Genomic DNA, 57,671 nt, shown 5'->3' on the forward strand with positions numbered 1-57,671 from the left:
GATCGTCGTGCGCGACATGGGCATCGGCTGCGGACAGGGCTATTTCTTCGGCAAGCCGCATGCGAGGCCGCCGCGCGCCATCACCGACAACGCCCGCGAAGCATTGCGCGCCGGTCACATCGCCGTGTTCCCCGAAGCGACGCGTGCGGTCAACGCATCGCTTTCGGGCGGTATGGCGTGCGCAAAAATGATCGTGCGCGCGCCGGCGCTGCCACGCGAGGCGACAAACAACGACGTGCTCCGGCTGTTCAACCGGATGCCGAACCTGCACGCGGTCGTCATCGTCGAACAGGGCGAGCCTGTCGCGCTGATCAACCGGCGCGCGTTCATGGACCGCTACGCGCTGCCCTATCACCGTGAGCTCTTCGGCAAGCGGCCGTGCATGCTATTCGCGAACACATCGCCCGTCGTGATCGAAAAGTCGATGACGATCGAGAACATGGCGAAGCTGCTCGCCAGCGACGACCAGCGCTATCTCGCGGACGGCTTCGTGATTACCGATCAGGGTCGCTACGTCGGGCTGGGCACAGGCGAGAGCCTCGTGCGCGCAGTGACGGAGGTGCGCATTGAGGCGGCCCGCTACGCGAATCCGCTCACCTTCTTGCCGGGCAACATTCCCATCAGCTCGCACATCAGGCGCCTGCTTGGCAACGACTCGGGCTTTTACGCGTGCTACGTGGATCTGAATCATTTCAAGCCTTTCAACGACCAGTACGGCTACTGGCAAGGCGATGAAGTGTTGAAGTTCGCCGCGCAGGTGTTGACGGAGGTCTGCGACCCGATGCGCGACTTTCTGGGGCACGTCGGCGGCGATGACTTCCTGATCTTGTTCCAGAGCGACGACTGGCGCGAGCGCGCTCAACGCGCGATCCACGTCTTCAACGAAGGGACGCAGCGCTTCTATGCGCCCGCCGACCGGCTCGCAGGGGGCATCCACGGCGAGGACCGCCGCGGCAATCCGACGTTTTTTCCCTTCGTGACAATGGCGATCGGCTGCGTGCACGTCGAGTCGCAGACTGGCCAACTGCTTCATACCAGCGAGGATATTGCCTCGGTCGCGGCACTCGCCAAACGCCGCGCGAAGAGCGAGGCGTCCGGCCTGATGGTGATCGGATTCGAAGAGAGCCACGCGCTGCTGCGAGGACGGACGGCGGCTGTGTCGCAATAAACCCTGTTGTAAAATCGGTGGTCGTCGCCTTTCACGTTAATTGAAGGAACCTGACGCCCAACTGATCATTTCCATGGCGGAGTCTGAGGCACGATATTGGTCGTCGGACACGGTCCCGGAGGGCGAATGGGCAGCGGTGAAATGGACGAACGCGAGCTACGCGAAGCGTGCGCCGAGGCCGCATTTTCGGACATTGCGCCGCCAATTATCCAGGTGACAATCGAGCAGGCGAAGGCGCGGGAGAAAATACCCGACAGCGCGAGTTCTTCAGGTCACTCGCCGATTCGGCTGGCAAGGCGCGCGATTATGACATCCTGATTGAACTGCTCAAACTTCAACAGAAAGACCGCAAGGCGGTTGCTCCCGAAATGTCTGACGCCCGACAGGAGGCGCTCGACGCTGGCAGAGAGGTGCTTTCGAACCGTCTTTGCACCTGGCTTTTTGGTAATGGATTGAACCGTTGTCTTCTTTCAACGTCGACACGGCAAGAACGCAACGATGCGTGGTCAGGCGAATGCAACCTCTGCAAGGAACGTTGCGAAGTAGTCGTCGTCCAGCCATCCAGAAACGTGCTTCGACGCCTCGATGCGCTGGATTTCCTTCTGCCCTTTCTCGGTCAGGACAGCAATCTGTAGGGTCGGCAGATACTTCGTACTGGGGGGAGGTTTCTGGTCAACGATCTGGATCAGACCTTGCGAGCGAAGCGACGTGAAAATTGCCGGTCGCTTGTGCCACGGTATTTGCCGATGCAAAGCAAGTCGGAGAGCTTCAAGTACAGCGCCATTGCTGAATTCCATGAGCGTCCTTTGGTGATCGGCTGAAATGTCCTTCTGGCTTTGAGCACGCAAGGTAGCACATGAAACGGTGCTTTCCGATGACACAGACAGGAAGCCTTCCATGTCCGGCTATAAAGACAAGGCGCGAACTAACAGACGGCTGTTAAAAGCTGGCTACAGCGAATCGCGTCCGGCGAAATGCCACAAGTTTGGCGCTCAGCCAGGTAAGTCGCTCGAGTTCCGACACGCCTGCCCAGGCACCTTGGCGCGACTGCACGTAATGCCGGCAACTTCGGGAGGCGTTGCGCACAGGACACCGCTTACGCCAGCGTCCTGTCACGCGGACATCTTCACTGAACGCGTGTGTGGGTCACGATGGCACGCGGTCTTGCTCGCTGTTGGCCGGACGACCGGTCTTGACAGTTTCGAGTGCCGAAATCGCAGCCACCAGTCGCTTGGACGAAGCGGATTCGAGCATCTGCAGACCAGCGCGCAGAAGCTCACTCTTCTTTACCGCGACACCGGCTTCGAGGCACTTCCGCTTGAGCAAGGCGATGCGCTCATAGTCGGCCTTGGGCATCGTGAAGCTGTCACGAATGACCTTTTGCTTCTTCGCACGTGCGACCTTGGTCTTTCCGACGGCTGTGGGTGCAGGCGCCGCCACCTCCGGATTTACCGATGCCGCATCTTTCGCCTGGGATTCGGAGCGTTTGGTTTTGCCCGTGCTCACGTTCGCCATGGGCATTTGCGCTTCACTTTGCTCCTCACCAGGAACAGTTGACTTCGGGAAGTGAAATGCCTTCTTTGTGGGCTTGCGAGTAGTTGCTGTGGTCATGCCGGCCTCCAAGTGTGAAAACGATATAAACAGTATATACGATTTATATCGAAAATTTTTAACCACGCATCACTTGATCGTGCATCTGAGCTTCGAGCTAAACGCTTACATCAAAACGTCGTTCAAGCATGAGACAGCGGCACGCTACGGCGGGAATCGTCCGTCCGCGTGTAACGTCTTCGCTTTGCGATGAAGCTCGGTGAGGGCGTTCGGCGTCGGCGACACGCTGCAGCAATAGCACAATCGAGGTAGTGCGAAACAACGATGCGCATCTGAAGAACTTCGGCTTCCTCTACGAGCCAGCAAACGTGGACGATGCCCCGCGCCTGTGTATGTTGTGACGACCTCGGGATATCGGTGCAAAAACCAGAAGACCGGGGTCGAAAAAGCCGACGGGACGATGGCAAGAAGCTTAATGGTTTGCTTTCGACGCGGCTCGCAAGGTTTCACGCACGCGCTTCGCCGCGAGCAAGGGCACGTAATCGAGAATCTGCGCGTCCGTACGGAATGCCTGCAACGTCGATGAGTTCCAGCACGAACTCGTCTTTCGCAATGTCCCAGGCAACGCTCTCGAACCACGTCGCGAGGGAGTCAGCACTGACCGCAATGGCCACTCGCGCACGTTCGCTTGCTTCAGGCTTGATTTGCTTTAGTGTCTCTGTCTCCAGCGTTCGTAGTACCTGGATGTGTCGACGCAGGTGTCGGCACCGCCCGTTCTCGCACTAACAGCGGCGTCCCTAGTGAAGCTTCCAGTGGTTCACGTAGCGCAGCGCACGATCGGCAGGCATGGGCATCGAGCCTGTCCCCCCGCGCACGGATCCCACAAGGCAAGCCCCGGATATTGCAGCGCAGCGAACCTGCACGGCTTTAACGCGTCAAACGACGTGTTGAAAGCCGCCGGCGTTCGATACGACGCCCATTGGGCGCTCATGCTGCGCGCGCTCGCGCACAAGCCGTACGCGCTTGTATTTGGCAGAGCGCCCGAATTTCGCCAATAATTGCCGGACATTCACTACTGGACGATGGCGGCCATGGATTACCCTCCCGAAGCCATCCGCACAGTCGCGCTCGTTGGGCACGCCGGCTGCGGCAAGACCTCGCTCGCCGAAGCGCTGCTGCATCAAGGCGGCGCGCTCCACGCACCGGGCAGCGTGAATCGCGGCACCGCCCTGTGCGATTTCGATCCGCTCGAGCGCAAATACCATCATTCGCTCAATTCCGCGCTCGCGCATCTCGACTACCAGGACACGCGCATTTATCTGCTCGACACGCCGGGCTACCCCGACTTCGCGGGCCTGTCCATCAGCGCGCTGGAAGCCGTGGAAACCGCGGCCATCGTGATCGACGCGCGCACCGGCATCGAGATGACCACCAGCCGCATGATGAGTTGGGCGCAGCAGCGCAAGCTGTGCCGGATGATCGTCGTGAACGGCATCGACGGCGAAAAGGTCGATCTGCCCGGCCTGCTCGCGCAAATTCAGGAACTGTTCGGCAAGCAGTGCCTGCCCATCAATCTGCCCGCGCAAAACGGCAGCGAGGTAGTCGACTGTTTTTTCAATCCCTCAGGCGTGGCCGATTTTCATTCGGTGGAAGCCGCGCACAATGCGCTGGTGGACCAGGTCATCGAACTGGACCCCGACTTGATGGAGCTGTATCTGGAGCAAGGCGAAGCCATCCGCCCCGAGCAATTGCACGAGCCCTTCGAGCGGGCGCTGCGCGAAGGACATCTGGTGCCGGTGTGCTTCACTTCGGCGGCAACGGGCGCGGGCGTTGCGCAATTGCTCGACGTGTTCGTGCGTCTCCTGCCCAACGTCACCGAAGGCAATCCGCCGCTGTTCTATCGCGAGAGCGAGGGCAAGCGCACGCCCATGCAAGCGGAGCCGGACCCGGACAAGCACGTGCTCGCGCATGTGTTCAAGATCGTGGTGGACCCGTATATCGGCAAAGTGGCCGTGTTCCGCATTCATCAGGGCACGGTCACGCGCGACAGCCAACTGTATATCGGCAACGGCCGCCAGCCCTTCAAGGTCGCGCATCTGCTAATGCTGCAGGGCAAGGATCACACAGAGATCCAGCGCGCCGGTCCCGGCAATATCTGTGCGGTGGCCAAGGCCGACGACATCAGCTTCGACGACGTGCTGCACGACACCCCCGAGGATGGCGATATCCACCTCACACCGTGCGAGTTTCCCAATCCGATCTACGGCCTTGCCATCGAGCCGGCGCGGCGCGGCCACGAGCAGCGGCTCTGGGAGGTCCTGCAAAAGCTCGCCGCCGAGGACCCTTGTTTGCTGATCGAGCATCCCGAGGGCACCAACGAGACGGTCGTGCACGGCCTGGGCGAACTGCATCTGCGCTACATGCTCGAGCGCCTCACGGAACAGCACAAGCTCGAAGTCATCACGCGGCCGCCCACCATCGCGTGGCGCGAGACCATCGGCGGCAAGGCTGAGGGCCATTGCCGCCACAAGAAGCAGACGGGCGGCGCGGGCCAGTTCGGCGAGGTCATGCTGCGCGTGGAGCCGCTGCCGCGCGGCGCGGGCTTCGAATTCGTCGACGCGGTCAAGGGCGGCGCGATTCCCTCGCAGTTCATTCCCGCGGTGGAGAAAGGCATTCAGCAGGTGATCGAAAACGGGCCGCTCGCGGGCTTCCCGATGCAGGACGTGCGCGTGACCGTGTACGACGGCAAGAGCCACCCGGTCGATTCGAAGGAAGTGGCGTTCGTCACGGCGGGGCGCAAGGCTTTTATCGATGCGGTGCTCAAGGCGCAGCCCATCGTGCTCGAACCCATCGTCGACATCGAGGTGATGACGCCCGAAGCGGCCATGGGCGACATCATCGGCGATCTGTCCTCGCGGCGCGGCCAGGTGCACGGCACGCGCACGGTGGGCGGCCATGCGATGGTGATTGCAGGCAAGGTGCCGCTCGCCGAACTCAACGACTACCAGTCGCGCCTGAACTCGCTCGCAGGCGGCCACGGCAACTACAGCATCCAGCTAAGCCACTACGACCCCGTGCCGCCCGCGCAGCAGGACAAGCTCGCAGCGCAGCACAAGGCGCGCGGCGAAAGCGCCGAGTAAACGCCGGGAAGCAGCGAACCGCTGCGGCGTCGAGCGCGTCCAGCCGGCCGCCCGGCGCCTGCCGCGTTTCGGCACGCGCCGGCGCGCCATGAAGCGCGGCGTGCGGGCGGCTAACGACGCCTGGCGTTTCCGTACCCGCAACATAGCGGGTGCGTTCTATGTGCTGGCGGCCAAAAAATGGCTTACTCCTTGCATCGCTACGATACCTGGAGACCCTCACATGTCCACCGACGTTCGCCCGCATCAGTACGTCCTGACCCTGTCCTGCCCGAGCGCCGCCGGACAGGTGGCCGCCGTCGCCAGCTTTCTGGACGGCCACCATTGCTACATCGACGAACTGACCGTCTTCGACGACGACATCAGCTCGCGCTTTTTCCTGCGCTGCGTCTTTCACGAAGTGATTCGGGGGACCAACGGCGAGCTCGACCTCGCGAGCCTGCGCAGCGAATTCGAGGCCACCGCGCGCCAACATGAAATGACGTGGGCGATCCACGACCTGCAGGTCCGGCCCAAGGTGCTGATCCTGGTGTCGAAGCTCGAACACTGTCTCGCCGACCTGCTGTTCCGCTGGCGCATGGGCGAACTGCAGATGGACATTGCGGCCATCGCCTCGAACCATGCCGATTTCGAGCCGCTCGCGCGCCAGCACGGGCTGCCGTTCCGGCATCTGCCGGTCACGCCGGAAACGCGCCAGCAGCAGGAAGCCGCGATCCTCGACCTGTTCGAATCGACGGGCTCCGAACTGCTCGTGCTCGCGCGCTACATGCAGATTTTGTCTGACGAAACGAGCAAGCGCCTCGCGGGCCGCGCGATCAACATCCACCATTCATTCCTGCCCGGCTTCAAGGGTGCGCGCCCCTATCATCAAGCGCATGTGCGCGGCGTGAAACTGATTGGCGCGACGGCCCACTTCGTCACCGACGATCTCGACGAAGGCCCGATCATCGAGCAGGAGGTACAGCGCGTGGATCACAGCTGCAAACCGGAGCAACTGCTCGCCGTGGGCCGCGACGTCGAGTGCGTGACGCTCGGGCGCGCGGTGAAGGCATTCCTGGAGCGCCGCGTGTTCATCAACGACGGCCGCACGGTGGTGCTCTGAATCCCTGGGTACCCGGGTTCCGCTAACACCACCATCTGGACAACTGGCCACGCCCGCCGTCTCCATGGCGGCATGGCCAGACGAAAAATCGGCGATGACTCTGGAGGATTAAGCCGGATGCGATCGGGCGTTGCCGACCCAGATCGGCCGCACAGATCGTGCTCGACATTTTGACCGCGCGGATACAAGGGTCATTGAAACTGCGAGCTCGCGGGTCGAGTCAACTGATCTTCTGCTGGAGCCAGGGCTCGGAGTATGATGCTTGCATAGCGTTGTGCGGTCCGCTCATGGTATTCACGCATTGGCGCGAACCAGAACGAAAACAAATCGCCCAGGCGGCGCTCAAAGTCGCCTTCCTTGATTAACAACTTCTCCAAATCATCATGCGTTTATGGCGGCTCGAACGTCCCAGTCTCTCAGGGAACCTCGATCTTTCGCGGGCAACGAGCCTGGTTTCCGCCATTGGGTCTGATGATGCCAACGCATTCGCCGCAGAAGTTTTGAAGTTACTAGGCGACGCCGCAGGCATCTCGCAATGCACGGTGTTTGCGTACGAATTCAACAATCGCCCGCGAACGGTGTCGGTGGCAGACCACCGCGGCGGCCGATTCCTCCGCAATGTCGCGGATGTCTATGCCAGGACCTTTTACGCGCTGGACGGTAACCAGGCGGTCATTTCGGCGGCCCGGCCGGAGAAACCCGACTCGGCAGTGCTGCTCCACCAGCAAGCCGTCGAAGACATCACGCATGAGGGATATCGAGCCGCGTGTTACCACCAACCTGACGTGTCAGGCCGTGTCTCCCTGCTACTGCAGCCGGCACAGGACATCTGGCTTTCCGTCAATCTCTACCGCGACCGCCGGCGCGGACATTTTCATCCAAACGAGATCGCGCTGATCGAAGCATTTTCTCCGCTCATCACCCAATCCGCAAAGCACCATTACTCGCTGTGCGGGCCGATTCAGTCCGGGATTCCGCAACTCATGCTCGCGCGCATCCGCAGGATATGCCCCGATTTATCGAAGCGAGAGGTCGATGTGCTTTGCGGAGTTCTGGAAGGCCGCACCGCGCAGGAAATCGGCGATGTAATGGGGGTGAAGGCTTCAAGCGTCGCGACCTATCAGAAGCGCGCGTACCGCCGCCTTGGCATTTCGAGCCAGCGGCAATTGTTCGCCTTGTGCCTGGCTCCGGATAAAAGCTGACCCGCGCGGTCCGTCGCCCCACGTCGGACGCCCGCCCGGTCGATTCGAACCAGGGGTTTTCTCTAGTCCGCTTCCCTTGCCAACTTGTACCCGTTTTGGGGACAGCGCCAGTTCGTCGCCCTCGCATACTCCAGTCATCGCCATACCTCGCATCCCTGCCGAGCCGACGCGATTGCATTGAGTGCCGTAGCGCTCGACATAGACCTGGATCTGGAGACGACTCATATGGAAACCACCCCGCTGGCTGACCGCAGCCTGGTTCCTGGTGGACCGGAGCATAACGCTGGACCGCGCGCTTCGCGCTCCGAGCAGCATGTCATTGCGAAGGTATCGCGACATCTGCTCTGGTTTCTCTTCATTCTGTTCTTCTTCTCGTTTCTGGATCGGATCAATATCGGCTTTGCCGGGCTCACGATGATGAAAGACCTTGGTCTTTCGGGAGTCCAATTCGGTCTGGCGACGACATTGTTTTATATCGCTTACATTGCGTTTGGCATCCCGAGCAATATCGTTCTGACGCGCATCGGCGCACGCAAATGGATCGGGACCATCATGATCGCGTGGGGCTTCGCATCCACCGCAACCATGTTTGCATCGAGTCCAGGCACGCTCTATCTTTTACGCATCCTGGTCGGCGTCACGGAGGCGGGCTTTCTGCCCGGCATCTTGCTGTATATGACCTACTGGTTTCCGGGCGCTTATCGTGCGAGAGCGAACGCCATGTTCATGATCGCCATGCCAGTGACAGCCGCACTCGGGTCTGCGCTCTCAGGGTACATCCTGGCCCTGGATGGAACACTTGGCCTCAAAGGCTGGCAATGGCTGTTTTTTCTTGAAGGCTTGCCTTCCGCAATTTTGGGTCTGGTCGTCTTCGCCTACCTTCGCGACGTCCCTGAAAAGGCAGCGTGGCTCAACCCGGAAGAGAAACGCACGCTCTCACATATCCTCGCGGCCGAGCACAAAACCGATCCCGCGCCTCATGGCGAATCTGTGGCAGAGAAAAGCCTTCTTGGCGAACTCTTGTCGCCGACCGTCATCAAGTTCGCGTTGGCGTACTTCTGCCTGGTCAACACGCTTGCCATGGTTGCCGTGTGGACTCCGCTGATCGTGAAGAGTTTCAGCGCAGGCGCGAGCAATCGCACCGTGGGCCTTCTGGCTGCGATCCCGCAAATCTGCACTATCGTCGCCATGATCTGGTGGGGAAGGCGCTCGGATCGGAAGCAGGAACGCAAATGGCACTTGATGCTGCCGATGCTCTGCTCCGCTGCAGGCTGGCTGTGCACGGCCTACTCGACGCTGCCTGTGGTCCAGCTGCTGGGCATCTGCCTGGCGTCCGCAGGATCCTATACCGCCATGTCGATCTTCTGGACGACCCCGGATCACGCGCTGAGCTTCCGTGCCCGCGCCGTTGGCATTGCGGTGATCAATGCGACCGGCAACATTGGCTCGGCTTTGAATCCCTTGATTGTCGGCTGGATGAAAGATCTGACACACAACTTCTCGGCCGGCTTGCTCTATGCGGCGGCTTTGCTTGTGATCGGCGCGCTCATTGTCGCGGTGCTGCCGATCCAGGCTAAGCGCCCGCAGCATGCGGAATTATCAAATAACGCGCGTTAACGCGTGCCGACTTTGCGCGATGCGCCAGACCGCGAGATGCTCCGATGAAACCGGACGCTTATGGCTCTCGCGCGGCAATTCCAGGAACACGTTATGGAGCAAACGATGGAGTTTAAGACCTACCCTTTCAGTGCAAAAAAGTTCGCTGCTACCGCACCGGCACTCGACAACGGTCTCGAGATAAAGCGACATGCAGTGACGATTGTGGGCGGCGGCCCGGTCGGACTGACCGTGGCACTCGGCCTTGCCAATCACGGCGTCCCCTCGGTTTTGATCGAAGCCGACGACTCCGTTTGCTACGGTAGTCGCGCCATCTGTATCTCCCGCCGCAGCCTCGAAATTATGGATCGTCTCGGCGCGGTAGACGGGTTCTTGAAAACCGGGCTGCCGTGGACCGGTGGTCGCAGCTTCTACCGCGACACCGAAGTGCTGCACTTCAAGATGCCGCAGGACGAAAACCAGAAGCTGCCGCCCATGGTGAACCTCGCGCAATACCATATCGAACAGTTTCTTCTGGACGCTGCGCAGCGACGGTCCGACCTGATCGATATTCGATGGCAGACCCGCGTAAGCGCCATTGAATCTCGTCCGGACGGCGCAACGCTGCGCCTCGCGACGCCGGAAGCCGACTATTCCCTCAATACGGACTGGGTGGTCGCGTGCGACGGCGGCCGCAGCACGATTCGCGAGGAACTCGGTCTGCAGCTCAAAGGAACAAGTTACGAGGGACGCTACGTCATTGTCGATATTGAACTTGAGAGTGATCGACCGACCGAGCGGCTTGCGTACTTTGATCCGTCGTCCAATCCAGGCTCGACTGTGTTGGTTCACAAGCAGCCTGACAATGTTTGGCGCATCGACTACCAGCTGCGTGACGGCGAGGACGCCGAGCAGGCAGTGAAGCCAGAAAACGTCATGCCGCGAGTGCAAAGCCTGTTGGACATGATGGGTGAGCGCGGCGCCTGGTCGCCTATCTGGATCACCATCTATAAGGCTAACGCTCTGACATTGGAGCGCTATCGTCATGACCGCGTGCTGTTTGCGGGCGACGCTGCCCATCTGGTGCCGATCTTCGGTGTGCGTGGCGCAAATTCAGGCATTGATGACGCAGACAATCTGGCGTGGAAGCTTGCATTTGTCGTCCGTGGCGTCGCTGCAGAGGGACTGCTCGACAGCTATTCCGACGAGCGAGTTTTTGCGGCGCACGAAAATCTCAGACACGGCACCAAAAGCACCGAGTTCATGGCGCCACCGTCGTTTGCGTTCGACTTGATGCGAAAGGCCGTGCTGGGTCTGGCGGCAAAGCACGAACGGCTGCGTTCATTGATCAACCCGCGGCAGACCTCGGCTATCAGCTACACGGCATCTTCGCTCAATACGCCGGAAGCAGATTCAAGCGCATTTGAGGCGGGGCCCATGCCAGGAGCCGTGCTTACCGAGTGTCCGTTGACGATTGTCGAGCGCGGCGAGGCCAGAGAAGCTCACCTGACCGACTTGATTGCGCCCTGCTTCACCGTCTTGCACTTCAGCGAAGACGGCGCAGTGCCCGCCGATTTCACCGACCTCGAAGCAACACTCAAGCATGAGAAGCTGCCCTTCAAACTGATCCCGGTAACGGCTCATTTGCATTCCGGGACGAAGAGCGATCACAACTGGGACCATACGGGCCGATTGTTCGCCATGTATGGCGCGAGACCGGGCACGGTGTACCTCGTTCGCCCAGACGGTCATGTGCTGGGGCGCTGGCACTCGACGGCCGCCGCTGACGTCGGCGCCGCGATCCACCGGGCCCTTCAAAAATGACCATGACCCATCCTATCCAGGAGTACGCCATGACCGATAGCGACCTCGACAACGTCTATACCCAACTGTGCAAAACCATGACCCAATTGGGCGAGGCCAACGCTCCCCTGTTTCTCGCTCGCTTTGCGATGCTTGCGATCGATACGATTGACGATCCGACCATCGCGCTAAGCCTGATTGAGAATGCTAGCGCGGGTATGCCCGAATAAGGATCAACGGCAAGCCCATAGTGCTTGCCGATGGACCCGGTTAGTTCTGCGTTATCAATGCGCGGGCAGGAGCTCGACGTCTCCGTACCAGGCGCGCGTCGTAGTACCGGTATTGTCGGTATCGGTCAACAGCCCGTAGCCGGTGACTCGTCCTGGCGATTCGTGAAAGACCCGCTCGTAGTCTTGCACGATATTGCGGCGCAGGCTTTGCCAGTGACCCGCGTCGCCGGACAACCCAGAGACCACGATCATTTGTACGCGGTTCGTGTGAGGATTGGCAATGATGGTGCCTGGCTTAGCGGTGGTCGACCAGATATACATCAGCGTGGCATAGGGCAGTTCTTCGCCACCCATGCGCTTTGCCAGGTCCATCTTGGCGCGGTCGAAAAACGATAGCTTGCTTTTGTCGCCGTCAAATGTGAAAACCAGTCGCACCGGCGCGTCTTCTTTCGATCCGACGCGGTTGTCGGCGCCCTCGATCGGCTCTTTTGCTTTCCAGCGCCACGCCACGACGGGTGTGCGAACGAGGTCGATATTACCTTCGTGCATCAGCGCCGAAGCCGAGCGGTTCGCGTCCGCCTGCAGGACGGTGGTGTTGCCGTCGTGAACGAGCGTGTATTGCGTCAAGCGCTTGCCGTGCGCGACCGGCAGGTTCTTCCAGCCTGCGGGCAATGGTTCGCCGGGCTCGATCGTGGAAAAGGCAATACCCGGCTTTTCGTCCTGGGCAACGAGGGCTGCCGGCAACAGCAGGAGCGCGACGCACACGGCGAGCCAGACTGGCCGGGCTGTTCGTTTCCGCGCTTGATGAATCGAGGTAAGAGGCATGGCTGGTCGTATTCGTCTTTTTGACAGCATCCATTGTAGTCGGCTCAGCCGACGGCATTTCAGCCGAGCCACCGCCCCGGCGGTTATCCGAAGGGCGCCGCGAACCGAACGCTAGCGGCCGACATATTGCGCATTTACTTTTCACCATGGATGGGCGAACAGGGCCAAGCGGCGCTCCATCGGCAAACCGCCATATGGAACGGCGCCATACGAACTCTACCCCCTCAATTTATTTTCTAATCCGAACTAAATTTTCACGCAACGCCGCTTTGCCCCTTCACTGACGACGGGAAGTTCCAGATAGCTCCGGTCGATGGGCCATGCGGGTTCACCAACGACAGGCGAACGTTGGCGCTTTAACCCCGATGGCGGCGCTGCGCCTCCTGCGCGAGGCAGGCCAGCGCCGTTTCGCTGAGCCGCGCCGTCACGCGCTGCGCATAGTCGTGATGCCGGCCCTCCAGCGTGGCCCCGAGGCACCGCGCGTGCAAATAGCGCAGCAAGCCGATGCGCTGGTGTCCGCGCGCCATGCTTTGCTCGAGCAGGGCGAGCGCAGCGGCGGCGTCGCCATGGCTGGCACGCTGGTTGAGATCGACGGTTTTGGCGCGCGGCTGGTGCGGCACGGTGGAGAGCCCTGGCGGTGGAATCGGGTGAAACCCGGTGGAATCGGGTGGAGTTGGGTTGAATCGGCTTCGCCGAGTGTCGCCAAGCCGGCCAGGCGCCGATAGAACAAATGCGCCGTGGCCGCGGAACACCCCCGCCACGGATCGCGCCATGGCCGCTGAATTTCGCTTTGACGCAGATCCCTGACGCATAATCACAAGTGCCGGCGCGCCGGATAAGCGACGCTTGAGCGGACTGCAGCGCCACGGGTTTGATGCGTTTTGGCATTCCCGGGCCGCAGACGTTCATTCGCATGCGTTTTCCCGAGCCGCCCGCCGCCATGTCCGACCCGCTTCCGATCGCTCTCTCGCCCGACGCCCAACCCAAGGAGCGCATCCGCTTCGGCATCGTGCTGCTGCCCAATTTCACGCTCACGGCTTTTTCGGGTTTCGTGGACATGCTGCGCCTCTCGGCCGATGACGGCGATTCGAGCAAGCCGGTGCGCTGCTCGTGGCGCGTGATCGGCGAGACGCTCGCGCCGGTGCGCGCGAGTTGCGGCATCCAGGTCACGCCATGGGAAACCTTCGAAGAGGCCGAGCCCGTGGACTATCTCGTCGTCGTGGGCGGTCTGCTGCATTCCGGCCCGCAGGCGAGCGAGGAAACGCTGCGCCATATCCGCAGCGCAGCGGCCAACGGCACCACGGTGGTGGGCATCTGCACCGGCGTGTTCGCGATGATGCGCGCGGGCGTGCTGGAGCAGCATCGCATCTGCGTAAGCTGGTTCCACTACTGGGACTTCATCGAGCGCTTCCCCAACGTGAACGCCGACGCACTGGTTGCCGACCGGCTCTTCGTGATCGACCGCCGCCGCATTACCTGCTCGGGCGGGCGGGCGTCGATCGACGTGGCCGCCGCGATCCTGCTGCGCCATTTCGACCACGCGACCGTGCAGAAGGCGCTGCGCATTCTGCTGGTGGGCGAGATGCAAAAGGGCAACGCGCCCCAACCGCATCCGCCGGGCCTCGAGCCCGCGACGCATCCGAAGGTCAAGCGCGCGATCCTGCTGATGGAGCAGCAAGTCGGGCGCAACATCCCGCTCGAAGAATTGGCCTGCAAACTCAATCTTTCGCCACGCCAGCTCGAACGGCTCTTCAAGGCCGAGACGGGCAAGAGCCCGCGCGCGTTCGCCAACGTGCTGCGCCTGCGCACCGCCGCGTGGCTGCTCACGAGCTCGGACCGCACCGTGGCCGATATCGCTTCGAGCTGCGGCTTTGCGGACGCCTCGCACCTCGGGCGCGAATTCCGCAAGCAGTTCGGCGTGCCGCCGATCATGTACCGCGAGCAGCGCAGCGGCCAGGAGCCCGCGCAGATGCCAGACCTCGACGCGTTCTTTCGAACTGGTCTGCCCGGGGCGACAGCTGAGGCGAGTGCGCCGGTTTCTGCCGCGCTGCACTGACCGCGTCTTACCACCTACTCGTCGAACTGAATCTCGCCGCCCTTCATCACCAACTCGATGCGCTCGCCCTGCCCGAGCAGGCAGGAAATATCCCCGATTTCTATGCGATCGCGCGGAGATGGCCGGCAACGTCGTCAGCGTGCGTGCGCCGTTCGATGCCCCCGACCGGGTGATTAGTCTCTACTGGCATCAGCGCAACAAAACAGTGCCCGCGCACCGCTGGTTGTGCGAGCAACTGGTGGATATGTTTGCTTCGCCGCAGTTGGCCGTGCCCGGTCCGAAAAACATGCAGCAACAGTGAGTCCGCGGGCCTGGAAGTCGGCTGGAAGTCGACCGGCATACGGCCGCCCGCCCCCTCACTCGCCGCCGCGCCGCTCGTGGCTCGGCGCATGACCGAACTGCACGCGATATGCCTTGCTGAAATGGCACGGCGAATTGAACCCGCAAATCGCCGTCACGCGCGAGATCGAAGCATCGGTCGTGCGCAGCAGCTCGCGCGCGCGCTTCAGGCGCAGCGTGAGGTAATAGTGCGTGGGCGATACGTTCAGATACGCCTTGAACATGCGCTGCAAATGCCGTTGCGAAAGCCGCACGAGCCGCGCGAGCTCTTCCAGCGAGAGCGGCTCGCGAATATTCGCTTCCATCAGCCGCACGACCTCGACCAGTTCCGCACGCGAAAAACCCACGCGCGCATCCACGGGAATCGGCTGCAAATCAGTCGCGCCGCGAATGCGTTCCAGAATGAATTGCTCCGAGACCTTGGCGGCAAGCTGCTGGCCAAAGCGCGCGCCCACGAGATCGAGCATCAGGTCGAGCGGCGCCGTGCCGCCGGTGCAGGTCAGCCGGTCGCGGTCGACCACGAATAGCTCGTCGGCGAATTGCACGTGTGGAAACCGCTCGTGCAGCGACGAAAGATTCTCCCAGTGCACCACGCAGCGGTAGTCGTCTAGCAGCCCGCTCGCCATGAGCGCGTAAGCCCCCGTGCAGATTCCGCCAAGCGGGATGCCCCGCTCCGCGAAGCCGCGCAGCGCGTCGCGCACGTTGTCGTCCACCGCATCCTGAATGTGAATGCCGCCGCAGACGATCATCACGTCGGGCAGGTCGTCGGGGTCCGGCGCCTGGGCCGGGCGCACCGAAATGCCGTTGCTCGCGCGGGCGGGCGCGCCGTCGAGCGTATAGACCGACCAGCGATAAAGATCGCCGCGGCCCACATAGTTGGCCATGCGCAGAACTTCGACAGCGTTGGAAAACGCGATCATCGAAAAATTCGGCAAGGTCAGGAAACCAAAATGTTGCAATGAAGCCAGCGGCTTGGTGAGTTCGGTGGCTTCAACAGCTTCGGCGGTGCCGGATGTCACATTGCGCCCCTATGGAGACAAGCCTGCACGGGCTGAGAATGAAGAACCGGCCCGCACGCGCGAGCCGGTTAATCTGATCAGGACAACACGCTTAAAACAGACGTTTCGCCATTCAAGCCTGCGCGACTATGGCGCGCGGACGAAAGAGCTGCTTCATGCCCGAGAACAGCGGCGCCTTTGCGGCACCCGGCGCGCGGCCGAAGCTCTCCGTGATGCGGTCCAGAATGATCGCCAGCAGCACCACCGCAAGCCCGCTCTCGAAGCCCAGCCCGATATCGAGTCGCTGGATGCTCGCGAGCACGTCGTTGCCGAGGCCGCCCGCGCCCACCATCGAGGCAATGATCACCATCGAAAGCGCCATCATGATGGTCTGGTTCACGCCTTGCATGATCGAGGGCAGCGCATTGGGAAACTGCACCTTGTAGAGCAGCTGCCACGGCGTGCAGCCGAAGGCGTGGCCCGCTTCCACGATCTCGCGGTTCACGTGCTTGATACCGAGGCTCGTGAGACGCACGGCGGGCGGCATCGCGAAGATCACGGTCGAGAGAATGCCTGGCACGCGACCAAGACCGAACAGCATCGCCGCCGGAATCAGGTAGACGAAGGCCGGCATGGTCTGCATCAGGTCGAGAATCGGCCGCACGATGGTCTGCACGAGCTTGTTCTTCGCGGTCCAGATGCCGAGCGGAATGCCCAGCACGAGGCTAATGAGCGTGGACGAAAGCGTGAGCCCCAGGGTGACGATCATCTGATCCCAGAAGCCGGTCGCGTAGATGAGCAGCAGCGAAGCCGCCGCAAAGATCGCGAAGCGCCAGCCCACGCGCCACAACCCGAGCGCGATGAAGAACGCCATCATCGCCCACATGGGCACGACCTGAAGGCCATGCTCGATGAGCTTCGCGAAGCTTTCGATCGCCTTACCGATGGCGTCGAAGGTGTTGGCATCGTGGTCGAGCAGATAATGAACCGACTGATCGACCCATTGGCCGAGAGGAATGAGCTCAGACATGGGCACCCCTGTTGCGCGTAATGACCTTGAGGACAGCGGCCTGATCGATGGAACCGCAATAGCGGCCTTCATCGTCGACCACCGGCAATGCTGTATTCGTTGCGCACACGCGCGAAACCACCTGATCGAGCGGCGCGCCGAGCGCGATGCTCTCGACCTTGCGCACCGACGGCTTGTCCACGCCGATCGCATCGCGCGTGACGAAGCCGCTGATGCGGCGCTGCGCGTCGAGCACGAACGCATATTCATTGCTGCCGTTGAGCGACGCGGCCACGCTCTTCTTGTCGAGCGTGCGGATGAGCGGCACGGCTTCGCGCTGCATCAGATCGCCGGCGGTGAGGTAGCGGCTCGTGTCCACGCCGTCGAAGAACGCGCGCACATAGTCATCGGCAGGATTGCTGATGATCTCCTGCGGCGTGCCGATCTGCACGATGCGGCCGCCTTCCATGATGGCAATGCGGCTGCCGATGCGCAGCGCCTCTTCCAGATCGTGCGAGACGAACATGATCGTGCGGCGCTGCTCCTTTTGCAGTTGCAGCAGCACGTTCTGCATTTCCTTGCGCTTGAGCGGGTCGAGCGCCGAAAACGCTTCGTCCATGATCATGAGCGAGGGGTTGACGGCCAGTGCGCGCGCGAGACCCACGCGCTGCTGCATGCCGCCGGAAAGCTCGGCGGGCAGCTTGTGGGCGAACTGCGCGAGGCCCACCTGTTCGAGCACCGTGAGCGCGCGTTGCTCGCGCTCCTTGCGCCCGACGCCCGCGACTTCGAGGCCGAAGGAGGCGTTCGCGAGCACCGTGCGCTGCGGCATGAGCGCGAACGACTGGAACACCATGCTCATGTCGGTGCGGCGCAGCGCGATCAGCTCGCTTTTCTTCACCGCGGCGATATCGCGGCCATCGATCACGACCCTGCCCGCGGTGGGCTCGACCAGACGATTGATGAGACGAATCAGCGTGGATTTTCCGGAGCCCGAAAGGCCCATTAGCACGAAAATCTCGCCTTCGTTCACCGAGAACGAGGCATTGTTCACGCCCAGCACATAGCCGGTTTTCGCGAACATCTCGTCCTTGGTGGCGCCGCTCGAAAGCAGCTCGCGCGCCACTTTCGGATTAGGCCCGAAAACCTTGCATAGTCCATCGACTACGATCTTTGGGGATTCCATCGACTCCATCTCCTAGTCATGCAGGCGCCGGCCCGCTTCGTGTAACTACATGTTTGCCAGAAAAAACCCCGCCGGGATGGCTATTTGCGACAGGAGCTTATGTAAAAGCGACACGCCACGAATTGAGACTTTTTTGGTGCTTTTTCGCGGGTAAACGCGTGTTGGCATTCAAAGAAAAGTTGGCTCAAAAAAGGCGACGAACACCGCGCGCGAATCCGCGCGGAAAAGCTGACGAGTGCCATGAAAAAACGAAGGCGCGAGCGAGCGCCCCGTCGGTTTGGAGTTATGCCCCACGGCACGCGCAGCGCCGCTGGAGGAATGAGCCCTTTTTCACTCCGGCTGAAGCCGGGTGATAACAGGCGCCCGGAGCCACTACCTGGTGTGGCGCGGGGTGAATGGTGGCTGGCATGAGCGGTTGGAGGGGCTTTCTATTGCCTGCTTTTCTTTGCCGCTGCAAAGAAAAGCAGGTGCCGCCCCACGCATAAGCACCGCTGGCAGACCGCCGCGAATACAAGGAAACGCGACGATAAACCCGCAATAAGCGAAGCGCTTACTGGGCAGATTGCACCCAGTCATTGACGCGCTCGCCGTGCGCGGCAATCCAGGTATCAGCGGCAGCCTCGGGCTTGGCTCCGTTCTGAATGGCGAGCATCACGCTATCGATCTCACCCGGCTTCCACTGAAACTTCTTGAGAAACGACACCACGGGCGGCGCCTTCTTCTCGAGTTCCGGGTTGGCTACGCTATCCACGTGCTCGGCCGCGCCGAAGACATTCTTGGGATCCTCGAGGAAGCGCAGCTTGTACTTGGCGAACATCCAGTGCGGCGTCCAGCCGGTCACGATCACCGGCTTCTTCGCATTGACGTCGCGCGCAAGCTCGGCCGTCATGGCACTGCCGGAACTCGGCATGAGCGTGTAATCGAGCCCATACTCCTTCACGGCGGTGTCGGTCTTTCTCATCACGCCCGCGCCCGCGTCGATCCCGACAATGCGCCCGCCGAACGCGCTCTTCTGCGCATTGAGATCAACGATGCTCTTCGCACTCACGTAATCAGGCACCACAAGACCGATCTTCGCACCCGTGAAGTTCGTCCCGAGATCGACCACCTTGTCCTTGAACTGCGCCCAGTAAGCACCCTGCGTGACCGGCAGCCACGCGGAAAGCGTCGCATCGAGATCGCCGCGCGCCACGCCCTGCCACATGATGCCCGCCGCCACCGGCACGAGCTGCACCTGGTAGCCGAAGCGCTTTTCGATGATGCGTGCCGCCACGTTCGACGTGGCCACGCTGTCGTCCCAACCTTCCACATAGCCGATCTTCAAGGTCGGCTTTTCGTCGGCCAAGGCCGAACCGCTCAACACCACCATCGCCGACACCATGCCGGTCCACAACAGTTTTTGCAGCAGCTTCACGGTCTTCTCCTCAAGTTTGGGCAGGCTTGCCCTGTGCGCTTCCAGATTCCCCCGCCACAATATGTTGTTATCGTCGTTTTACGACACGATCTTATTTTGGCGCGACATGCGCGGGCAGCATGCGCGCGATTTTTGCCTTGCGTTATTTATCGATGACGAGATCGGACAGCGGCTTCGAGCAGCACATCAACGCCATGCCCTGATCGATTTCGCGCTGGCGAATGCCGCCCTTATGATTCATCTGCACCTGGCCCGAGACGAGCTTGACCTTGCAGGTGCCGCACATGCCCTGCGCGCACGATGACGGCAGGCGCACGCCGGCCTGGCGCGCGGCTTCCAGCACGTGCTGGTCCGTGCCGCACTGGATCTCGCGATTGCTCTTCGCGAACGTGACCTTGAAGGTGGCCGCTTCCGTACCCGCTTGTGCGGGCGATTGCGCAAGGGCCTCGGGCTCGTCCGCATTCAGTGTCTCGAACGAGAAGCTCTCTTCGTGATACTGCTTGTGCGGGAACCCTGCTTCGTCGAGCAGATCGCGCACGGCCTTCATATACGGCGCAGGACCGCACGTGAAGATTTCGCGCTCCATGAAGTCCGGCGCAATCAGCTTCAGCAGCGGCAGCGTGAGAAAACCCGTCACGCCGGGCCATGAAGTGCGCGCGCCCAGCCGCTCGCAAACGAACGAGGTGCGGAAGTTCGCATGGCTCGCGGCAATCAGTTCGAGCTCGCGCGCGAAGATGATGTCGTCGGGCGTACGGGCGCTATGCACGAACACGATGTCGCGATCCTCGGCGAGATCGTGGTGCGCGCGGCTCATCGACATCAGCGGCGTGATGCCCGAGCCGGCTGAAAGAAACAGATACTTGTTGGCCGGATGGCGCGCGCAGGTGAATTCGCCGCCCGGCCCGAGCACGCGAATCGACGCGCCCGGCAGCAGGTTGTCGTGCAGCCAGTTCGACACCTTGCCGCCCGGCACGCGCTTGACGGTGATGGAGATTGTGTGCGGCCGCGCCGGCGACGACGAAATCGTGTAACAGCGATTCACCGCTTCGCCGTCGATGTCCAGTTCGAGCGTCACGAACTGTCCCGGCTCGAACGAAAACGTGCGCCCTTGCGGCGATCGAAAGAAAAAGCTCTTTACGTCGTGTGTTTCCTGCCGCACATGGCAGCACACCAGCGTTTCCTCCGCATCGCTCGTCCAGCGCTCCGGCAGCGCGCCCCAGAAGGCAGGGCGCGTCACCCGGCTGTCGGTGGGATCGAATTGGGCCGCATCTCGCATCATGTCAAACTCCGCTCTACTCGCGCACCGGCTTAAGCGCCGATTTTTTCGGCAAGACGGCCCACATACCAGGCCGTGAATTTTTCGACAAGGCCCTCGGTGTACGGCGAGTACGGGCCCGGCTCATAGGCGCTGCTTCCCGCGCCGCGCTGCGAATACTCCACCAGCGTGCGGTCCTGGTCATTGGTCGCGTTCCACACTGCCGTGAGATTCGCCACGTCGTAATCGACGCCTTCCACGGCATCCTGATGCACGAGCCAGCGCGTGCGCACGAGCGTTTCCCCGGCCGACAGCGGAATCACCGAGAACGACACGATGTGGTCGCTCATGAAGTGATGCCACGAGTTCGGCTGGGTCCAGAACGAGAGGCCGCCGAGATCGGCCGTGCGGAACTCACCCAGCAGCTTCTTCGAAGCCACCTTGGCGTCGAGCGTCTGCGATTCGCCGCTGCGGTCGAGCGGCAGGCGCTGCGTGCGAAAGCCCGTGACGTCCGAGAGCTTTTCGATCTCGACGGAAGGCAGGTTCATCTCTTCCCACTGCTTCGCGCGCTCCTCGCAGGTGCGCGCGAAGGCGTCCATGCCTTCAGCGTTGGCTTCCGAGCGCTGATAGCCGAAGCCGTATTCGTAGAGCGAAATCGTGAGTTCAGGATGGTTCGCGACGCAGTGATAGCACTCGCGATTGTTCTCCATCACGAGCTTCCAGTTACCCTTTTCGACGATGTCGACTTGCGCGGCAACCTTGCAGTTGGGCAGATCGTGCGGCAGCAGATACGGCTCCATGGCGGCGCGGATCATCGAGAAGTCGGGCGGGTTCTCGGCCAGGCAGATGAAGATCAGGCCTGCCAGGTTTTCCACGTGGACCGTCTTGAGGCTGTGCTTGCAACGGTCGAACTGCTCGCCCATGTGCTCGGCGAACATCAGCTCGCCGGTCAGGTTGTAGGTCCAGCTGTGATACGGGCAGACGATGTTGCCCACCGTCCCCTTATGCTCGTTGCACAGGCGCGCGCCGCGATGGCGGCACACGTTGTGGAACGCGCGCACTTGCATGTCGTCGTCGCGTACGATCAGGATCGACTCGCCGGCCAGCTCGACCGTGACGTAGTCGCCCGGTTCCGGAAGCTCCGGCTCCGTGGCTACCTGAATCCAGTGTTGACGGAAAATCGCCTCCATGTCGAGCGCGAAAATGTCCTCGCTGCGATAGAAGGGTGCTTCAAGGCTGTAGCCTGCCTGGCGGCGTTCCACCAGTGCGCGAATGTCTGCCGATACGTTCATCGTTTGCTCCGGATTTTTCATCCCTGGTTCTTGCCTGTTTCTTGCCGACAGCTCAGCAAATATCAGTAATCGATGAGTTGATGCTCGCGCAAATACGCGAGTATCACTTGTGCTTTTTCGACCGAACTCCCCTCAATTACGACGCTCCCGCCACGGCTCTCGGTCGTGACCGCCGCGAGCATCCGGGAATGCCCTGAGCGCTTCTCGGGGGCGGCGAACTTGACCGGCTTGCGCTCGATGGGACCGACCTTCCAGGCGGCCGAATCATCGCTCGCAAAACGCGCCGCGCGCTGGGGACGGATCGTGCCCGAACGCAGCCGCGCATAGGCGTACTGAGGCTGGCCGCTCGCCAGCGGATGCACGGCGATCACCGCCGGCAGCGCCGTTTCCACGCGGCGGCGCAGGCCCTTGGGCAAGAACTGGCGCACCGTCGCCCGGCCCCCTTTTACGTCGACGTCCACAGCGCTGCCCACGAGCGGGCAGCGCAGCGCCGCCGCCACGCTGTACGGCAGCATGCCACTGTCGTGCGCGCCCTCGGCGCGCGTGCCGGTCAGCACGAGGTCGTAGCCGCGCACGCGTTCGGCGAGCGAGCGCGCCGCGTCGTCGCCGGGCGCGCATGCCAGCACCTCGACTTCGCGCGCGCCCAGCGCGAGATACTCGACCAGCGCAGGCTCATTGGCGTCACCCGCGTGAATCACGTCGAGTTGCGCACGGTGCTGATCGGCGAGCTTGCGGCCGATTTCCAGCGCCTGCGCGTCGTTGCGGCTGTAGCGCGGCGCGCCGCTCACGGGATGGCGGCCCGCCGAGACCAGCACCGCGATGCGTGCAATCTGTTGTTGAGCGTTCATGCCGCTACTCCCGCGGTTTGAGCTTTCGGTTGACGTGGTTCACCGGCAGCCGGCGCTTGCCCGCGCGTTGCACGCGCGCTCTGCACCTGCTGGATCAGTGCCGCGATGGTCTGCTGCGCATCGCCCACCACGGTCAGGTTCGCGCGCTTCGCTATCGGCGCGCTGCCGTCCATGTTCACGGCAATCACGTGACGGCAATCCTTGATGCCCTGCAAATGCTGCACGGCCCCGGAAATACCGAACGCGATATACACGCTCGCCTCGACCGTCTTGCCGGTCGCGCCCACCTGCTTGTCGCGCGTGAAATGGCCGTTGTCCACGGCCACGCGGCTCGCGCCGATGGCCGCGCCGAACACGCCCGCGAGTCGCTCGAACGACGCAATGTCGGTCACGCCATTGCCCGCCGAGACGATGAAGTCGGCCTCTTCGAGCGCCACCTGGGCCGCGTCGATTTCCTCCAGACCCAGATCGCGATAAGGCTGCTCGATATCGCCAGCGGGACGGATGAAGTCGCCTGCGAGACGCTCGCCCGCCCCCACGAAGGGCAGCTTCGCATCCACCGCGTTGGGCTCGAGCAGAATCACATCGGGCAGTGCGCGCGTTGCGAACGCGCGTTTCGCCTGTTCGTAGGCGCCCACATGTTTCGCGTCGATCTCGACCACGTGCGCCGCCACGCTCGCGCTGGCGCAGGCCGCATAGCGGCGGCCCAGATCGCCGTCGCCGGTCGCGTTGTCGGGCACGAATACGTGCTTGGGCGCGAGCGCCGCGGCGCAGGCCTGCAACGCGCGCAATTCGCTTTCGGGTGCGAACACGCGGCGCTCGAAGCCCGGCAATTCGATCAGCTTGTCCACGCCGAGCGCCGCCGCATCATCCTTCAATTCGCCGAACACGAGCAGCGCCACTTCGGTTTTCGCATCGGCCAGCAACGCCGCCGCCGCGATGGTCTGGCACGTATGGTCGTCGAGCGCGCCGCGCTCGGCGTGAGCCACCACCAGCATGACTTGATTCGGATCGCTAACTTGACGGCGAGGCTTGGCTGCCGCTGCGCCATGCGCGTGGCTGCTCCAGTGCTCCGCGCTGGCATCCGCGCTGCCGCTCTCGCCGAGCGTGATGCGCCTGAGTCCTGCCGCCGTAATGATGAAGGGGCGGCGCGGATCGATTCGTTTGATCGCGTTCATCGGTTCACTCCAGCGAAGCAGCAACGAGTTCGGCCACGTCGAGCACCTCGGGGCGCGGACCCACGACGCCTTCGAGCATCGCCGTGCAGTTCGGGCACGCCACCGCGACAACCTCCGCGCCCACGGCCTTCGCGTCGGCGATGCGGATATCGGGGATGCGCTGCTTGCCGGGGATATCGGTCAGCGGCGCACCGCCGCCACCGCCGCAGCAGCGTCCGCGCATGCCGTTGCGCTCCATCTCCACCACCTGGATGCCGATTTTCTTGAGCAGCTTGCGCGGCGCTTCGGTCTCGCCGTTATAGCGGCCCAGATAGCAGGGATCGTGATACGTGGTGCGCTTCTCGCGCAACGCCTCGACGGCCTTCGGCGCAATCTTGCCGCTCGCGGCAAGTTCGGCGAGGAAGGTCGTGTGATGCAGCACCTCGTAACGCGTGCCGAGCGCGCGGTATTCGTTGCGCAGGCTATGCATCACGTGCGGATCCGCGCTCACGATGCGCTTGAAGTTCAGCGTCGCGAGCGTGCCCATCATTTGCTTCGCCATGCGCTGGAAGGTTGCCTCGTCGCCGAGACGGCGCGCCACGTCGCCCGTGTCCGTTTCCTGGCCGCCCAGCACCGCGTAGCTCACGCCCGCCTTGTTGAGCACCTTCACGAGCGCACGCAGCGTGCGTTGATAGCGCATGTCGAACGCGCCTTCACCCGCCACCAGCAGCACATCCACGGGCTTGCCCGGCTGTGCGATGGGCGCATTCAGATCGACCGACCAGTCGTAGCGCGCAGCCTTGTCGTAGCCGCCCATCGTGCCGGTCTCGCGCAGGTTCGCGAGCACCTCGGGGCCCTTGCCCGGCACCGTGCCGTGCACGAGCGTCTGGTTGCGGCGCATGTCGACGATGGCATCCACGTGCTCGATCAGCATCGGGCACTCCTGCACGCAGGCGCGGCAGGTGGTGCACGACCACAGCGTTTGCGCTTCGATCAGGCCCGAGACGATCGGACCGTTGGGCGCGCCGCCATGCTGGCCCACCGCAATGCCAGGCGTGGGGCTGCCCGCATAGGCCGCGTCAGTGCCGCCTGCCATGCCCACCACGAGATCCTGAATCAGCTTCTTCGGATTGAGCGGCTGACCCGAGGCGAACGCGGGGCACGCAGCTTCGCACTTGCCGCACTGCACGCAGGCGTCGAAGCTCAGCAGCTGGTTCCAGCGGAATTCCACCGGCTTGGCGACGCCATATTCCTGCTGCTCGATATCGGGCAGCTTGAGCGCCGTGGGCGGCGTGTCGGTACCGTTGCCGGTCCAGCCTTCACGCGTGGCGGCAAAGCGCTCCTGGCGCGGGTGAAACGCGAGATGCAGCAGGCCTGCGATGGCATGCTTCATCGGGCCGCCCCTGGCTGCACCGAAGGTCATCGCGAATGCGCCCACGCCGATCAGCAGCGCGCACAGCACCGCGAAACCACCCGACATCGCGCCGGTCGGCACGACCATGAACAGCACGAGGCCGAGCGCGAACGAACCAAGCACCCAGGGCAGCGTATTCCACGGGCCCTTCGACAGACGCGCGGGCACGTTCTTCGCGTGACGGCGACGCCACACGAACACCACGCCAACCAGCATCGCGAGCGCCGCGAGGAAGATCAGCTTGTCGAGCCACGGCGAGTAGATCGCCAGACCGTAGTTGATGAACACGAGCGCGAGCGCGCCAATCGCGCCGCCGGCGGTCGCCACGTGCGTCTTCGCAATGTACGGGTCGCGCGCGACCACGTGGTGCAGATCAACGAAATAGCGCTTCGGAATGCTGAACAGCTTGGTGAAACCGAAGGCGCCGAACGAACCGGGCGCCGCTGCACGCCCGACGCGCCAGTAAGCGGCCCGCTTCGCGACGGCGAACGCGAGCCCCGCCATCGACAGCCACAGCAGCGCGGTAATGAGCCAGGTCGGGTTCATGGGTCAGAAGTCCTTCACGAGCCGCAGCGCGTCATAAATTGCGCCGTGGATGTTGTGCATCGAGATGCAGTCGCCAACGCGGAACAGCAGGAAGCGGCCGTTGCCGAGTTCTTCGGTAAGGCACGGCTGCGCTTCCGACGCGAACAGCTTGTTCACATCGACCTGGCCGCGGTTCACCGATTCGTTCTTGAGCTTCCAGTAGAGTTCGTCGTTCGGCCGCGTGCCGTTCTCGATCACCACCTGATCGACTGCGCGCTCCTCGAGCTCTTCCGTGTACTCGTTGCGCAGCACCGCAATCTTCTTGCCGTCCTCTTCGTAGACGCGGTCGAGCCAGTAATTCGGCGTCAGCACCGCGCCCTGCGCGTACAACCGGCGATAGAAGATCGGGAACGTCGTGCCGCCCACGTCGTCGGCCACCTTGACGTCCGGCGTCACGATCTCGACCTTCGAGCCGCGGCTCGCGACGAAATCGGCCACGCCCGAGCCCGCGTGCGTACTGATGCCGTCATAGATCAGCACGTTCTGCTTGGGCTCGACCTTGCCCGTGAGGATGTCCCACGAGCTGACCGCGAGGCCTTCCGCCACGCCCCAGCCCGGCACCTCTTCGGTGTAGCTGTGACCGCCAGTTGCGAGCACAACGATGTCCGGCTTCTCGGCCATGATCATCTTTTCGTCGGCCGCGACGCCCAGCCGGCGATCCACGCCGAGGCGCTTGGTTTCCATGTCGAACCAGCGCACGATGCCGGACATCTGCTCGCGCTGCGGCGCCTTTGCCGCGATCATGATCTGGCCGCCGACTTCAGTGTTCTTCTCGAACAGCACGACGTCATGGCCGCGCGAGCGCGCAACGCGCGCTGCTTCCAGGCCTGCGGGGCCCGCGCCCACCACCACTACCTTGCGCTTCGGGCCACGCGACTTTTCGATCACGTGCGGCATCGTCTCTTCGCGCGAGGTCGCGGCGTTCTGCACGCACAGCACGTCGAGGCCGTTGTACTGGCGGTCGATGCAGTAGTTCGCGCCGACGCACTGCTTGATTTCGTCCTCGCGACCGTCGCGGATCTTGATCACCATGTGCGGATCGGCAATCTGTGCACGCGTCATGCCGACCAGGTCGATCATGCCGTTCGCGAGCAGGCGCTCGGCCTGGCCCGCGTCGCGGATGCTCTGCGCGTGCATCACCGGCAGTTTCACCACCGACTTGATGCCGCCGGCCAGATGCACGAACGGCTCCGGCGGCAACGCCATCGGCGGCATGCAGTTCACGAGGGTGTTGTGCGTGTCCGCGCCCGAACCCACCACGCTGATGTAGTCGATCAGGCCGGTCGCTTCCATCGCCTGGGCGATTTCCTTCGCGTGCTCGTGGTCGATGCCGTTCTCGTGGAACTCATCGCCGCACATGCGCAGGCCGACGCAGAAGTCGCGGCCCACGGCTTCGCGCACCGCCTTCAGCACTTCGACGCCGAAGCGCAGGCGGTTCTCGAAGCTGCCGCCCCATTCGTCGGTGCGGAAGTTCGTGCGCGGGCTCCAGAACTGGTCGACCAGTTGCTGGTGCGCGGCCGAAATTTCGATGCCGTCCATGCCCGCGCTCTTCACGCGGACCGCGGCGGCCGCGAAGTCCTTGATGATGCGCTTGATGTCCTCGACTTCGATGATCTTGGCGTTGCCGCGGTGCACCGGCTCGCGCACGCCCGACGGCGTCACGAGGTGGGGCCAGTGCTCGCCGTGGTAGGCATTGCGGCGGCCCATGTGCGTCGCCTGGATCATGATCTTCGCGCCATGGCGATGCATTGCTTCGGCAAGGCGCGCCAGCGGATCGATGACCTTGTCGGTCGTGAGATTGACCGACTTCCACCAGCCTTGCGGGCTATCCATCGACACCGGGCTCGACCCGCCGCAGATCGCGAGGCCGACGCCGCCCTTGGCCTTCTCCTCGTAATAGCGGATGTAGCGCTCGCCCGGCAGGCCGCCCGGCTCGGCATAGACCTCGGCGTGTGCCGTGCTGACAATGCGGTTACGCAGCGTCAGCTGATTAAGCTGGAGGGGTTTGAACAGGTTGGGATAGCGCATCGCAGGCGACCTCTGGCGTTCGTATGTCTCGTGTTACTTGGTGTAGTTCTTTTTAGTGGGCGATCGGCGACACTTCAAAGACGCAGTGATCGTGGTTTTCGGCCGCGCACTGCACTTCCTTCGATTGCGAGCGCGGTGCGCCCTTGCCTTCCGGCGTCGTGTCGTTGACCCAGTCCATCGCGCCGGCGAACCAGCCCGCGAACATGTAGCAAAGCTTGCCTTCCTTGCCCGGCTGCTGGAGCACGAACGACGAATGGCGCAGCTCGATCCTGGCGCGCGCGCTCGACGGATCGGCCTCGATGATCGAGAACAGACCCCAGCCGCGCTGCGAGAGGCGCTTCAGGTAATGCTCGAATACCGCCATGCCGGTCAGGCCGTGCAGCTTCGCTTCCTTGTCGCACCAGTGATAAGCGGACTTGTAGCCGGCCTTGTAGAGAATTTCCGCATAGGCCTCGACGCCGAGCGCTTCCTCGACGGCGACGTGATTGTTCGTGAAGAAATGACGCGGAACGTACAGCATCGGCAGCGCGTCGGTGGTCCAGACGCCCGTATCGGGATCGACGTTGATCGGCAGTTGCGGTTGCATCGTAGTGACTCCGTGAGGAAAAAAGCCGATTGCGTCGTTGCGCAGGCGCGGCATCGCCCGCGTGCCCCGCGCGTCATGCGCCGGGCACGTCCCGTTGTTTCGTGTTTGGTGTGCTGGCTAGACCGTCGTGCGGCTTACGCGCCCCACACGTCCTTGTACACGCGCACCCAGTTCTCGCCCATGATCTTGCGGATGCGCGATTCCTTCCAGCCGGCGCGTTCCATCGCGGCGGTCAGGTTCGGGAATTCGCCGATCGTGCGGATGCCTTCCGGATTGACGATCTTGCCGAAGTTGGTGAGCTGGCGATAACGACCCTTGTCGTGCGTGAGCATGTCGAAGAACTCTTTCGCGTAATCCTGCGTGAAATCCGTGCCGATGCCGACCGTATCTTCGCCCGCGATGTTCACGACATAATCGATCGCTTCGATATAGTCTTCGATCGTCGATTCGATGCCGCGCTTCAGGAACGGCGCGAACATCGTCACGCCGACGAAACCGCCCGCATCGGCGATCTCCTTGATCTGCGCATCGCTCTTGTTGCGCGGATGGTCCTTCAGGCCCAGCGGCAGGATGTGCGAGTAGCACACCGGCTTCTTCGAAAACGCGATCGCTTCCGACGACGTGTTGCCGCCGACATGCGAGAGGTCGACCATGATGCCGACGCGGTTCATCTCGGTGATGACTTCGCGGCCGAAATCGGAGAGGCCGCCGTCACGCTCGTAGCAGCCGGTGCCCACGAGGTTCTGCGTGTTGTAGCAAAGCTGCACGACGCGCACGCCCATATCGGCGAAGGCTTCGATGTAGCCGAGGTTGTCTTCGAACGCGTGCGCATTCTGGAAGCCGAGGATGACCCCGGTCTTGCCTTCCTTCTTCGCGCGGAAAATGTCTTCGGTCGTGCGCACCAGCGTGAGCAGTTCGCTGTTGTCGCGAATCTGCTTTTTCATCACGCCGATGTTGTCGACCGTCTTGGTGAAGTTCTCCCACACCGACACGGTGCAGTTCGCAGCCGTGATGCCGCCCTTGTGCATGTCTTCGAACACCGGCCGCGCGAACTTCGAAATGTTCAGGCCGTCGATGATGATGCTGTCCTGATGCAGCGTGCTCATGTGTCTCTACTCCAGTATTGTCTGACGTCGGTGGGGTCGACCGTGTTCGGGGAACGGGCCCGGCGCGCCGGGCCCCTATGCAATCAATAGATCGGGAAGCGTTCGCACAGCGCGAAAATCTCGCGGCGCACGCGCTGCTCGGTGGCGGCGTCGCCTTCCGGATGTGCGCGCAACGAATCGAACACTTCGAGAATCAGGCGGCCGATCTCGCGGAACTCCGCCACGCCGAAGCCGCGCGTCGTACCGGCCGGCGTGCCCAAGCGAATGCCCGAGGTGACCGTGGGCTTTTCCGAGTCGAACGGAATGCCGTTCTTGTTGCAGGTGATGCCGGCGCGCTCGAGCGCCTGCTCCACCTGGTTGCCCTTGAGGCCCTTGGGACGCAGGTCCACCAGCAGCAGGTGGTTGTCGGTCCCGCCCGTGACCAGATCGACGCCGCCCGCCTTCAGCACTTCGCCGAGCGCCTGCGCATTCGCGAGCACGCTGTCGATGTAGGTCTTGAAGCTCGGATCGAGCGCCTCGCCGAACGCCACCGCCTTGCCGGCGATCACGTGCATGAGCGGGCCGCCCTGCAGGCCGGGGAACACGGCCGAGTTGATCTTCTTGGCGATTTCCTCGTCGTTGGTGAGCACGAAGCCGCCGCGCGGACCGCGCAGGGTCTTGTGCGTGGTCGACGTGACCACATGCGCATGCTCGACCGGGTTCGCATGGCGGCCGGCGGCGATCACGCCCGCAATATGCGCCATGTCGACCATCAGCTTCGCGCCCACGCTATCGGCGATCGCGCGGAAGCGCGCGAAGTCCAGCTGGCGCGGGTAGGCGGAAAAGCCCGCGATGATCAGACCCGGCTTATGCTGATGCGCGAGCTCTTCGACCTGGTCGTAGTCGATACGCATGGTTTCGCGGTTCACGCCGTACTGCACCGCGTTGAACCACTTGCCCGACAGCGCGGGCTTGGCGCCGTGCGTGAGGTGGCCGCCCGCGTCGAGCGACATGCCGAGCACCGTCTCGCCCGGCTTGGCCAGCGCGAGCATGACCGCGCCATTGGCCTGCGCGCCCGAGTGCGGCTGGACATTGGCGAAACCGGCATTAAAGAGCTGCTTGATGCGCTCGATCGCCAGCGACTCGATCTCGTCCATGAATTCGCAACCGCCGTAATAGCGCTTGCCGGGATAACCTTCCGCGTACTTGTTGGTGAGCACCGAGCCCTGCGCTTCCAGCACCGCGCGCGACACGATGTTTTCCGACGCAATCATTTCGACCTGCGACTGCTGCCGCTCGATTTCTTTCAAAATGCTTTTACGCACCGCGGAGTCGCGCTCGGCGAGCGGCTGCGAAAAGAAAGCTTGAGTGTTCGACATAGAGCATCCGTGACGATGTGAGATGAATGGCCCGGCCCGTACCGGAAGGCCCCGCCCCGCCTGGGTTTCGTGCCCGTCGGGACGGTGGCGGTTGACGGCTCTATTCTTGTCGTTCGTATTTGCGGCCGATGTATGAATTCAGACGCGTTCTTTTCCTTTTCCGCCATCGGCGTCCGTTTTTCACAAGTACCGGGAACATTCGCTAACCACTGGTGGAAGGTTTCCGATTCCAACAATCATCAGACGTTATTCGCGGTGAATTGAATGCACCGGGCCGCCGCACGCCAAATTCCTCCGGAACACCCTTTAAATCTGACCGCGCGTATTTTTGTCGGGTTTGAATTAGGGTTTAGCCGCATGGCACACTTGGCACGCCAGATTCGAAAATGAGCTAGCCTGGCGCGGGCTTCCGGCCCAGGCTTCAGAATTAAAGGAATCGTCCTCTCATGGTCCCCGCCCGTTCGGCGACGTTGGCGCACTTTGCGTTCATGCCGCTGCCCAATTTCACGATGATTGCGTTCACGAACGCCATCGAAGTTCTTCGCATGGCGAACTACCTGAGCGGCCAGCCGCTCTACCGGTGGTCGATCATCAGCCCGCAGGGCGGCCAGGTCACGGCAAGCAACGGACTCTCCATCGACAGCGGCCCCGCCGAATGCGTGGGCCAGCCCGACATCGTGTTCGTTTGCGGCGGCGTGGACGTGCAGCGCGTCACCACCGCCGATCATCTCTCCACGCTGCGCCGCTTCGCGCGCATGGGCGTGGCGCTCGGCAGCCTGTGCACGGGCACCTATGCACTCGCCAAGGCAGGGCTGCTGGCCGGGTATGCATGCGCGATCCACTGGGAGAACATGTCGGCGCTCAAGGAGGAGTTTCCGTCCACGCGCTTTCTCAAAGAGCTATTCGTGATCGACCGCGACCGGGTGACCTGCACGGGTGGCGTGGCTCCGCTCGACATGATGCTGAACCTGATCACGGAGCGGGTGGGTACTGCGCGCGTCACGCAGATAGCCGAACAGTTCGTGGTCGAGCATGTGCGCGATACCAGTGCGCAGCAGCGCATGCCGCTGGTGGCGCGGCTTGGGTCGGCGAACAAGTCGCTGTTCGAGGTCATCGCGCTGATGGAAAACAATATCGAGGAACCGCTGTCGCGCGAAGAACTCGCAAGGCTCGCGAATATGTCGCAACGGCAGTTGCAGCGGTTATTCCATGAGCATCTGGGGATGACACCGACGCATTACTATCTGACCCTGCGGTTGCGGCGTGCGCGTGAGCTTTTGCTGCAGACCGACATGTCGATCATGCAGATCACGATGGCTTGCGGGTTTCAGTCGGCTTGCCATTTCAGCAAGAGCTACCGGGATGCGTTTGGGAATGCGCCTACCGGCGAGCGACGCAAACGCATTGCGCCGCTTTCGGGGGTGGATACGCCGGCTGTTATTGCTGCTGCCCCGTCGCTATCGGCTCACTGATTGCCTTGTTTTTCGTGTGATTGGCGTCACGGCACGCTCAGAAAGCGGAATGCCTTATCAAGGTCCGCGATCAAGTCCTCTTTTGCTTCAAGGCCGATATGGAGACGGAACGCAAATCCGTCGTATGGCCAGTTGCTACCCGGTCGCTCCTGACGGGGATCGAACGGCATCACGAGGCTCTCGAATCCGCCCCACGAAAAGCCCATTCCGAAGAGTTCGAGGTGGTCGACGAACGAGCGGAATCCTTCGCGGGTAAACCCGGGTTTCAGCGCAACGCTGAAAAGGCCGGAGGCTCCCTTGAAATCACGTGTCCAGAACGCGTGGCCCGGGGTACCCGGCAGTGCTGGGTGGAGTACGCGTTCGACCTCGCGACGCGAGGTGAGCCAGGTGGCGACATCCAGATTCCGTGAAGCAAAAAGGTTTCAGAATGCATGACTAGTCCCTATCGGATGCCCTTCGGCAACCGACTGTTTTTCAGTAACGGGCGACTACGCGAATACGCTCAGTGGGGCAGCACGCGCAGCAGGAACTCCTTTGCGCGATCGGATTGCGGATTGTCGAAGAAGACTTCGTTGCGGGCGTCCTCGACAATGATGCCCTTGTCCATGAACAGGACCCGGTGCGCCACTTTCCTCGCGAAACCCATTTCGTGCGTGACACACATCATCGTCATGCCTTCCTGGGCGAGTTCGATCATCACGTCGAGCACCTCGTTGATCATCTCGGGGTCCAGGGCGGACGTGGGTTCGTCAAACAGCATCGCGATCGGATCCATCGAGAGCGCCCGTGCAATCGCAACGCGTTGCTGCTGGCCGCCAGACAGTTGAGCGGGATATTTGTCGGCGTGCGCGCGAAGCCCCACCCGGTCTAGCAGCGCCAGTCCTTTCACGGTTGCGGTATCGCGGTCCCGGCCGAGAACCTTGATCTGAGCGAGCGTCAGGTTCTGCGTGATAGAGAGATGCGGGAACAACTCGAAATGTTGAAACACCATCCCGACCTTGGCGCGGAGCTTCGAGAGGTTAGTTTGCTTGTCTCCCACCGAATGACCGCCAACGACGATTTCGCCTTCCTGGAAGGGTTCGAGGCCATTCACGGCCTTGATCAGCGTCGACTTGCCGGAGCCGGACGGACCGCACACCACAACCACCTCCCCTTTTTTCACGTCCGTTGTGCAGCCGGTAAGAACCTGAAACTGCCCGTACCACTTCGAAACGTTTTTGAGTGAAATCATCTCGCTATCTCTACGATTCTCAAGTTACCCGTTGTCTCAGCGCACATGTGCCTGCGCAAGCCGCACTTCAACGTGACGCTGCGCCCACGACATTGCCGTGCTCAAAATCCAGTAGATTGCGGCGGCGGCCAGATAGAGCGGCAACGGTTGATACGTCGCTGCAATGACTTCCTGCGCGGCGCGCAGCATCTCCGTCACGGTGATCACGGAAACTAGCGACGTATCCTTGATCAGGCTGATCAGCGTATTGCCTAGACTCGGTACGGCCATTCGCAAGGCCTGCGGACAAATTACGTAGCGCAACGTCTGCAAGTGGGTGAGGCCCAGGCTATGCGCCGCACTCCACTGTCCGCGGCTGATGCCGAGAATGGCGCCGCGCATGCTCTCGGAGAGATAGGCCCCGGCGTTGGCGGTCAAAGCGAGAATGCCCGCGCTCGTTGGCTCGAGAGAGATGCCAATATCGGGCAACCCGTAGTAGACGACGAAAATCTGCACAAGCAGTGGTGTGCCGCGCATGAGGCTGACGTAGCCCCGGGCAACGCCCATGAGGAACGGCCGGCCGCTGATACCCATGATGGCGACGATCAGGCCGACGCACAGCCCGAGAAACGCGGAGGCAAGCGCGAACTTCAGGGTAATCAATGCACCCATCAGGAGGAGCGGCAATGCCTGAATAACGAGGTCGATTGGAGCCATAGAATGATCTGCTGCGCGGGCGCATCGCCCGGGCCGGAGCCCGGGTGACGCAAACAGAAAGAAGGATGAGCAATTACTGCGAGACGGGCTGCGTTACGTCGGTGTTGAACCAGTGCATCGAAATCTTTTTCAACGTACCGTCCTGCTTCAGCGAACTGAGAGCGTCGTTCACCGCCTTTTCGAACGCGGGATTGCCCTTGCGGAAAGGAATGCCCATTTCCTGCTCGCCCCCTTTGAGTACCGCGCCCGGACGAAGCGGGAGATTCGAAGTCTTGATGATGTATGGCAGCATCAGGCGGTCGTCGAGCGTCGCGTCGATGCGGCCGGACGCGAGATCGCGCAGTTTCTCCGGCGCGCCAGGATAGGTTTGGACGTTGATGCCCGAAACCGCGCGGGCCATCTGGTCATAGTTGGTGCCGAGCGTTACGCCGATTTTCTTCTCGCCGCTGAACTCGCCGAGCGATTTGAACTCGCGCTTGTCGTTGGTGCGCTGAATCAGCTGGGCCGCCGAGAAGGTGTAGGGCTGGCTGAAATCCAGCGCCTGCTTGCGCTGGGGCGTGATGGTGACCTGATTGACGATCACGTCGAATTTGCCGGCCTGCAGGCCGGCAAGGATACCGCTCCACTCGGTGGGGACGAATTCCGGCTTGACGCCCAGTCTGGCAGCAAGGGCCTTGGCGACATCCACATCGAAGCCTTCAAGCTCGCCGGCAGCGTTCCTGTAGTCGAACGGAGGATAGGTGCCCTCCAGGCCGACGTGCAGCACACCGCTCGATTTCACCGTTTCGAGCAGGTCCTGGGCGTGGGCAGTGGCGCCCACAAAACCGAGCGCGGTCATGACGAGCGCACCGCGCATAAGCAGACGCCTGGTGTTCGAAAAATTCATGGTCTCCTCGTGGATTCAAGTGGGTCGTTCTAATGGGTGTCGAAAGCGGCATGCCTTCAACGGGTTGCAACGGGAACTGCGTGCGTTGTCATCCAGGGGCTACCGCGCGACATGCGTTAAACATGCGGCTCGGCCCGTCCGGTCACTGGAGATCGTACGGGGGCAGTAAGAGAATTTTTTTTTAAAATCTCTAGTATTTATCCACTAGGACGAAGAATAGAATTCTTTGCGGGGCAGCCGTTGCAGTAGAGATGTTGTTTGGACGGGTGCGCCGCCCCCCCCTGGAATCGTTGCGTTCACCCGGGGAATCGCGGAGGCTGCCTGGCTTAAGCCGATACCGGCATGACAACGGTATTGCCGAATTGCCAATAGTGGTTTGCCTTAGCGCCAGCTTTGGCACAACCGATAGCCGACGCCTCTCACAGTCACAATCTTCTCCGCACCCAGCTTGCGCCTCAAGCCATGGACAACCACATCCACGGCATTGTTGTCCAGCGCAGCACGCGGTTGCCCGTCGAGGTGCAGTGCCAGTTCCGAGCGCGTGAATACCCGCGTAGGCTCGTTGACCAGCGCACTCAGAATCCGGTATTCGCTTGGCCTCACCGAAACCGGCAAGCCATCGAGCAATATGGAATGATCGAGCGTGTTGACCAACAAATTTCCGAGCACCACCCTGCCTTGAAGGCGGTGCGGGCGCCGCATCGACAGGCGAACCCGGGCTCGCAGGTCCTCCAGCTCGAACGGCTTCATGAGGTAGTCGTCAGCGCCGCTGTCCAGCACGACCATGGGGCTCGCGAACAAACCTTGAGGAATCAAGGCAACGACAGCCGCTTGAGTTCCGCGCCTGCGATAACGCCGCAACAGATCGAACGAGTCCAGGCACGCGCAACCGAAGTCGAGCAGCACGAGATCGTGACATTGCGCCTGCAAGCTCAGTTCGGCCTCGTAGGCGCTGCTCGCCCAGTCGACCTCATGCCCCATAAGAGGCATCACCGAAACGATCTGTAGTGCGATCGAATCGTCGTCTTGAACCAGTAGCACTCTCACATTGATCTCCAGTCATCCCGATGGCTTGCAGCTTCACCAGTCATGGGGCTATGCGAGCGTGCCGATGCGATAGCCCACGCCTCGCACGTTATAGATTGCGTCGCTCCCCAGTTTGCGGCGCAGATTGTGAACATGCACCTGGATGGCGTTACTCTCGATCTCCTCGTTCCATCCGTACAGGCGTTCCTCGAGCTGCGAGCGCGTGACGACCATTGCAGGATCGCGCATCAGCTCCTCCAACAACACGAACTCGCGTGTCGTCACCGGCACCTCCCGGTCGCCTAGCCATACGCGGTGCTGCGCGGGGTCGAGCCGCAGCGTGCCAACTTGCAGCAACGGTTGCACGCGGCCCGTCTGGTGCCGGTTCACGACGCGGATGCGGGCCAGCAGCTCGTCGAGCGCAAACGGCTTGACGAGATAATCGTCAGCGCCGCCGTCAAGGCCCGCCACCCCGTCCGGCACGGCATCGCGAGCGGTAATCACGATTACCGGCGTTGCATCGTTTCGCCGGCGCAACCTCGCGAGCAGCGCGAGCCCGTTCTTTCCGGAGCGCGCGATATCGAGCAGCACAAGGCCATACGAGGTCGCGGCAAGCGCCAGCATGGCCGAATCCCCGTGCTCCACCCAGTCGACTGCGAAGCCCTCCTTGCGCAAGCCGCGCTTCAATTCACCATCTATCGATGCGTCATCTCCCACGAGCAATATGCGCATGGTATTCCCCGTTATTCAATTCACTGCCAGTCAATGATTTCGATGCGGACATATCGTGATCGCCGCATGAATTGATCGTGTTAAGAAAAACTCCCCATGAAAGCAGCACCAACGATTTTCAAGAGCTTAAGGTTTGCCGCAGTTTTTAAAGCGGGCAAACACTCAGTGAATTCCCTGGCGAGCAGTCCGCACCTGTACATCCTTGTGTCAGCAAGGCTCTTGCCACTTTACGTTTTGCTTTATGACGATCCAGCGAATTTCCGGACCGTGGGCCGGCCTGCGCAATCGTCAGGAACGTCCGGTAGCCGCTCCCATCGGTGCTCTCCAGCAAACGGCGCGATGGTTCGCCCGGCCGCGCAAGGGCTGCGCGACAGCCGGATCGTAACCCTCGATCATTTAAACGGCTTTCAGGCATAAGCTGCCTTTTATCGTGGACATAAAATTATTCGATTGTCCTTAAGCTTGGGGCGCCGTCAAAGTTCGATCCGGAACAGTTGATGCCCGCCGCGTAACCCCGGTGAGCGGGTTCAACACGACGCGAAAAAGATTGCCGACACGGCAGCAAAAAGCTGGAGCTGGCATACCTCCATCCGTTCCCAAGCATCGATCTTCGGCACCGTATTTTCTTTCCTTAAATTCGCATTACAAACTACTACCAATGAAAGGAGATGTTGTGGTCAATTTCAGATATCGATCCATTTTTATCGGAGTGCTTATCGTTTCGGCGTCGTCCGCGGCAGATGCGCAGAGCAGCGTAACGCTGTACGGCTCGATCGACGAAGCCGCGGCCTACTACAACAACACGGGCGGCCACTCGCTCGTGGCAATGCAAAACGCCGACAATGGATCGACGTACTGGGGCCTCAAAGGCAAGGAAGACCTCGGTGGCGGCCTGAATGCGATCTTCACCCTGGAGAGCTCCTTCGACATTACACACGGATCGCTGTCGAACAATCGCATTTTCGCCCACCAGGCCACCGTCGGTCTTGGCGGTGACGCCTACGGCACGCTCACGATGGGGCGGCAGTTCGATCCGACGGTCGACCTGATTCAGCCGATTACCGGCGACAGCTTTGCGGGACCCGTTTTCACCACGCCGGGCGATGCCGACAATAACGACAACTCGGTGTGGATCAACAGCTCGATCAAGTACGCGAGCCCGACCTACGCGGGCTTCCAGTACGAGCTGATGTACGGGGTTGGCGGAATCGCCGGCAACGCCACCGGCGGCCACGCGTACGGGGCGGCCGCCTCGTACAACCATGGCGGACTGACGCTCGCCACCGGCTATCTGTTCGCAAAGAACGATGCCAACGGTACCGGCGCAGCGGACCTTACGCAAGATAACTCGGTCACGCCCCTCTTCGGCGCGACGCCCATGTTCGGTTCCCGGCAGATCGTCCAGGTCGCGGCGCAGTATGTCATCGGCAACCTGACCGCCAACATCCGCTACAGCAACGCGCAGTACAAGCCGTACACGGATTACGGCGCTTTCAACCGCACCGAAACATTCAATGTTGGCGGTGCTGCGCTCCAGTATCAATTCACTCCGGCGCTGTCCGGCGCGCTCAACTACGTGTACACGCACTCGAGCGGCGCGTCGTCGGCAACTTACAACAACTTCGGTGCGAACGCAACTTACTCGTTGAGCAAGCGCACGAGCTTCTATGCCGACGTCGCGTATTCCCACGCGAGCGGCACGACGTTCAGCGAGGACGGTTCCGGGATCGTCGCGGCGGGCGGCACGGTGGGCGATCTCGCCGCGAGTTCGAGCACCCGTTCGCAGGTCGTGGCGATCATCGGCATCACGCACAAGTTCTGAAGTCGCATTCAAGGTAGTCGATAAAACTCACTAAAGAAACGCGTTCATTTCCTACTGGAGGCAACATGGCATTTTTCAGGCACAAAACGTTGACGATCACTCTCGTCGCAATGGGGTTGTGCGCCGTCGGGACCTATGCGCAGGCGTCGCAGTACCAGCTCGTCAAAACGATCGACCTGCCCGGCAGCAAGGGCGGTCACGGCGATTGGGTCACCTACGACAAGGACACCCACGCGGTCTGGCTGTCCCAGTCGCCCAATCACAATGTGGTCGTGATCGATGCGAAGACCATGGCGATCAAGAAGACGCTCTCGGGCGTCGATTCCGGCAACGGCATCGATTTCGACGCGAACCACGCCTACGTCACCGATGCGACCACGGGCAAGTTGATCGTCTATGACAAACACTCGTTCGACCGCATCGCCGCCGTCGACAGCGGCGGCAAGACCCCCGACGGCGTGAACGTGGACACGAAGTCGGGCGCCATCCTGCTCGCGAACGACGACAGCAACAACGAGGCCGTTTTTGAGCCGAAGGCCCCGTACAAACTCACCACGACGTTCAAGCTCAAGCCTGAAGACGACAAGGATGGACCGGACGTCGCGCTCTACGTCGCTTCCACTGACCGCCTGTATCAACCCGTTGGCGGCAAGATCGACGTGATCAATCCGAATACCCATGAGATCGAGGCGGTATGGGACTTCGGCCTGAAGGGCGCGGCCAAGGGCGGTGTCTACGACAGCAAAACGAATCATCTGATCTTCGGCACCAGCGACAAGAAGATGCTTGTGGTGAACCCGGCAACGGGCAAGCTCGTGGCGACCATCGACGTCGCGGGCGCAGTGGACCAGACGGCTATCGACACCGACAAGCGCCGCGCGTTCATCGGCGACAAAACCGGCAACCTCGAAGTGGTCGACCTCGACACGAACCATGTTATCGACCACATCCAGACCGAGCCCAAGGTCCACACGCTGACCGTCGACACGGCAACCCATCGCGTCTACGTCTATCTCAACGAAAGCAACAAGGTTGGGGTGTACGAGCAGAAGTCCTGATATCGCACACCGGAGACGGGTGGCGCAGCAGCATGGTCCCCTGCCCCGCCCGCGCCGCGCCTGCACCGCATGAATGGAACGCGGGGGCGGCGCGCAAGATCGCGAAGGATCGCATCGACGCGTGCCGTCACCCGACCGCTAATTTGTAGGAGAAGTCGTCATGTCATCCGCTGCCTCGCCGGCAGGCAAGCCCTTGCTCAGAAGCCGCTGGACTCAGCTGTTCATCGGCATTGCCTGCATGGCACTCGTCGCCAATCTGCAATATGCGTGGACACTATTCGTTGTCCCAATGAAAACCCAGAATCTCTGGAGCGCTGCCGAAGTTCAAACGGCATTCTCCATTTTCATTCTGGTCGAAACCTGGCTCGTGCCGGTCGAGGGATGGCTGGTGGACCGCTTCGGCCCGCGCCCCGTCGTCATGGCCGGCGCGGTATTCGTTGCGCTTAGCTGGGTGATCGACTCGTTCGCCACCTCGCTGCCCGTGCTCTACACCGCCTCGGTCATCGCCGGGCTCGGCGCGGGCTGCGTGTACGGCACCTGCGTCGGCAACGCGCTCAAGTGGTTCCCGGACCGGCGCGGGCTCGCCGCCGGCCTGACCGCGGCGGGCTTTGGCGCCGGCGCCGCGCTGACGGTCATCCCGATCGCGAACATGATTCACCATTCCGGATATCGGCAGACGTTCTTCGTGTTCGGCATCATTCAGGGCATCGCGATCTTCATCCTGAGCATTGCGTTGATTCGCCCCAATCCGGGTCCCGGCATCAAACCGGTGGCGCGCGTGGTGACGAGCAAGGTCGACTATCCGCCGAGCCAGATGGTCAAAACGCCGCTTTTCTGGATGATCTATCTGCTCTTCGTGCTCGTAGCGGCCGGCGGCCTGATCGCGACGGCGCAGCTCGGCCCGATTGCGAAATCGTTTGGCTTCGCGAAGCTCCCTGTGCAATTCCTTGGCACGACGTTGCCCCTGCTGACGCTGGCGCTCTCGGTCGACAATCTGCTCAACGGGCTGACGCGCCCCCTCTGCGGTCTCCTGTCCGACAAGATCGGCCGCGAGAACACCATGCTGATCGTGTTCATCGGCGAGGGGCTCGCTTTGCTCGGGATGAATGCATATGGTCACGATCCATACGCATTCCTGATCTTTGCGCCGCTGATCTTCCTGTGCTGGGGTGAGATTTACTCCATCTTCCCGGCGATCTGCGCGGATACGTTCGGCGGCAAATACGCGTCGTCGAATGCCGGCACGCTTTATACCGCCAAGGGCACGGCGTCGCTGCTCGTCCCGATCGCGTCGCTGGTGGCCGCAGGCGGATCGTGGGAGCACGTGCTGATCGGCTCCGCCGTGGTGTCGATCGTCGCGGGCGTGTCGGCCAAGTTCATTCTCGCGCCCATGCGAAAGCGCTGGTTCAAGGGCATGAGTGACGAGGTTGCTCCAGTACTCCAGACTCAATGATCGCAACCGCGAGTTCCGCGCTGGCGAGTATGCGCGACCGGAAAGCTGGATGGCGGAAAGCGCCGACATGCGCATCGCCTCCGGCCCCTGCTTCCGGCATCATCAGGGCGTCAGCCGACGCAGTGCTTTGTGCCGCCATTGCTGGCGCCCTTCTCCAGTTAACTGTTCCTTAAGTCTGCGCTGTCAAGCTAATTGTGCCAGCCGCTGCCCCGCCCGGGTCCGCAGCGCTGATACCTCACTAGCTGGAGGCACAGACGATGAATCGGACACTTAAAATAGCCGCGTTTGCGGCTGCATTGCTTGTACCGGCCCTTACTTTCGCTCAAGCACCGCAAACATCCAATGGGCCGCTCACGCGTGCCCAGGTGCGCGCGGAATTGGCCCAGCTCCGGCAAGCCGGCTACAGGTCCACCGGACGCGATAACCATTATCCTGACAACCTGCACGCAGCCCAGGCGCGTATCGCTGCAGCGGCCCCCGGTACGACGCCAGGCCAAACCACTCCCACGATGGCACCGAATATGCAGTGAAAACATGATTGCGCCGGCGTGAACCTGCGCCGGCAAAGGGCTCGAGTGTCCGGCGCGTACGTCCGGTCAGGCGATGGCGGCGACCCGTCTCGGGCAGAGCCAGCGCATCGAATCGATAAGGGGCTGGGCCAGCGAAACAAGGTGCCCGCAGGCCAGTTCGAAGAGTTCGGTGGGAAGTGCGCGTCGCGCCTTGCTGAAGGCCTGCGCGCTGGCACGGACATCATCCATGCAGCCATGCGGGGCAACGCTGGCAGACCTGCACAAAATCAGGGAAATGCCAACGCCGCCCGTACCACGTAAAAGCGTAAGCGCTTACGCGCTACCGCCCATCAAGCCGCCAACAACCCATGCGGGTCGATCACAAACTTCCGCGGCGCGCCGCCATCAAACTTCTTATACCCTTCAGGCGCTTCATCAAGCGAAATAACCGAGACATTAACGATCTTGGCGATCGGCAACCGATCAAACAAAATTGCCTGCATCAGATTGCGGTTGTACTTGAGCACCGGCGTCTGCCCGGTATGGAACGTGTGCGACTTCGCCCAGCCCAGGCCAAATCGAATGCTCAGGCCGCCGTGCTGCGCGGCAACGTCCTTCGCGCCCGGGTCCTCGGTCACATAAAGCCCCGGAATACCGATCATGCCCGCAGGACGCGTGATTTCCATGAGCGAGTTGAGCACCGTGGCCGGCGCTTCTTCCGAGTGGCCCGACGCGCCGTGACCGTGCGCCTCGAAGCCCACGCAATCCACCGCGCAATCGATCTCCGGCTTGCCGAGAATCTGCTCGATCTGCTCGCCCAGCGAAGCATCCTTCGAAAGATCCACGACTTCGAAGCCCATCGCCTTCGCATGCGCGAGACGTTCCGCATTCATGTCGCCGACGATGGTGCAAGCCGCGCCAAGCAAACGCGCAGAAGCCGCCGCAGCCATGCCAACAGGGCCCGCGCCCGCGATATACACCGTCGAGCCCGGCTTCACGCCCGCCGTCACTGCGCCGTGATAGCCCGTGGGCAGAATGTCCGAAAGGCAGGTGAGGTCGCGAATCTTCGACATCGCCTGTTCCTTGTCCGGGAACTTCAACAGATTGAAATCGGCATACGGCACGAGCACGTACTCGGCCTGGCCGCCAATCCAGCCGCCCATATCGACATAACCATACGCGCCGCCCGCGCGCGCCGGGTTCACGGTCAGGCACACGCCCGTGTTCTGCTCGCGGCACATCGCGCAACGGCCGCATGCAACGTTGAACGGCACCGAGACCAGGTCGCCGAGCTTGAGCGTCTCGACGTCCTTACCAATTTCGACCACTTCGCCCGTGATCTCGTGACCGAGCACGAGGCCGATCGGCGCGGTGGTACGGCCGCGCACCATATGCTGGTCCGAGCCGCAGATGTTCGTGCTGACCACCTTGAGAATCACGCCATGGCCGATCGCGCGGCCGGACGGATCGACCATCTTCGGATAGTCGATCTTCTGCACTTCGACCTTGCCCGGTCCTTGATACACGACGCCTCGATTGCTCATCACCTTGTCTCCTTCAGAGTTGGCGCTGCGCTTCTCTAGCGGCGCGCAGCGATATGTGGAGCGTAGCCCGCCGCACGCACCCCGCGATGTGCAAAAGCCGACGCGTGCTTGCCTCGATCCGACATCGGCGGAAAACATCAAATGCTGCGGCGCACTACGCTACCAGCGTCCTGTGGCGCTCCACTGCAGATAATCGGCGCGCGTCCATTCGAGCGACACGCCGATGCGCTGCGTGCCGGGCCGGATCTTCGGCTTGTGCACTTCGATCGTGAGCGTATCGAGCGCGGGCCACTCGCGAAACGAGAGCGCCGCAATATCGGCCACCAGCGTTTCGAGCAGCCGCGTATGCGGCTTCTTCGCGAGAAACTCCGCAATGCGCGCGCAATAGCGCTCGTAATCGATCCAATCGCTCTCTTCCTTCGGCATCGAGCGATAGCCCAGTTGCGCATCGATCACGAGCGGCTGCGGCTGGCCATGCTCGTGCGCATGAATGCCGATGCGCGCGGGCACGCTCAGGCCCTCGACGAACACACTCCAGCCGCGGCCGCGCGAGGGCGGCACATCGCGCGCCGCCGGCGCATCGAACGGTGCGGGCGCCGGATCGAAGGTTCCGTCGACGATCTTCATGACGCAAGCGACGCCGTGGCGTCTACCATGATGCGGCAGAAGTAATCCGCGAAGCTGCGGCGCACGACGATCTCGAAGCGGTCGCCGCCCATCGGAACCAGCACGATCGAGGCCTTGAAGAACACGCTCTGCGCGCACTGCCCTTCCTTGAACAGCCCCGGATGCAGGTCCAGCGGGCAGCCGCGCGAGAGCAGCTCGCGCGTGCGCGCGCCGTCGATCTCCACCACCGTGTAGCCGCTGCCCACGTCCACGGCGGCCGCGTACGCCTCGCCGAATGCGGGCGCGAGCTTCGCTTCGAGCACGCCGGCCTGCACCGCCGCGTCCGAGCGCACGAGCCATTCGTCGGGGCCGAGCCACAGCACGTCGTAGCCGTTGCCGCGCGTGACCGTGTTGGGCGTCGAAGGCGGCTGGCAGCCGACCACCTGGGCAAACCCGTCCACGAACGCCGGATCGCTCAGTTCGCCGCGCACGTTCACCAGATCGCGGAACGGCAGTTCACGCAGGGTGAAGCCGTTCGGCGCGCGGCCCTCCTGGGCCTTGATGAGCCCGGCCACGCCGGCGAAAGGCGACTCGAGCCGCACCGCTGCTGCTGCGCGCTCCGCAAGGGGCGCCGTATCCATCGTTTCATTCAACATGCTGACGCACCCCTTCAGTGTCGTAAAAAATCGGGCTGGCAATCTTCGCCTTCACGCGCCGGCCATCGGCCATCGAGATCGCGACGTATTCGCCGGTTTTGTTGTGGCCGCCCTTCACGACCGCCAGTGCGATCGAGCGGTCGAGAATCGGGCTGTAGTAGCTCGACGTCACGTGGCCCAGCATCGGCGTGGTGCCGTCGGCCCTCTGCTGCGCATTCACGTCCACGATCTGGCCGCCTTCGGGCAGCACGAACTTCGCATCGTCGGTCAGGAGTCCGACGAACTGCTTGCGCCCGTCCTTCGCGGTGTCCGAGCGCTTGAGCGAGCGGCGCCCCAGGAAGTCCTTGGTCTGCGAAACCAGCCCGCCCATGCCCAGGTCGAACGGCGTGACCGAACCGTCGGTGTCCTGGCCGACGATGATGTAGCCCTTCTCCGCGCGCAGCACGTGCATCGTTTCCGTGCCGTACGGCGTGATGTTGAACTCCGCGCCCGCGGCCATCAGCGCTTCCCACACCGCGCGGCCCGCGTTCGCCGGCACGTTCACTTCATAGGCCAGCTCGCCCGAGAAGCTGATGCGCATGACGCGCGACTTCACGCCTGCCACCGTGCCGTTGCGATACGACATGAACGGGAACGCGGCGTTGTCGAAGTCGATGTCCCTGCACACCTTCTGCAGCACCTTGCGGCTCTTCGGGCCCACCACGGCGAAGGTCGCCCAGTGATCGGTCACCGAAGACAGACGCACCTTCATGTCGGGCCACTCGGTCTGCAGCCAGCGTTCGAGCCACGTGAGCACGCGCGCGGCGCCACCCGTGGTGGTCGTCATCATGTAGTGCTGCGCTCCGAGGCGCACCGTCACGCCGTCGTCGAACACCATGCCGTTCTCGTCGAGCATCAGGCCGTAGCGGCACTTGCCCACTTCGAGCTTGAGCCACGGATTCGTGTAGACCCAGTTGAGCAGCTTCGCGGCGTCCGGGCCCTGGATGTCGATCTTGCCGAGCGTCGACGCATCGAGAATGCCCACGCTGTTGCGCACCGCGAGGCACTCGCGCCTGAGCGCCGCGTGCATGTCCTCGCCCTTCTTCGGGTAGTACCAGGGGCGCTTCCAGTTGCCCACGTCCTCGAACAGCGCGCCGTTCTCTTCGTGCCACTCGTGAATGCAGGTCTTGCGGATCGGGTCGAGGAAGTCGCCCAGTTCGCGGCCCGCCACGGTGCCGAACGTCACGGGCGTGTAGTTCGGGCGGAACGTGGTCGTGCCGGTTTCCGGAATCGACTTGCCGAGCGCATCGGCGAGAATCGCCATGCCGTTGATGTTGCCGAGCTTGCCCTGGTCGGTGCCGAAGCCCATCGCCGTGTAGCGCTTCACGTGCTCGACCGACTCGAAGCCTTCGCGCGCGGCCAGCAGGATGTCCGATGCGGCCACGTCGTTCTGGAAGTCGACGAACTGCTTCGGTCCGCGCGGCGCGGCCTTGCGGCTGCCCACGAGCCACAGCGGCTGCAGCGGCGTTTCCGTGATCTCGGCGGCCTTCGGCACCTGCGGGCGCGTCACGGTGAAGCCGAGCGACTTCGTTGCATCGATGCCGGCATCGACTGCCTGGGTCAGGCCGCGTGCCAGGCTGAATTCGCCCACTGCCGCGCCCACGCTCACTTCCTGCTGCATGCGCTTGCCCGGCGTGAAGCAGGCCTTCGCATCGTTCCAGTGCGCCTTGCCGCCCGACTGCGCGAACAGGTGCAGCACCGGGCTGAAGCCGCCCGACATCGCCACCAGATCGCACGGCAGGTCAGCCAGCTTCGCGCCGGTCTGGCCGTTCTGATACGCGACCACCTCGACCGAGTTCACGCGCAGCTTGCCGTGCGCAGCCATGATGGCCGCGTTGTTCATGATCTTCACGCCCTGGCGGCGCGCGGCGTCCTGCAGGGCGCCCTTGCCCTGCGCACGCGAATCGACCACCGTGACTTCCGCGCCGCAGGCCTTCACGTCGAGCGCGCAGCGGTAGCCCGCGTCGTTGTTCGCGAACACCACGACCTTGCGGCCCGGCAGCACGCCATAGCGATGAATGTAGGTGCACACCGCCGAGGCCATCATGACGCCCGGCAGATCGTTGTTGCCGAACACGATGGGACGCTCGTGCGCGCCGGTGGCGAGAATCACGCGCTTCGCGCGGATCTTCCAGAGCAGTTCGCGCGTGCCCTTGCGCGTCGAGACCGGCAGATGCTCGGTCAGGCGCTGCGTGACGGTCACGAGGTTGTGATCCTGGTAGCCGAAGGCCGTGCTGCGCGAGAGGATCTTCACGTCCGGCATGGCCGCGAGTTCCGCCTCGATCTTTTCGACCCACTGGATGGCGGGGCGGCCGTCGATCTCGGTCTTGCACGACAGCAGGCTGCCGCCCAGTTCGCGCTGGTCGTCGACGAGAATCACGCGCGCGCCGGCACGGCCCGCCGTGTGCGCCGCCAGCAGGCCCGTGGGGCCGCCGCCGACCACCAGCACGTCGCAATGCGCGAAGCACTTGTCGTAGCGGTCGCCGTCGCGCACTTCGGGCGCCTTGCCCAGACCCGCGGCCTCGCGGATCTTCTCTTCGTACTTCGGCCAGAATTTACGCGGCCACATGAAGGTCTTGTAGTAGAAGCCCGCCGGCAGGAAGCGCGAGAACTTCTGGTTGATCGCCATGCGGTCGTGCTCGAGGTCCGGCTCCGCGTTCACGCTGGTCGCCACGAGCCCCTGATAAAGCTCGATTTCGGTCGAGCGCGCGTTCGGCACGGTGTACGCGCCGCGCTCGAGCTGCACCACGGCATTCGGCTCGGCCACATCGGCGGTCACGATGCCGCGCGGGCGGTGGTACTTGAAGCTGCGCGCGACGAAGTGCACGTCGTTGGCCAGCAGCGCCGAGGCGAGCGTGTCGCCCTGATAGCCCTGATAGGTGCGGCCGTTGAACGTGAAGCTCAGCGGAATCGCGCGGTTGATGCGCCCGCCGGCGCCGAGACGGTTCTTCTGGCTCATCGCTGCTTGCTCCCCTGCGTGCCTTGTTGTGCGCCTTGTTGTGCGCCTTGTTGTGCGCCTTGTTGCGCCCTGGCCTGGACGTTCACTGCCGAGCCGGCGTCGCCAAACGTTTCGTAACCCTGAATGTCGTAACTGACGGTGTCGCGCGTCACCTTGAACCAGCGCCGGCAGCCCTGCGTGTGCAGCCACTGCTCCTTGTGCACGCCGCGCGGGTTATCGCGCATGAACAGGTACTCGCCCCATTCGCGGTCGCTCAGCTTGTCGGTGTCCAGCGGCCGGGCGATGTCCGCCTCGCCGCCGCAGGTGAATTCGAGTTCGGCGCGCGGCCCGCACCATGGGCATTCGATCAGCAACATAATGTCTTCTCCTGTTTCCGGTGCGTAATCAGTGCGCCACGGCAGCTGCGCCGTGCTCGTCGATCAGATGGCCGTTATAGAAACGGTCCAGTGCGAACGGCGCGTTGAGCGGATGCGGTTCGTCGTTCGCGATGGTGTGCGCGAACACCCAGCCCGAGCCCGGCGTCGCCTTGAAGCCGCCGGTGCCCCAGCCGCAGTTGAAATAGAGGCCCTTCACGTCGGTCTTGCTGATGATCGGGCAGGCGTCGGGCGAAACGTCGACGATGCCGCCCCACTGGCGGTTCATGCGCACGCGCGAGAACACCGGGAACATTTCGACGATGGCCTGCAGCGTGCCTTCGATGATGTGATAGCTGCCGCGCTGGCCAAAGCCCGTGTACTGGTCGACGCCCGCGCCGATCACGAGGTCGCCCTTGTCGGACTGGCTGATGTACGCGTGCACCGCGTTCGACATGATGACCGAGTTGACCACCGGCTTGATGGGCTCGGAAACCAGCGCCTGCAGCGGATGGCTTTCGATCGGCAGGCGGATGCCGGCCATGTCGGCGAGCGTGGTGGTGTTGCCTGCGGCCACCACCGCCACCTTCTTCGCCTTGATGAAGCCCTTCACGGTATCCACGCCGGTCACGCGCCCGCCATCGCGGCGGATGCCCGTGACCTGGCAGTTCTGGATGATGTCCACGCCGTGACGGTCCGCGCCGCGCGCGAAGCCCCAGGCCACCGCATCGTGGCGCGCCACGCCGGCGCGGCGCTGAATCGACGCGCCCAGCACCGGATAGCGGCTGTTCAGGTTGATCGTGGGCTCGATCTCCTTGATCTGCTCGGGCGTGAGGAACTCGGCGTCCACGCCGTTCAGGCGGTTCGCGTTCACGCGGCGCTCGGTGTCGCGCACGTCCTGCAGGTTGTGCGCGAGATTCATCACGCCGCGCTGGCTGAACATCACGTTGTAGTTCAGGTCCTGCGAGAGCCCTTCCCAGAGCTTCATGGCCTTCTCATACAGCGCCGCCGACTCGTCCCACAGATAGTTCGAGCGCACGATGGTGGTGTTGCGCGCCGTGTTGCCGCCGCCGATCCAGCCCTTCTCCAGAATCGCGACGTTCTTCACGCCGTGCTCTTTCGCGAGGTAGTACGCGGTGGCCAGACCGTGCCCGCCGCCGCCGACGATCACGACGTCGTACTCCTTCTTCGGCTCGGGGCTCCTCCACTGCCGCTCCCAGTTCTCGTGATACGACAACCCGTTGCGGAACAGACTGAATATCGAATAGTGGCTCATCTTGCGGACCCCTTGCTCATTACCTTGATCGTTTCGATTAGCATTCGATGACGTTCACGGCCAAACCGCCGCGCGACGTCTCCTTGTATTTCGTTTTCATGTCCGCACCGGTCTCGCGCATCGTCTTGATGACGTTGTCGAGCGTGACGTAGTGCTGGCCGTCTCCCTTGAGCGCCATGCGCGAAGCGTTGAGCGCCTTGATCGCGCCCATCGCGTTGCGCTCGATGCACGGAATCTGCACGAGGCCGCCCACCGGGTCGCAAGTCATGCCCAGGTTGTGCTCCATGCCGATTTCAGCGGCATTCTCGACCTGCGTGGGCGTGCCGCCCATCACGGCTGCAAGCGCTGCCGCCGCCATCGAGCACGCCACACCCACCTCGCCCTGGCAGCCTACTTCCGCGCCCGAGATCGAGGCCGTTTCCTTGTAGATGATGCCGATGGCCGCAGCCGTGAGCAGAAAATCGACGATGCCCTTCTCGTTCGCGCCCGGAACGAACTTCACGTAGTAGTGAAGCACCGCGGGGATCACGCCGGCCGCCCCGTTGGTGGGCGCGGTCACGACCCGGCCGCCAGCGGCGTTTTCTTCGTTCACGGCCATCGCGTAGAGATTGACCCAGTCGAGCATCGAAAGCGGGTCGCGCAGCGACTCTTCCGAACGCGAGCGCAGATGCACCGAAAGATCGGCTGCGCGGCGCTTCACGCCCATCGGGCCGGGCAGCTCGCCATGCATCTTGCAGCCGCGCTCCACGCAGGCGGCCATCGCGCGCCAGATGCCCAGCAGCCCTTCGCGCACTTCTTCTGGCGAGCGCGACGCGCATTCGTTGGCGAACGTCACTTCCGCGATCGAAAGGCCGCTCTCGCTGCATACGCGCAGCAGGTCGTCGCCGGTGCGGAACGGATACGGCACCTCGCGGCCGCTGCGCACGCCGTTCACGCGGTCGCCGTCGCGGTTCACGACAAAGCCGCCGCCCACCGAGTAATACTCTTTCTCGACCAGCAGCTGGCCGTTTTCATCGAAGGCCTGAAAGCGCATGCCGTTCGAATGCAGCGTGTTTGCGCCGCCCATGGTCTTGCGATAGAAGCCGATGCCTTCCTTCTCGTCGAAGCGGATCGACTGCTTGCCCAGCAGCACGAGCGTCTTTTCCGCACGAATCGCGGCGAGCCGCGGTTCGATGCGGTCGGGGTCGATCGTGTCGGGCAGATTGCCCTCAAGACCGAGCAGCACGGCCTTGTCGGTGCCGTGGCCCTTGCCCGTCGCGCCGAGCGAGCCATACAGCTCGACCTTCACGCGGCGCACGAAAGCGAGCAGGTTGGCGTCCTCGATATGGGACGCGAAGCGGCACGCGGCGACCATCGGTCCGACCGTATGCGAGCTCGATGGCCCGATCCCGATCTTGAACAGGTCGAAGACGCTGACGTTCATCTGACGATTCCCTTTAGTTGCCTGGTGGCCTGGTTAAAACGTGGCGTGACGCGCAAGGGTTGGAAATTGCACGGCTGACGTTAGACGCAAGTAGATCAAAAGCGCCGATGCGTCAGATAGAACAAAAACGCCATTGCCGTTGGACGCCCGCGCCAGCAAGGCTTTCGGGCGGATTGGAAGTGCGTTTTGGCGATGATTCACGGCGAAAAAACACAACTCGGCGGGACCGCTGTTTGGCTGTGCCGCCGATCCGTTCTGTCGTTGCTGCGTCGCAGCGCAAGCGCGCTGCGATCTTTGGCGAGTATCAAGCGAATATGAATTTGAGCGCCGCGCGATGCGCGGTGAATCGCTTTCGGCCGATTTTCGGATTTTTCGTGTTCCAGGCAAAAACTGGCTAGCAAAGGATAGGCGTCCGCGAACAACGCAAGTTGCCGCCACCCCCTTTCCTTTGGAGGTCAGAGCCGATGAGAGACGCAGTAACGGGGCGCGACGTTGCGCGCCTGGGCGATATCACAGACCACGGCGGCGAAGTCATTCAGGCCGCGTCGAACCTCACACACCACGGCGTACCGGTCGCGCTCGACGGTCACCTTGTACGGTGCGCGAAATGCGGCGGCGATTTTCCAATCGTCGCTAAGGGCAGGCGCACGCATGGCGGCGTGCGTGTGGCGTTCATCGGTGACACCACAACCTGCGGCGCGACATTACAGCGGGGGACCTGAGCATGTGGTTCCCCAGGAAGTACAACACCCCCGTACGCATGCACGGCCACGCATTGCCCGTACGGGAAATCACCCTGCAACACCGCAGGCGGGAACAGGATTACCGCGAGGATGTCCTGCTGCCGCGACGCATTACAGGCCATGAAGCTATCGGCCAGCTTTTCGAATATCGCATCGAAGCGGTCAGATCCGTTCCCCACCCGGAGTGGTTTGCAACCGACGAATTCGAAGTCGATCTCGATGCCATCAAGGGCTCGGCCATCACGCTGACGTTCAAGGATGTTTTCACACGGACACGTGACTGGCGTGAGCCCCGTGACCGTGAACGCACGGGCCTGCGCGAAATCACCGGTATGGTCGCAGAGGCCGGAATTCTGGACATCGAAGGAAACGATGTCGTCTATGAATTCGTATTGCGCCCGCAATGGTGGTGCGCGACGCTGCGCAAGAACTCGCGCATCTTCATCCACACGGATATCACCAATATCCTCTGCACCATCCTTAAGTCGTACAGCCACGATATCGATTTTCGCTGCGGCGAGCACCCAACTCCCCGGCGCGATTTCATCCGGCAGGCATGGGAGACGGACTGGGACTTCTGCATGCGCCTGTGCGAGGAATTCGGCTATCTGATCTGGTTCGAACACCGTGAAGGCCGCCATTTCCTTGTCATTGCCGACAGTATCCGTGCCTGCAAGGCGCAGACCCCGCCCTACGCGACATTGTCTTACCGTCCCAAAGGCGGGCATCTCGACAGGGAATATGTCACGCATCTGTCCTGGCGCACGTCGGTTGCGCTTAACAGGGTCGTGGTCCACGACCACAGTTATATTTCGCCGCGACTGAGCGCGAACAGCGCGCCGTATCGCGAGCAGCACAGCATCAGGCATGGAGACGGACAAGAGTACGTCTTCGACTGTGAACGAATCGAATCCTACGAGCCGGCGGAGTACGCACAGCCGGAGACCACCCACTACCGCACAGAGCCGGTGGAAAGTCCGGGACCCCAGGAAGCGAAGGTTTGGCGCGGGGAAGCGCAGCATCTCGCCCGCGTGAAGCTCGAAGCCGCACGCTGCGGGCGCATGCGTGCGAAGGGCCGCGGCGCGCTGCGCGGCATCGAAGCCGGCAGGACGTTCACGTTGACGGATCACCCACACGCCGGAGCGAACGACACGTATTTCGTGCTGGATTGCCGGATCGATATCCGCAACACCCAGGGACTGTCGTCGAAGCTGGACGGCGCAGCAGCGAAGTATGAGTTTGAAGCGCAGTTCGAACTGCACCCGACGCGCGAGCCGTATCGCATGCCGCAGGTCACGCCGCGTCCACGCATCGACGGGTACGAACATGCGGTGATTGTCGGATGGGAACAGCATCCGATGACGGTCGATGCCTATAACCGTGTGCGCATCCAGTACGCGTGGGACCGCGAGGGCAACCATCACGGGAATACGTCCATCTGGGTGCGCCTCGCGCTGCCCTGGCAGGGGGACGGCATGGGCGTCGTCATGCACGGGCGGCCCGGTCAGGAAGTGCTGGTCGCGTACGTCAACGGCGATCCTGACCGCCCTGTCGTTGCGGCGTTCGTGCCGAATCAGGACAACATGCCGCCATGGAAACTGCCGGATAATCGTGCGCTCACCGGCATCGTGAGCCGCACGCTCGGCAACGGCGGCGCATCAAACCATCTTGCACTGGACGACACGGACAATCGTCAGCAGGCGCAACTGGCATCGGATCATGGCAAGAGCAGCCTGAGTCTGGGCTATGTCACGCGCATCGCAGGCAATGAGGGGCGGCAAGACGCGCGCGGCGAAGGCTTCGAACTGCGCACGGACATGCGGGGCGCGGTGCGCGCAGGGTTGGGCCTGATTATCACAACCATCGCGAAGCTTGGCGCAGCGGGCAAGATACTGGACATGCGTGAGACCATCGCCCGCCTCACGCGTGCGCGCGACATTCACGAGCGCCTGGCGCAGCAGGCGCAGCGACATGGCGCGCAGGACGCTGGCAGCGATCAGTCCGGCGTGACTGCGAACATGCAGCGCGACAACGCCGAATTGCGCGGCAAGCCTTCGGTCAGCACGCGCCCGGGCGGGGACGATTTCCCCGAGTTCGAAGCGCCGCACCTGACGATTTCGAGCGGGGCGGGTATTCAGACAGCGGCGGCAGGCAGCACGCACATTGCGAGCGACGAAAACACCGCGCTCACCACGGGCGGGCATGTTTCCATCGCCACGGGCAAATCGTTCTTTGCATCGGTGCGAGAACAGATTGTGCTCTTCGCGCAGAAGGCGATTCGCCTGCATGCCGAATCCGATGAAATGACGTTGATAGCCGGAAAGGGCATCTCGGTCACCAGCGAAGAGGAGACCATTCATCTTGGAGCGGCCAAACGGATCATATTGACCGCAGGCGGCTCACGCCTGGAGATCGGCCCGGATGGAATTCGCGGCTACACGTCTGCGCAATTCCTCGTGCATGCCCAATCGCACGCAACCGATGGCCCCATGTCGGTCCCGTCACACACTGCGCCAATTGCCCCCTATCCGGTGCAGCTTTCGTGCAGCGCGTTGGCGGCTGTCATGCCTGCTGGAACCGGTCCAGGTGAAAACGCGGTGCAGGCATCGGCACCCGCGCCAACTCCAGCTCCAACTCCAGCACAGCAGCGTTCCGCTGGTGAACTCAAACCTGCCGGGGATGCACCGCCGGCATTCGATGGCGCCCTTGCCGGTGCGTCCGGGCAATCGTCCTCCGGTACTGCGCGAATCATTCCAGTCAACGCTGCCAGCGACGAACCGTGTGAGCACACATTGCAGAATATTCCCGTCTCTACCGTTACATGGGACATGGAGACCGGGAACTACTGGGGCCTGCTCGAAAACGGCCAGCCCTGGCTGGACGCGACTGGCGAACGAAAATTCGTTCAGCTTGCGGGCGCACGCGGGACGTTCGATATCGGCTTTGATCGGGCAACCAGACCTATCGCCATGAGGGTCATTGTGCTGGTGGTACCGATGCGTGTTCGCCAAGTCGACCCTGCCAATCCCAAAGCGGTTGAATATGTTCCCTATGAATCGGCGAGAGAGCACGACGACAATTTTTCAGCGACCTTCATCAAGGAACCACGCCCTGCGAAGGAGATCACAAACCTGTCGGCAATGAAGTCAACGATTGAGGCATTTCTCAATGCCAACAGCTACAAGCTGGCAATCAGGAATTGCCCGAAAGCCGGAGCCGCGAGTGATTGCAAGGCGCAGGTCGCGGTCAAATTCGAAATTGACTTCGTCACGAAGGCTGATGAGCGTCATCATGCACAGGTGAACCTCTATCCGAGTGCAAACCGCGCGGACTCGGGTAACTGGGGGGAGTTGAATGTACGACGCAACAAAACTAACACCGCATGGGAACCGATCCCGAACGAACACGTCCAGCAGCATGAGACTGGACACCTCTTTTCATTTCCCGATGAATATTTCGATCAAGGAGGGGCCGTTCACAAAAGCCACATTGACGCCAAGACCCAGACAGTCAAGTTCGCGGACGCTGTTGCGAGTGCCGACAAGAATACCTGGCAGGGCATTGGCCGAACAACGCTGATGGGTCCTGGCGTCTATACGCCAGGCGTAAAAGTTCCTTCGTACTATCTCAACCGCGTGAAGCACTGGTTTTCAACGCAGACAGGGTGGGACTGGGTCGTGGTTCCGCATATTCAGGCGTGAGCGTGAACAATTTATCTAAAGCATTAGTTCTCATTTCTCTTTTTTCAGTATGCGAGGGCACGATGGCAAAGGATGATCCTATTGGCTTCAGCAGAACCGGCAGCACCATGATCAATGCGATCAATTCAGTCGGATTGAAAGGTGACCGGCTAACCGCTGTCTTCAGGGGCGATACCATGAGCTACGGACCCAGTGTGCCAGGTATCGGCGTGTTCGAGGAGAAAATTTCGGACGCCGACCGCAGGACTATGTTCAGCATGCGAGACGCAATATGCGCGATGAAGAACATACCGGCCATGCGTCCTGGCAACCCCGGACTACTTTTGGCGAGCGTGACTTGCCCGGATGGTCGGCACATGCCTAACGTACTGGATATAACCACCCTGCCGCGAGACGTTAACCGCGCCGTACTCGGTCCAACGGGCGACCTGATCGAGAAGCTCTACAGAACAGGTACGCCTCTCGCAAGACTCGACGCCGCTGCGAAGTTTTCAATCGAGAACGGGAAACCACTATTCATCTTCGCGTTCAAGAACAGCGGCCTCTTCGAGAAGGTCGCCTTCAAGAGCCCGTCGACCTGGGAGGGTGAGTTCAATCCCATGTCGAAATCCTCGAATATATCGACTGGAGGTGCACCAGTAGATGGAAGTGCTGAAGAGTTCTCTGTGACGCTCGGAGCGAAAGAGTTTCTTAATGCCGCTGACTTCCCAGATGGCATCGTAGAAATTCCACCGGGAGAAACGCGTATTCTGAAATTCTCGGCTCAGCCAGACAACAGGATTCCGAAGGGGCAAATAGAGATCGGTGGCACGATAACGATCAAGGAAATACTCGCACCAAAGCTGCTGGAGGGCGCTGTGGAATTTCGCATACCCAATTCCATATCGAATATCACGGAAGCGTATCCCTCCACCCGGCAGGAAGTTGAGCAACTGGAAACCTACCGCCGCAAGCTGCTGTGGGACTCCGTGCACCCACCAGGCGCCACTGTGAGTGAGACGGCCTATTACCGTGGGTATGGCAGCTACCGCAAAGACGCCGAGCGGGACGACTACCCGCAACTTCTACGCAAGAACGAGAAGTTTCCGGAGCGCACCATGCGAAAGAGCGACGGCGTCAAGGTTCATGACGCAGGCCCAGTAAAGATCTGGCGGTGGGATGCATTTCCAAAGGCCGCGGACGCCCGATGACACTGTGAATCGAACGTATGGTCGAGCATCAACGCAGCACTCATTCTTCTCGCGTCTGCGTTTCATGCTCGGGTACCCATTCAAGAATGAAGCATCTGTTCGCCAACGATGCACGCGACCGCACGGCGTTGATCAACAACGCGACAACGCTTGAGTATGTCGCCAGGCCGGTGCGCTGCCACGAACAGCAACCGGGCTTTGCCACCTTGCCCCGTCGCTGGTTCGTGGAGCGCACCTTCGACGACGCGCTTAGAACGAATGCCGCATGCCGATGCGCACATCTGCCTGGTTCGTGCTCGACGACGGCGTGAAGCTGTAGCCGATCACGGCATCCACGCCCTGCGAAGCCTTGAGCCAGTCACCCGAAATGTAGACGTCGGTGCGCTTCGACAGCAAGTAATGCAAGCCCGCCGAAATCATGTTCCAGTGATTGCCGTCGAAATGCGTGTACTGGTAGCCGCCGATCAGGTTCATGGCAGGCGTGACTTGCCAGTTCGCGCCGCCTTCGGCCACCTGCATGTGCTCGCTCTGCCCGAACGCCTTGATCTGCGTGTAAGTGAAGTCGCCGGATAGCGTGACCGGACCCACCACATAGCTCGCGCCCACGCCGAACGCACCCTGCTTGTCCACCGGGAACGGCGAGCTCGCATAGAGATCGGTGACGGCGCCCGTGGCCGGGTCCACGCTCACGGTAGGCCGGCCAAAGAACGTGTGCGTGCCGATCATCGCGTACGGATCGAATGCGTAAATACCGGACGGGTTGTTCAACTGGGTGTAAGCCGTACCCATGGAGAAATTGCCGTTCTGGTATTGCGCACCCACGCTCCATGCACTGCCTGTGTGGAATTCTCCCGGCGTATTGCTGAACGAATACATGCCGCCGAACTGGAAGCCGCCGTAGGTATTCGACGTGAACTTCACGGCGTTGGGCAGGTGGTCGCCGTTCATGCGGTCGAAGTCGCCCTGGTTGATGGCGTAGCCGCTCGCCCATGCGGAAATGTTGTACGTGTACACCATGTCCTGCGTCAGGTCGGACTGGTTGCCGAACGTGAGC

53 protein-coding genes (2 of these 53 cut by a window edge) are annotated in these 57,671 nt (G+C 62.2%); 20 read left to right on the top strand and 33 right to left on the bottom strand.

Annotated elements, in window-relative coordinates:
- Positions 1-1,168, top strand: the 3' portion of a protein-coding gene (locus tag P5W98_RS28430; RefSeq protein ID WP_421027133.1) for an EAL domain-containing protein. Its footprint begins 671 nt before the window's first position; 1,168 of the gene's 1,839 nt are visible here — the last part of the coding sequence; the start codon falls outside the window, past its left edge; its stop codon occupies positions 1,166-1,168.
- A 126-nt stretch (positions 1,169-1,294) separates the two neighbouring features.
- Complete coding sequence (locus tag P5W98_RS28435) at positions 1,295-1,486, top strand: hypothetical protein (protein ID WP_421027134.1); 192 nt, start codon at positions 1,295-1,297, stop codon at positions 1,484-1,486.
- Positions 1,487-1,674: 188 nt separating this feature from the next.
- Here P5W98_RS28435 and P5W98_RS28440 read toward each other — a convergent pair whose 3' ends face one another.
- The 3 genes from P5W98_RS28440 to P5W98_RS28450 all read right to left on the bottom strand — a co-directional run bounded on the left by P5W98_RS28440 (position 1,675) and on the right by P5W98_RS28450 (position 3,401).
- Positions 1,675-2,067, bottom strand: coding sequence for a hypothetical protein (locus P5W98_RS28440; protein ID WP_421073385.1), 393 nt, complete (start codon positions 2,065-2,067; stop codon positions 1,675-1,677).
- A gap of 247 nt (positions 2,068-2,314) precedes the next feature.
- Positions 2,315-2,779 (bottom strand): hypothetical protein, encoded by a 465-nt coding sequence (locus P5W98_RS28445; RefSeq protein WP_421027136.1) that lies wholly within the window; start codon positions 2,777-2,779, stop codon positions 2,315-2,317.
- Between the two features lie 412 nt (positions 2,780-3,191).
- Positions 3,192-3,401, bottom strand: a complete 210-nt coding sequence (locus P5W98_RS28450; protein ID WP_421027137.1) for a DUF3562 domain-containing protein — start codon at positions 3,399-3,401, stop codon at positions 3,192-3,194.
- A gap of 409 nt (positions 3,402-3,810) precedes the next feature.
- Between P5W98_RS28450 and fusA the strand changes: the two genes are divergently transcribed.
- The 6 genes from fusA to P5W98_RS28480 all read left to right on the top strand — a co-directional run bounded on the left by fusA (position 3,811) and on the right by P5W98_RS28480 (position 11,789).
- A complete protein-coding gene (gene fusA / locus P5W98_RS28455; RefSeq protein ID WP_421027138.1) occupies positions 3,811-5,859 on the top strand; it encodes an elongation factor G in 2,049 nt (682 codons plus the stop codon).
- A 220-nt stretch (positions 5,860-6,079) separates the two neighbouring features.
- Positions 6,080-6,958: a formyltetrahydrofolate deformylase gene (gene purU / locus P5W98_RS28460; RefSeq protein ID WP_421027139.1), complete on the top strand. Its 879-nt coding sequence runs from the start codon at positions 6,080-6,082 to the stop codon at positions 6,956-6,958.
- Between the two features lie 383 nt (positions 6,959-7,341).
- Positions 7,342-8,160, top strand: a complete 819-nt coding sequence (locus P5W98_RS28465) for a LuxR C-terminal-related transcriptional regulator (RefSeq protein WP_421027140.1) — start codon at positions 7,342-7,344, stop codon at positions 8,158-8,160.
- Positions 8,161-8,385: 225 nt separating this feature from the next.
- The gene (locus P5W98_RS28470) at positions 8,386-9,777 is read left to right on the top strand and encodes an MFS transporter (protein ID WP_421027141.1); all 1,392 of its coding nucleotides are present in this window, start codon (positions 8,386-8,388) and stop codon (positions 9,775-9,777) included.
- 105 nt (positions 9,778-9,882) lie between these two features.
- Complete coding sequence (locus tag P5W98_RS28475; protein ID WP_421027142.1) at positions 9,883-11,580, top strand: FAD-dependent oxidoreductase; 1,698 nt, start codon at positions 9,883-9,885, stop codon at positions 11,578-11,580.
- A 29-nt stretch (positions 11,581-11,609) separates the two neighbouring features.
- Positions 11,610-11,789 (top strand): hypothetical protein, encoded by a 180-nt coding sequence (locus P5W98_RS28480; protein ID WP_421027143.1) that lies wholly within the window; start codon positions 11,610-11,612, stop codon positions 11,787-11,789.
- 54 nt (positions 11,790-11,843) lie between these two features.
- Here P5W98_RS28480 and P5W98_RS28485 read toward each other — a convergent pair whose 3' ends face one another.
- Both P5W98_RS28485 and P5W98_RS28490 read right to left on the bottom strand, forming a co-directional pair.
- Positions 11,844-12,614, bottom strand: a complete 771-nt coding sequence (locus P5W98_RS28485; RefSeq protein WP_421027144.1) for a DUF3047 domain-containing protein — start codon at positions 12,612-12,614, stop codon at positions 11,844-11,846.
- Between the two features lie 356 nt (positions 12,615-12,970).
- The gene (locus P5W98_RS28490; protein WP_421027145.1) at positions 12,971-13,234 is read right to left on the bottom strand and encodes a hypothetical protein; all 264 of its coding nucleotides are present in this window, start codon (positions 13,232-13,234) and stop codon (positions 12,971-12,973) included.
- 320 nt (positions 13,235-13,554) lie between these two features.
- Here P5W98_RS28490 and P5W98_RS28495 point away from each other — a divergent pair, with 320 nt between their 5' ends.
- Both P5W98_RS28495 and P5W98_RS28500 read left to right on the top strand, forming a co-directional pair.
- On the top strand, positions 13,555-14,670 hold the full coding sequence (locus P5W98_RS28495; protein ID WP_421027146.1) for a GlxA family transcriptional regulator: 1,116 nt from the start codon (positions 13,555-13,557) through the stop codon (positions 14,668-14,670).
- Between the two features lie 118 nt (positions 14,671-14,788).
- On the top strand, positions 14,789-14,971 hold the full coding sequence (locus P5W98_RS28500; protein ID WP_421027147.1) for a hypothetical protein: 183 nt from the start codon (positions 14,789-14,791) through the stop codon (positions 14,969-14,971).
- 55 nt (positions 14,972-15,026) lie between these two features.
- On the opposite strand, the gene P5W98_RS28505 is transcribed toward P5W98_RS28500, so the two are convergent.
- From P5W98_RS28505 to P5W98_RS28565, 13 genes are all read right to left on the bottom strand, one after another.
- Positions 15,027-16,028 (bottom strand): GlxA family transcriptional regulator, encoded by a 1,002-nt coding sequence (locus P5W98_RS28505; protein ID WP_421027148.1) that lies wholly within the window; start codon positions 16,026-16,028, stop codon positions 15,027-15,029.
- A gap of 112 nt (positions 16,029-16,140) precedes the next feature.
- The gene (choW, locus tag P5W98_RS28510) at positions 16,141-17,037 is read right to left on the bottom strand and encodes a choline ABC transporter permease subunit (protein WP_421027149.1); all 897 of its coding nucleotides are present in this window, start codon (positions 17,035-17,037) and stop codon (positions 16,141-16,143) included.
- On the bottom strand, positions 17,030-18,199 hold the full coding sequence (locus tag P5W98_RS28515; protein WP_421027150.1) for a quaternary amine ABC transporter ATP-binding protein: 1,170 nt from the start codon (positions 18,197-18,199) through the stop codon (positions 17,030-17,032). The genes choW and P5W98_RS28515 overlap by 8 nt, the downstream gene beginning before the upstream one ends.
- A gap of 550 nt (positions 18,200-18,749) precedes the next feature.
- Positions 18,750-19,613, bottom strand: coding sequence for a glycine betaine ABC transporter substrate-binding protein (locus tag P5W98_RS28520; RefSeq protein WP_421027151.1), 864 nt, complete (start codon positions 19,611-19,613; stop codon positions 18,750-18,752).
- A 142-nt stretch (positions 19,614-19,755) separates the two neighbouring features.
- Positions 19,756-20,892: a 2Fe-2S iron-sulfur cluster-binding protein gene (locus P5W98_RS28525; RefSeq protein ID WP_421027152.1), complete on the bottom strand. Its 1,137-nt coding sequence runs from the start codon at positions 20,890-20,892 to the stop codon at positions 19,756-19,758.
- A 29-nt stretch (positions 20,893-20,921) separates the two neighbouring features.
- Positions 20,922-22,160: an aromatic ring-hydroxylating oxygenase subunit alpha gene (locus tag P5W98_RS28530; protein ID WP_421027153.1), complete on the bottom strand. Its 1,239-nt coding sequence runs from the start codon at positions 22,158-22,160 to the stop codon at positions 20,922-20,924.
- 62 nt (positions 22,161-22,222) lie between these two features.
- Entirely contained in the window at positions 22,223-23,008 is a 786-nt protein-coding gene (locus tag P5W98_RS28535; RefSeq protein WP_421027154.1) for an electron transfer flavoprotein subunit beta/FixA family protein, read from the bottom strand.
- Complete coding sequence (locus P5W98_RS28540; RefSeq protein WP_421027155.1) at positions 23,005-24,186, bottom strand: electron transfer flavoprotein subunit alpha/FixB family protein; 1,182 nt, start codon at positions 24,184-24,186, stop codon at positions 23,005-23,007. Before P5W98_RS28540 ends, P5W98_RS28535 begins: the two co-directional genes overlap by 4 nt.
- A 4-nt stretch (positions 24,187-24,190) precedes the next feature.
- A complete protein-coding gene (locus P5W98_RS28545; RefSeq protein WP_421027156.1) occupies positions 24,191-26,125 on the bottom strand; it encodes a (Fe-S)-binding protein in 1,935 nt (644 codons plus the stop codon).
- Between the two features lie 3 nt (positions 26,126-26,128).
- Positions 26,129-28,192 carry an FAD-dependent oxidoreductase gene (locus P5W98_RS28550; protein WP_421027157.1) on the bottom strand — a complete coding sequence of 688 codons (2,064 nt, stop codon included), beginning with the start codon at positions 28,190-28,192 and terminating at the stop codon, positions 26,129-26,131.
- Positions 28,193-28,244: 52 nt separating this feature from the next.
- The gene (locus tag P5W98_RS28555; protein ID WP_421027158.1) at positions 28,245-28,778 is read right to left on the bottom strand and encodes a DUF5943 domain-containing protein; all 534 of its coding nucleotides are present in this window, start codon (positions 28,776-28,778) and stop codon (positions 28,245-28,247) included.
- 134 nt (positions 28,779-28,912) lie between these two features.
- A complete protein-coding gene (locus P5W98_RS28560; protein ID WP_035534843.1) occupies positions 28,913-29,884 on the bottom strand; it encodes a dipeptidase in 972 nt (323 codons plus the stop codon).
- A gap of 83 nt (positions 29,885-29,967) precedes the next feature.
- The gene (locus P5W98_RS28565) at positions 29,968-31,242 is read right to left on the bottom strand and encodes a serine hydroxymethyltransferase (RefSeq protein ID WP_421027159.1); all 1,275 of its coding nucleotides are present in this window, start codon (positions 31,240-31,242) and stop codon (positions 29,968-29,970) included.
- A gap of 446 nt (positions 31,243-31,688) precedes the next feature.
- On the opposite strand from P5W98_RS28565, the gene P5W98_RS28570 reads away from it, so the two are divergent.
- Complete coding sequence (locus P5W98_RS28570; protein ID WP_421027160.1) at positions 31,689-32,714, top strand: GlxA family transcriptional regulator; 1,026 nt, start codon at positions 31,689-31,691, stop codon at positions 32,712-32,714.
- 26 nt (positions 32,715-32,740) lie between these two features.
- Here the strand turns inward: P5W98_RS28570 and P5W98_RS28575 are convergent, their stop codons facing one another.
- The 6 genes from P5W98_RS28575 to P5W98_RS28600 all read right to left on the bottom strand — a co-directional run bounded on the left by P5W98_RS28575 (position 32,741) and on the right by P5W98_RS28600 (position 37,285).
- Positions 32,741-33,115: a PLP-dependent transferase gene (locus P5W98_RS28575; RefSeq protein WP_421027998.1), complete on the bottom strand. Its 375-nt coding sequence runs from the start codon at positions 33,113-33,115 to the stop codon at positions 32,741-32,743.
- 101 nt (positions 33,116-33,216) lie between these two features.
- Positions 33,217-33,945 carry an amino acid ABC transporter ATP-binding protein gene (locus tag P5W98_RS28580; protein ID WP_421027161.1) on the bottom strand — a complete coding sequence of 243 codons (729 nt, stop codon included), beginning with the start codon at positions 33,943-33,945 and terminating at the stop codon, positions 33,217-33,219.
- Positions 33,946-33,981: 36 nt separating this feature from the next.
- Positions 33,982-34,641, bottom strand: a complete 660-nt coding sequence (locus P5W98_RS28585; protein ID WP_421027162.1) for an amino acid ABC transporter permease — start codon at positions 34,639-34,641, stop codon at positions 33,982-33,984.
- 73 nt (positions 34,642-34,714) lie between these two features.
- Positions 34,715-35,527 carry a transporter substrate-binding domain-containing protein gene (locus P5W98_RS28590; protein ID WP_421027163.1) on the bottom strand — a complete coding sequence of 271 codons (813 nt, stop codon included), beginning with the start codon at positions 35,525-35,527 and terminating at the stop codon, positions 34,715-34,717.
- Between the two features lie 381 nt (positions 35,528-35,908).
- The gene (locus P5W98_RS28595) at positions 35,909-36,574 is read right to left on the bottom strand and encodes a winged helix-turn-helix domain-containing protein (RefSeq protein ID WP_421027164.1); all 666 of its coding nucleotides are present in this window, start codon (positions 36,572-36,574) and stop codon (positions 35,909-35,911) included.
- A gap of 48 nt (positions 36,575-36,622) precedes the next feature.
- Positions 36,623-37,285: a response regulator gene (locus P5W98_RS28600; RefSeq protein ID WP_421027165.1), complete on the bottom strand. Its 663-nt coding sequence runs from the start codon at positions 37,283-37,285 to the stop codon at positions 36,623-36,625.
- A 96-nt stretch (positions 37,286-37,381) separates the two neighbouring features.
- Here P5W98_RS28600 and P5W98_RS28605 point away from each other — a divergent pair, with 96 nt between their 5' ends.
- The 5 genes from P5W98_RS28605 to P5W98_RS28625 all read left to right on the top strand — a co-directional run bounded on the left by P5W98_RS28605 (position 37,382) and on the right by P5W98_RS28625 (position 42,148).
- Positions 37,382-37,702: a hypothetical protein gene (locus P5W98_RS28605; protein WP_421027166.1), complete on the top strand. Its 321-nt coding sequence runs from the start codon at positions 37,382-37,384 to the stop codon at positions 37,700-37,702.
- A gap of 292 nt (positions 37,703-37,994) precedes the next feature.
- The gene (locus tag P5W98_RS28610; protein ID WP_421027167.1) at positions 37,995-39,107 is read left to right on the top strand and encodes a porin; all 1,113 of its coding nucleotides are present in this window, start codon (positions 37,995-37,997) and stop codon (positions 39,105-39,107) included.
- Between the two features lie 89 nt (positions 39,108-39,196).
- Positions 39,197-40,165: a YncE family protein gene (locus P5W98_RS28615; RefSeq protein WP_421042761.1), complete on the top strand. Its 969-nt coding sequence runs from the start codon at positions 39,197-39,199 to the stop codon at positions 40,163-40,165.
- Positions 40,166-40,325: 160 nt separating this feature from the next.
- Positions 40,326-41,618, top strand: a complete 1,293-nt coding sequence (gene oxlT, locus P5W98_RS28620) for an oxalate/formate MFS antiporter (RefSeq protein ID WP_421027169.1) — start codon at positions 40,326-40,328, stop codon at positions 41,616-41,618.
- Between the two features lie 257 nt (positions 41,619-41,875).
- Positions 41,876-42,148, top strand: coding sequence for a DUF4148 domain-containing protein (locus P5W98_RS28625; protein WP_421027170.1), 273 nt, complete (start codon positions 41,876-41,878; stop codon positions 42,146-42,148).
- A 66-nt stretch (positions 42,149-42,214) separates the two neighbouring features.
- Here P5W98_RS28625 and P5W98_RS28630 read toward each other — a convergent pair whose 3' ends face one another.
- From P5W98_RS28630 to P5W98_RS28665, 8 genes are all read right to left on the bottom strand, one after another.
- Positions 42,215-42,376, bottom strand: coding sequence for a hypothetical protein (locus tag P5W98_RS28630; protein WP_421027171.1), 162 nt, complete (start codon positions 42,374-42,376; stop codon positions 42,215-42,217).
- 101 nt (positions 42,377-42,477) lie between these two features.
- Positions 42,478-43,674, bottom strand: coding sequence for a formaldehyde dehydrogenase, glutathione-independent (gene fdhA, locus P5W98_RS28635; protein WP_421027172.1), 1,197 nt, complete (start codon positions 43,672-43,674; stop codon positions 42,478-42,480).
- Between the two features lie 156 nt (positions 43,675-43,830).
- On the bottom strand, positions 43,831-44,298 hold the full coding sequence (locus tag P5W98_RS28640; RefSeq protein ID WP_421027173.1) for a dihydroneopterin aldolase: 468 nt from the start codon (positions 44,296-44,298) through the stop codon (positions 43,831-43,833).
- Complete coding sequence (locus P5W98_RS28645; RefSeq protein WP_421027174.1) at positions 44,295-44,933, bottom strand: sarcosine oxidase subunit gamma; 639 nt, start codon at positions 44,931-44,933, stop codon at positions 44,295-44,297. Before P5W98_RS28645 ends, P5W98_RS28640 begins: the two co-directional genes overlap by 4 nt.
- Positions 44,923-47,931: a sarcosine oxidase subunit alpha family protein gene (locus P5W98_RS28650; RefSeq protein ID WP_421027175.1), complete on the bottom strand. Its 3,009-nt coding sequence runs from the start codon at positions 47,929-47,931 to the stop codon at positions 44,923-44,925. The genes P5W98_RS28645 and P5W98_RS28650 overlap by 11 nt, the downstream gene beginning before the upstream one ends.
- Entirely contained in the window at positions 47,928-48,287 is a 360-nt protein-coding gene (locus tag P5W98_RS28655; RefSeq protein WP_421027176.1) for a sarcosine oxidase subunit delta, read from the bottom strand. Before P5W98_RS28655 ends, P5W98_RS28650 begins: the two co-directional genes overlap by 4 nt.
- Positions 48,288-48,315: 28 nt before the next feature.
- The gene (locus tag P5W98_RS28660) at positions 48,316-49,560 is read right to left on the bottom strand and encodes a sarcosine oxidase subunit beta family protein (protein ID WP_421027177.1); all 1,245 of its coding nucleotides are present in this window, start codon (positions 49,558-49,560) and stop codon (positions 48,316-48,318) included.
- 37 nt (positions 49,561-49,597) lie between these two features.
- A complete protein-coding gene (locus P5W98_RS28665) occupies positions 49,598-50,983 on the bottom strand; it encodes an L-serine ammonia-lyase (RefSeq protein WP_421027178.1) in 1,386 nt (461 codons plus the stop codon).
- Between the two features lie 107 nt (positions 50,984-51,090).
- Between P5W98_RS28665 and P5W98_RS28670 the strand changes: the two genes are divergently transcribed.
- The 4 genes from P5W98_RS28670 to P5W98_RS28685 all read left to right on the top strand — a co-directional run bounded on the left by P5W98_RS28670 (position 51,091) and on the right by P5W98_RS28685 (position 56,617).
- The gene (locus P5W98_RS28670; protein ID WP_421027179.1) at positions 51,091-51,381 is read left to right on the top strand and encodes a hypothetical protein; all 291 of its coding nucleotides are present in this window, start codon (positions 51,091-51,093) and stop codon (positions 51,379-51,381) included.
- A 66-nt stretch (positions 51,382-51,447) separates the two neighbouring features.
- Complete coding sequence (locus P5W98_RS28675; protein WP_421027180.1) at positions 51,448-51,705, top strand: PAAR domain-containing protein; 258 nt, start codon at positions 51,448-51,450, stop codon at positions 51,703-51,705.
- Positions 51,706-51,707: 2 nt separating this feature from the next.
- A complete protein-coding gene (locus P5W98_RS28680) occupies positions 51,708-55,427 on the top strand; it encodes a type VI secretion system Vgr family protein (RefSeq protein WP_421027181.1) in 3,720 nt (1,239 codons plus the stop codon).
- Positions 55,428-55,489: 62 nt separating this feature from the next.
- Positions 55,490-56,617, top strand: coding sequence for a hypothetical protein (locus tag P5W98_RS28685; protein WP_421073386.1), 1,128 nt, complete (start codon positions 55,490-55,492; stop codon positions 56,615-56,617).
- A gap of 249 nt (positions 56,618-56,866) precedes the next feature.
- On the opposite strand, the gene P5W98_RS28690 is transcribed toward P5W98_RS28685, so the two are convergent.
- Positions 56,867-57,671, bottom strand: the 3' portion of a protein-coding gene (locus P5W98_RS28690; protein ID WP_421027183.1) for a porin. 338 nt of this gene lie beyond the right edge of the window; 805 of the gene's 1,143 nt are visible here — the last part of the coding sequence; its start codon lies beyond the right edge, outside the window; its stop codon occupies positions 56,867-56,869.

The organism is Paraburkholderia sp. A1BS-2L, from assembly GCF_051125205.1.
GTDB lineage: Bacteria > Pseudomonadota > Gammaproteobacteria > Burkholderiales > Burkholderiaceae > Paraburkholderia.

What these genes read in the sequence shown, in the direction of transcription:
- P5W98_RS28435 (WP_421027134.1), top strand. Translation starts at nt 1,295, where the DNA reads ATGGGCAGCGGTGAAATGGACGAACGCGAGCTACGCGAAGCGTGCGCC.
- P5W98_RS28440 (WP_421073385.1), bottom strand. Translation starts at nt 2,067, where the DNA reads ATGGAAGGCTTCCTGTCTGTGTCATCGGAAAGCACCGTTTCATGTGCT.
- P5W98_RS28445 (WP_421027136.1), bottom strand. Translation starts at nt 2,779, where the DNA reads ATGACCACAGCAACTACTCGCAAGCCCACAAAGAAGGCATTTCACTTC.
- fusA (WP_421027138.1), top strand. Translation starts at nt 3,811, where the DNA reads ATGGATTACCCTCCCGAAGCCATCCGCACAGTCGCGCTCGTTGGGCAC.
- purU (WP_421027139.1), top strand. Translation starts at nt 6,080, where the DNA reads ATGTCCACCGACGTTCGCCCGCATCAGTACGTCCTGACCCTGTCCTGC.
- P5W98_RS28465 (WP_421027140.1), top strand. Translation starts at nt 7,342, where the DNA reads ATGCGTTTATGGCGGCTCGAACGTCCCAGTCTCTCAGGGAACCTCGAT.
- P5W98_RS28470 (WP_421027141.1), top strand. Translation starts at nt 8,386, where the DNA reads ATGGAAACCACCCCGCTGGCTGACCGCAGCCTGGTTCCTGGTGGACCG.
- P5W98_RS28475 (WP_421027142.1), top strand. Translation starts at nt 9,883, where the DNA reads ATGGAGTTTAAGACCTACCCTTTCAGTGCAAAAAAGTTCGCTGCTACC.
- P5W98_RS28480 (WP_421027143.1), top strand. Translation starts at nt 11,610, where the DNA reads ATGACCGATAGCGACCTCGACAACGTCTATACCCAACTGTGCAAAACC.
- P5W98_RS28485 (WP_421027144.1), bottom strand. Translation starts at nt 12,614, where the DNA reads ATGCCTCTTACCTCGATTCATCAAGCGCGGAAACGAACAGCCCGGCCA.
- P5W98_RS28495 (WP_421027146.1), top strand. Translation starts at nt 13,555, where the DNA reads ATGTCCGACCCGCTTCCGATCGCTCTCTCGCCCGACGCCCAACCCAAG.
- P5W98_RS28500 (WP_421027147.1), top strand. Translation starts at nt 14,789, where the DNA reads ATGGCCGGCAACGTCGTCAGCGTGCGTGCGCCGTTCGATGCCCCCGAC.
- choW (WP_421027149.1), bottom strand. Translation starts at nt 17,037, where the DNA reads ATGTCTGAGCTCATTCCTCTCGGCCAATGGGTCGATCAGTCGGTTCAT.
- P5W98_RS28515 (WP_421027150.1), bottom strand. Translation starts at nt 18,199, where the DNA reads ATGGAATCCCCAAAGATCGTAGTCGATGGACTATGCAAGGTTTTCGGG.
- P5W98_RS28525 (WP_421027152.1), bottom strand. Translation starts at nt 20,892, where the DNA reads ATGATGCGAGATGCGGCCCAATTCGATCCCACCGACAGCCGGGTGACG.
- P5W98_RS28530 (WP_421027153.1), bottom strand. Translation starts at nt 22,160, where the DNA reads ATGAACGTATCGGCAGACATTCGCGCACTGGTGGAACGCCGCCAGGCA.
- P5W98_RS28535 (WP_421027154.1), bottom strand. Translation starts at nt 23,008, where the DNA reads ATGAACGCTCAACAACAGATTGCACGCATCGCGGTGCTGGTCTCGGCG.
- P5W98_RS28540 (WP_421027155.1), bottom strand. Translation starts at nt 24,186, where the DNA reads ATGAACGCGATCAAACGAATCGATCCGCGCCGCCCCTTCATCATTACG.
- P5W98_RS28545 (WP_421027156.1), bottom strand. Translation starts at nt 26,125, where the DNA reads ATGAACCCGACCTGGCTCATTACCGCGCTGCTGTGGCTGTCGATGGCG.
- P5W98_RS28550 (WP_421027157.1), bottom strand. Translation starts at nt 28,192, where the DNA reads ATGCGCTATCCCAACCTGTTCAAACCCCTCCAGCTTAATCAGCTGACG.
- P5W98_RS28555 (WP_421027158.1), bottom strand. Translation starts at nt 28,778, where the DNA reads ATGCAACCGCAACTGCCGATCAACGTCGATCCCGATACGGGCGTCTGG.
- P5W98_RS28560 (WP_035534843.1), bottom strand. Translation starts at nt 29,884, where the DNA reads ATGAGCACGCTGCATCAGGACAGCATCATCATCGACGGCCTGAACATT.
- P5W98_RS28565 (WP_421027159.1), bottom strand. Translation starts at nt 31,242, where the DNA reads ATGTCGAACACTCAAGCTTTCTTTTCGCAGCCGCTCGCCGAGCGCGAC.
- P5W98_RS28570 (WP_421027160.1), top strand. Translation starts at nt 31,689, where the DNA reads ATGGTCCCCGCCCGTTCGGCGACGTTGGCGCACTTTGCGTTCATGCCG.
- P5W98_RS28580 (WP_421027161.1), bottom strand. Translation starts at nt 33,945, where the DNA reads ATGATTTCACTCAAAAACGTTTCGAAGTGGTACGGGCAGTTTCAGGTT.
- P5W98_RS28585 (WP_421027162.1), bottom strand. Translation starts at nt 34,641, where the DNA reads ATGGCTCCAATCGACCTCGTTATTCAGGCATTGCCGCTCCTCCTGATG.
- P5W98_RS28590 (WP_421027163.1), bottom strand. Translation starts at nt 35,527, where the DNA reads ATGAATTTTTCGAACACCAGGCGTCTGCTTATGCGCGGTGCGCTCGTC.
- P5W98_RS28600 (WP_421027165.1), bottom strand. Translation starts at nt 37,285, where the DNA reads ATGCGCATATTGCTCGTGGGAGATGACGCATCGATAGATGGTGAATTG.
- P5W98_RS28605 (WP_421027166.1), top strand. Translation starts at nt 37,382, where the DNA reads ATGAAAGCAGCACCAACGATTTTCAAGAGCTTAAGGTTTGCCGCAGTT.
- oxlT (WP_421027169.1), top strand. Translation starts at nt 40,326, where the DNA reads ATGTCATCCGCTGCCTCGCCGGCAGGCAAGCCCTTGCTCAGAAGCCGC.
- P5W98_RS28625 (WP_421027170.1), top strand. Translation starts at nt 41,876, where the DNA reads ATGAATCGGACACTTAAAATAGCCGCGTTTGCGGCTGCATTGCTTGTA.
- P5W98_RS28630 (WP_421027171.1), bottom strand. Translation starts at nt 42,376, where the DNA reads ATGGATGATGTCCGTGCCAGCGCGCAGGCCTTCAGCAAGGCGCGACGC.
- P5W98_RS28640 (WP_421027173.1), bottom strand. Translation starts at nt 44,298, where the DNA reads ATGAAGATCGTCGACGGAACCTTCGATCCGGCGCCCGCACCGTTCGAT.
- P5W98_RS28645 (WP_421027174.1), bottom strand. Translation starts at nt 44,933, where the DNA reads ATGTTGAATGAAACGATGGATACGGCGCCCCTTGCGGAGCGCGCAGCA.
- P5W98_RS28650 (WP_421027175.1), bottom strand. Translation starts at nt 47,931, where the DNA reads ATGAGCCAGAAGAACCGTCTCGGCGCCGGCGGGCGCATCAACCGCGCG.
- P5W98_RS28655 (WP_421027176.1), bottom strand. Translation starts at nt 48,287, where the DNA reads ATGTTGCTGATCGAATGCCCATGGTGCGGGCCGCGCGCCGAACTCGAA.
- P5W98_RS28660 (WP_421027177.1), bottom strand. Translation starts at nt 49,560, where the DNA reads ATGAGCCACTATTCGATATTCAGTCTGTTCCGCAACGGGTTGTCGTAT.
- P5W98_RS28665 (WP_421027178.1), bottom strand. Translation starts at nt 50,983, where the DNA reads ATGAACGTCAGCGTCTTCGACCTGTTCAAGATCGGGATCGGGCCATCG.
- P5W98_RS28670 (WP_421027179.1), top strand. Translation starts at nt 51,091, where the DNA reads ATGCGTCAGATAGAACAAAAACGCCATTGCCGTTGGACGCCCGCGCCA.
- P5W98_RS28675 (WP_421027180.1), top strand. Translation starts at nt 51,448, where the DNA reads ATGAGAGACGCAGTAACGGGGCGCGACGTTGCGCGCCTGGGCGATATC.
- P5W98_RS28680 (WP_421027181.1), top strand. Translation starts at nt 51,708, where the DNA reads ATGTGGTTCCCCAGGAAGTACAACACCCCCGTACGCATGCACGGCCAC.
- P5W98_RS28685 (WP_421073386.1), top strand. Translation starts at nt 55,490, where the DNA reads ATGGCAAAGGATGATCCTATTGGCTTCAGCAGAACCGGCAGCACCATG.